The sequence below is a fragment of the Stenotrophomonas maltophilia genome (assembly GCF_004920835.1).
Lineage (GTDB): Bacteria > Pseudomonadota > Gammaproteobacteria > Xanthomonadales > Xanthomonadaceae > Stenotrophomonas > Stenotrophomonas maltophilia_AQ.
The window spans coordinates 57,672-115,195 of record NZ_QFHO01000011.1 but is presented as its reverse complement, the minus strand read 5'-3'; the positions used below and the strand labels follow the sequence as shown (position 1 = coordinate 115,195).

The following is a 57,524-nucleotide window of genomic DNA, read 5'->3' as shown; positions in this document are numbered from 1 at the left end:
GTTCAGCGCGGCCGCCGCCGACCCGGAGGTGCGCGTGGTGGTGCTGACCGGTGCCGGCCCTAAGGCCTTCGTGGCGGGCGCCGACATCGCCGAAATGAACACACTCAGTGCGGTTCAGGGACGTGATTTCTCGCTGCTGGGCCAGGCGCTGATGCGCCAGATCGAACGCATGCCCAAGCCGGTCATCGCCCGTGTGAACGGCTTTGCGCTGGGCGGCGGGCTGGAACTGGCGATGGCCTGCCACCTGCGCATCGCCGCCGATAGCGCCAAGGTCGGCCAACCGGAAATCAACCTTGGCCTGATTCCCGGCTTTGGTGGCAGCCAGCGCCTGCTGCGCCTGTGCGGCCGCGCCGCCACCCTGGAACTGTGCCTGCTGGGTGCTCCGATCAACGCGGCGCGTGCGCTGGAACTGGGCATCGTCAACGAGGTGGTCCCCGCCGCCGAACTGGACAATCGCGTGCAGGACGTCGCCCGCCAGTTGGCGCGCTCGGCGCCGCTGGCCCTGCGCGGCCTGCTTGATGCCGTGCACGTGGGTGGCGAATGCAGCCTGGAAGCGGGGCTGGAGTACGAAAGCGCGCAGTTCGGCCTGCTGTTCGCCACCGAGGACATGCGCGAAGGAACCAGCGCGTTCCTGCAGCGCCGCCCGCCGGCCTTCCAGAACCGCTGACGCCATGGCATCCCGACCCAACCCCGCGCAACTGTTCGCCCGGGTCCAGGCAGACGATCTCGATGGCGCCCTGCAGGCCGGCCTGATGGACTATGTGGCCCGTACCGGCGACGAACAGCTGGTACCCGGCCACCCGGAGCTTCCACAACGCCTGCACCAGGCCCAGCAGCAGCTGCAGAACGCCTGGGCCGCACGCGAACGCTACCGCACCCGTGCCGTGCGTCTGGCGCGGCGTGAGGCCGAACGCGACGCAAGGCGCACGCCCGCCGCAGCACCGGATATGAAGCCCGCACTGCCCGCCGCAGCGGCCGCGATTCTCGCCCGGGCCAAGGCCCGCGCCACCGGCAAGGAACAGTAATGGCCGCGAAGAAGACCGCGCGCGCACCTGCGCGCCGTGGCAGCGTGATGCCGCGCGCCGACGTGGTGGAAATGTTCACCCGGCTGCGCGAACTCAATCCGCACCCGAAGACCGAGCTGGAATACAGCTCGCCGTTCGAACTGCTGGTGGCGGTCGCGCTGTCGGCGCAGGCCACCGACGTGGGCGTCAACAAGGCCACGCGCCGCCTGTTCCCGGTGGCCAATACCCCGGCAAAGATCCTCGCACTTGGCGAGGACGGACTGAAGCAGTACATCGCCACCATCGGTCTGTTCAATGCCAAGGCAAAGAACGTGATCGCCACCTGCGCGATCCTGCTGGAGAAGCACGGCGGTGAAGTTCCGCGCGATCGCGATGAACTGGAAGCGCTGCCGGGCGTGGGCCGCAAGACCGCCAACGTGGTGCTCAACACTGCGTTCGGTGAGCCGGTGATGGCGGTGGACACGCATATATTCCGCGTCTCCAACCGCACCGGCCTGGCACCAGGCAGGAATGTGCGCGAAGTGGAAGACAAACTGGTGAAGGCCATTCCGGCCGAGTTCCTGCTCGACGCGCATCACTGGCTGATCCTGCACGGACGTTATGTATGCAAGGCGCGCAAGCCGGATTGCCCGGGCTGCGTGATCGCCGACCTGTGCCGGTTCAAGGAAAAGACCACGGCCGAGGCGTGACCGCGTTCGTGGTGTGACAGAACAAAGACGGCGGGCACAAGGCCCGCCGTCTTCGTTTGCAGACAAGGTGCTTCAGGTGATCAGAACGACAGGTCGCCCCAGACGCCGAATTCCTTGGTCTTGTCGTTCTTCTTGTCGCCGGCGTTGGCCAGGTGCGTGTACTTGTACACAGTCGACAGCTTGAGGTTCTTCATGACCGGGAACTCGACACCGACGTTCCAGTACTTGTCGCTCAGGGTCGGGTCCAGGGTCTTGCTGACGTCGGTGTCATCGTAACGACCGAACACGTTGATGCCGCCGTCGGTGACGCGCACGCTGCCCCACACCGACCAGCCGCTGGTCTTGTCGGTAGCAACGGTCATCACGTTGTTGAGGTTCTTGGCCTGGAAGTACTCGCCACCGACGCGGAAGTCGCTGCTGGCGTAGGCGACCATCGCATTGGCGCGGGTGTAGGTGTTCTCGGCGCTCTGGATGTCGGTTTCCTTGCCCAGCTTGCCGCTGTAGCCACCGACGGCAACCACGAAGTTCTCGTTCGGGGTATAGGCCGCACGACCTTCCACGTCCATGCCCTTGCTGCGGGTCGGGTTCTTGTAGCCGGCGCCGGACACGACCGAGACCGCGTAGTTGAAGTTGTTGCCCAGGTTGCCGAAGCCATGCAGGCCCCAGTCGGACGAGTTGCCGTACTTCAGGCGATCGGTCAGGGTGTTCTCGACATAACGCATGCCGTAGAACTTCTCGACGTACGGGATCCACGGCATGTCGGCGGCACCGACGCGCAGGTTGAAGGCCGGGTCGAAGCTGCCCTGCACGTAGGCCTTCTTGACGAACAGTTCGGTGTTGCCGATGGCCGAGCTGTACTGGAAGTCGGTGGTCAGGTTGGCCGACCAGATGTCGTTGAACTTGTGGTCGACGGTCAGGTAGAAGCGCTTGACGTCCAGACCGGTGCCGCTGGCGGCGGTGTCCTTGCCGTTGCTGGTCTTGTCGATGTTGGTCAGGTCGAAGAACATGCGACCGCCGATCTTGTTGTCATTGACCAGCTTGGCCAGCTTGTCGACGCTGGTCTGGGTCTTCTGTGCACCTTCCAGAGCCTGGGCCTGGGTGATGTTCACTTCGGACTGCGCATCGGACTGTGCCTGCAGCGCCTGCGAATCGTTCTGCAGCTGCTGGACCTGGGCCTGCAGGGCAGCGATCTGCGCCTGCAGCTGCTGCAGCTGTGCCTGGGATACGCCCGTGCTGGCGGGAGCTGCGAAGGCGTCGGCGGAAACCAGACCGAGGCTTGCAACGACCGCGGCGGCGAGCAAATGGGAACGCATTTTGGATTTCTCCAGAGGGTTGGAATGGCTTGGGCAGAACGCCACGCCGGCAGGCCGGTCAAGCGTTTTGCGAACATTCCGTTAAAACCATGACAGCCGAATGACAACCTGAGCACCAACCACAGATTTCTTCGTGCGGTCATGCGCACGACTCATTTGCCGCCACATCCTTGTCGATCCCTTGCGGCATATGGCGTCACGTATCAGCGTTCATGCGCGGACCTGTCGCTGCGGGACCTTCACCGGCACCGCTGGTTTCGCGTGGATGACGCGGCATCACTGCGGAATGCCAGGCCGCGACGGCATTGACGGCCACTCCGGACAGGCCATCAGCGACATATAGAGCGTGATCGCAACTGGGCCACGCCCGTCTCCGGCGCATCGGTCATCACGTTGCCAGCGGTACGCAGAACCTTCACACCCCTGCTGTGCGGGTGCCGGACAACGCTGTAACGGTTGCGTCATACAACGGTCCCTGCGCTGTCATCGAACCGTTATGGAATGTGCGCCGGGCGGGTAACCCCGCATCCCAATCAACCCAGGAGCCACCCCGTGATCCACGCCTTCAAGTCGCGCGTTGCCGTTGCCGTCTTCGCAGCGTCGTCCGTGTTCGCCGCCAACGCCGCTGAAATCACCGGTGCGGGCGCCTCGTTCATCTACCCGGTGATGTCGAAGTGGTCGGCCGACTACAACGCCGCCACCAGCAACAAGGTCAACTACCAGTCGATCGGCTCCGGTGGTGGTATCGCCCAGATCAAGGCCAAGACCGTTGATTTCGGCTCCTCCGACGCCCCGCTGAAGCCGGAAGAACTGGCCGCTGCGGGCCTGGCCCAGTTCCCGTCGGTGATCGGCGGCGTGGTGCCGGTGGTCAACGTTGCCGGCATCGCTCCGGGCGCGCTGAAGCTGGACGGCACCGTGCTGGCAAACATCTTCTTGGGCAAGATCAAGACCTGGAACGACCCGGCCATCGCTGCGCTGAACCCGGGCGTGACCCTGCCGAGCGCCAAGATCACCGTCGTGCACCGTTCGGATGGTTCGGGCACCACCTTCAACTTCGTCAACTACCTGTCCAAGGTCAGCCCGGAGTGGAAGACCTCGGTCGGTGAAGGCACCTCGGTCCAGTGGCCGGCCGGCATCGGTGGCAAGGGCAACGAAGGCGTTGCTGCCTACGTGAAGCAGATCAAGGGGGGCATCGGCTATGTCGAACTGTCCTACGCACTGCAGAACAAGCTGTCGTACACCGCCATGAAGAACGCTGCCGGCAAGTTCGTGCAGCCGAGCGACGCCTCGTTCGCCGCCGCCGCTGCCAGCGCCGACTGGGCCAGCGCCAAGGACTTCTACCTGGTGATGACCAACGCGCCAGGCGCCGAGTCCTGGCCGATCACCGCCACCAACTTCATCCTGGTGCACAAGAAGCCGAAGAACCCTGCCAACGGCAAGGCCACCCAGGAGTTCTTCCGCTGGGTCTACAAGAGCGGCGACGCCCAGGCCCGCCAGCTGGACTACGTGCCGCTGCCGGACAGCCTGGTGCGCCAGATCGAGACCTACTGGACGCAGAACCTGAAGTAAGCGCGTTCCCCCGCAGGAATGGGATCGGCGGGCCCTCTCTCCCCCGCCGATCCCACCCGGGCGCGAGATCCTCGAGATCTCGCGCTCTTCTTGTTTTTTGGGGTTGGTCGTGAAAGGCGCTGCGCTGTCGCTGGTCCGTAGTTGAGTCGGTGCGCAGATCCGGGGTCTCCGGGCCCCTGCCGGGTCGGAGCCAGCCCTGTGAAACCCTTGTCGGAACGTGATCGAGGACACCTCTGTCATGGCCGTAATACGGCTGTAACAAAAACATCATTTCATAGCCGCATCCGCCGACGCCGTCGGCTCTACCCCGCTATGGAGTGACCATGAAACTGCACTCGGCCGGCCTCGCCGCCCTTTCCCTGGCCATCGCCCTGGGCCTGTCGGCCTGCGGTGGCGACAAGCAGGCCGCGCAGCAGCCGGCTGCCGACGGTGCCGCCGCCCCGGCCGCTGCCGGTGCCAAGGTGACCGCCGAAGTGTCCGGTGCCGGCGCTTCCTTCATCTTCCCGCTGGTTTCCAAGTGGTCGGCTGACTACAACGCCAGCACCGGTGCCAAGATCAACTATCAGTCGATCGGCTCCGGTGGCGGCATCGCCCAGATCAAGGCCGGCACGGTCGACTTCGGTTCCTCCGACAAGCCGCTGAGCAGCGAAGAGCTGGCCCAGGCCGGCCTGGCGCAGTTCCCGTCCGCCATCGGCGGCGTGGTCCCGGTGGTCAATATCGAAGGCCTGGAAGGCGGCAAGCTGCGCCTGAGCGGCGCCCTGCTGGCCGACATCTTCCTGGGCAAGGTCAAGACCTGGAACGACCCGGCCATCGTCGCCGCCAACCCGGGCGTGAAGCTGCCGGACGGCAAGATCACTCTGGTCCACCGTTCGGACGGTTCGGGCACCACCTTCAACTTCTCCAACTACCTGTCCAAGGTCAGCCCGGAGTGGAAGACCAAGGTCGGCGAAGGCACCTCGGTGCAGTGGCCGGACGGCGTCGGTGGCAAGGGCAATGAAGGCGTCGCCTCGTACGTGAAGCAGATCAAGGGTTCGATCGGCTACGTCGAACTGGCCTACGCGCTGCAGAACGGCATGCCGTACACCGCCATGCAAAACGCCGCCGGCAACTGGGTCGAGCCGAGCGCGGAAACCTTCGCCGCTGCGGCCGCCAGCGCCGACTGGGCCAGCGCCAAGGACTTCAACCTGGTCATCACCAACGCCCCGGGCGAGCAGGCGTGGCCGATCACCGCCACCAACTTCATGCTGATGCAGAAGCAGCCGAAGGATGCCAAGCGCAACCAGGACACCCTGGCCTTCTTCAAGTGGGCCTTCGAGAACGGCCAGGCCCAGGCCAACGAGCTGCACTACGTGCCGCTGCCGGCCGACCTGGTCAAGCAGATCGAGGCCTACTGGGCGACCGACCTGAAGTGATGGACATGACGGTGCCCGCCCTGCGCGGGCACCGCCTCTGCCACGCCGTGCCGCCCCGTCCACGCGTGATGCGCGTGATGCCCGCAACGACAAACTGTTCCGATGGGTGCTGGTCGGCACCGTCATCTTCGTCCTCATCGCCCTGGCCTGCGCCGCGCTGTCGATGCTGTGGGGCGGCCGCCATGCCCTGCAGATGCAGGGCCTGAGCTTCTTCTTCTCCGCCGACTGGAATCCGGTCGAAAACAAGTTCGGTGCCCTCGCACCGATCTACGGCACCCTGGTCACCGCCGCCATCGCGATGGTCATCGCCGTGCCGGTCAGCTTCGGCATCGCCTTCTTCCTCACCGAAGTCGCGCCGCGCTGGCTGCGTGGCCCGGTCGGTACCGCCATCGAACTGCTGGCCGGTATTCCCTCGATCATCTACGGCATGTGGGGCCTGTTCGTGCTGGTGCCGGTGATGACCGAGTACGTCACTCCGTTCCTCAACGAGACCCTGGGCGAATGGCCGATCATCGGTCCCATGTTCCAGGGCCCGCCGCTGGGCATCGGCATGCTCACCGCCGGTTTCGTGCTGGCCATCATGGTCATTCCGTTCATCTCCTCGGTGATGCGCGAAGTGTTCCTGACCGTGCCGACCCGCCTGAAGGAATCGGCCTATGCGCTGGGTTCCACCAAGTGGGAAGTGAGCTGGGACATCGTGCTGCCCTACACCCGCTCGGCGGTGATCGGCGGCATCTTCCTCGGCCTCGGCCGTGCCCTGGGCGAGACCATGGCGGTGGCCTTCGTGATCGGCAACAGCGTGCGCCTGTCGCCGTCGCTGCTGGAACCGGGCACCACCATCGCCGCGCTGATCGCCAATGATTTCGGCGAAGCCACTGAAACCTACCGCTCGGCCCTGCTGCTGCTCGGCTTCGTCCTCTTCATCGTCACCTTCGTGGTGCTGGCCATCGCCCGCCTGATGCTGATGCGCCTGTCCCGCAAGGAGGGCAACTGATGTCCAGCACCGCTGATTCGCTGTACCTGCGCCGCCGCATCGGCAATGTCATCGCCATTGCCGCGTCCTGCGCCACCGCCCTGTTCGGCCTGTTCTTCCTGGGCTGGATCCTGTTCACCCTGGCCTCCAAGGGCCTGGCCGGCATCAACCTGGATCTGTTCACCAAGATGACGCCACCGCCGATGCAGGAAGGCGGTCTCGCCAACGCCTTCTTCGGCAGCGCGGTGATGTGTGCGCTGGCAATCGGCATCGGCACCCCGCTGGGCGTGCTGGCTGGCACCTGGCTGGCCGAATACGGCAACGCCCGCAAGGCCGGCACCGTGGTCCGCTTCGTCAACGACATCCTGCTGTCGGCGCCGTCGATCGTACTCGGCCTGTTCGTCTACACGCTGTACGTGATGCAGACCGGCGGCAACTTCTCGGCATTCGCCGGTGCGCTGTCGCTGGCCTTCATCGTGCTGCCGGTGGTGGTGCGCACCACCGACGAGATGCTGCGCCTGGTGCCCTCGCAGATGCGTGAAGCGGCGCTGTCGCTGGGTATCCCGCAGTGGAAGGTGATCGTGCAGGTGCTGTACCGCAGTGCCTCGGCCGGCATCATCACCGGCATCCTGCTGGCACTCGCCCGCATCTCCGGCGAGACCGCACCGCTGCTGTTCACTGCCTTCGGCAACCAGTACTGGAACAACAACATCTTCCAGCCGATGGCCTCGGTGCCGGTGGTGATGAACCAGTTCGCCGGCAGCCCGTATGAATCCTGGCAGGTGCTGGCCTGGGCCGGTGCCCTGGTGCTGACTGTCTTCGTGTTGCTGGTCAGCCTTGCCGCCCGCGGCATCCTGCTGCGCAACCGTATCTCCCATGACTGACCTTTCCGTGGATAACGCCATGAACGACCTTTCCAACGCCGTGCCGATGCAGCGCATCGCCGTGCCGTCCTCGCACGAGAGCCTGCACACGCCGTCGCCGGTGAAGCTGGCTGCGCGTGGACTGGACTTCTACTACGACAAGTTCCATGCCCTGAAGGGCATCAACCTGGAGATTCCGGAAAAGCGCGTGACCGCGCTGATCGGTCCCTCCGGCTGCGGCAAGTCGACCCTGCTGCGCATCTTCAACCGCATCTACGCGCTGTACCCGAAGCTGGAAGCGCGTGGTGAAGTGCTGCTGGACGGCGAGAACATCCTGTCGCCGAAGTACCCGATGAACCGCCTGCGCAGCAAGGTGGGCATGGTGTTCCAGAAGCCGGTGCCGTTCCCGATGACCATCTTCGAGAACGTGGCCTACGGCATCCGCCACCACGAGAAACTGAGCAAGGCCGACATGGCCGACCGCGTCGAGCAGGCGCTGCGCCAGGGCGCGCTGTGGGACGAAGTGAAGGACAAGCTGGGGCAGAGCGCACTGGGCCTGTCCGGTGGCCAGCAGCAGCGTCTGTGCATCGCCCGTGCGGTGGCCCTGCGCCCGTCGGTGCTGCTGCTGGACGAGCCGACCTCGGCGCTGGACCCGATCTCCACCAGCCGCATCGAGCAGCTGGTGGAAGAACTCAAGCACGAGTACACCATCGTCATCGTCACCCACAACATGCAGCAGGCCGCGCGCGTGTCCGACTACACGGCCTTCATGTACCTGGGCGACCTGATCGAGCACGACCGCACCGAAGTGATCTTCTCGCAGCCGTCGCAGCGGCAGACCGAGGATTACATCACCGGTCGCTTCGGCTGAAACGTCAGTCGAGCATGGCTCGACTCTACAGACAACGTCAGTCGAGCAAGGCTCGACTCTACAGAGTGGAATGAACATGAATCTTCCCAACGACCACATCGTCAAGAGCTACGACGAAGAGCAGCAGCGCCTGGTGGCCGAAATCGTGCGCATGGGCGAGATGGCCGTCGCCCAGCTGGAAGCGGCGATGGACGTGATCGAGAAGCGCGACGAGAACGCTGCCCATCGCATCATCGCCAACGACGAAGCGATCGATGCCCTGGAGCAGCAGATCAGCCACGATGTGATGCGCCTGGCGCTGCGTGGCCCGATGGCGCGCGACCTGCGCGAGATCCTCGCCGGCCTGCGCATTCCGGCCGACATCGAGCGCATCGGTGACTACGCTGCCAACGTCGCCAAGCGCTCGATCGCGCTGGGCAAGGTGCCGCCGCTGCCGCAGATCCAGGGCCTGCGTGCGCTGGGCCGCCTGGCCGCGCAGCAGGTCCGCCGTGCCATTGCCGCCTACCGCGACAATGACGCCGACGCCGCGCTGGAACTGCGCGAGGACGACGCCCGCCTGGACGCGCAGTACACCGCGCTGTTCCGCGAGCTGCTGACCTACATGATGGAAGACCCGCGCAACATCACCCCGTGCACCCATCTGTTGTTCATGGCCAAGAACCTGGAGCGCGTGGGCGACCATGCCACCAACATCGCCGAGAACGTGTGGTTCCTGGTGCATGGCGAGCAGCCGCTGCCGCCGCGTGAAAAGCGCGACGAGACGTCCAGCACCGGCCAGATCTGATACTGCACTGCAACACCGGAGTTGACTCCAAGGTGGCCGCTGTCCTGCTGACAGCGGCCTTTTTGTTTTGGGCGTTCCGGCGGTTCATCCCAGCATGGCGTGGCCTACCGGGCCGCTGGTCTCCCCTTCTGTAACAAACCTCACGAAAATTTGAGTTCTTGGCGAGGATTCGTTGAGTAGGATCGCTGCACCATCGCTTCCACCGGCATCCCTGCCGGCTACCCGGGCATCCGCCCACACCACCCAGGAGCACCACCGATGAGCAGTTCCAACAAGACCCTGTCCCTGCTGACTGCTACCGCCCTGGCCGCTGGCCTGGGCATGACCGCCAGCGCCTCGGCGCTGAGCATGAGTGACCTGGCCCAGGGCTATCTGGTCGCTGGCCAGGCCGCCAAGGCCACCACCGATGCCAAGGCAGCGGACACCAAGATGGCCGCTGATGCGACCAAGCACGCCGAAGGCAAATGTGGTGCCGACGGCAAGAGCGCTGAAGGCAAGTGCGGCGCCGACAAGGGCAAGGCCGCTACCGGCGCTGCCGCGGGTGCCAAGACCAAGGCCGGCGACAAGAAGTCGGCCGAAGGCAAGTGCGGCGAAGGCAAGTGCGGTGCCAAGCACTGACGTCCGCGCCAGCGTCGTCCACCCGCGGTCGCCGCTTCGTGCGGCGGCCGCCGGGTTGGGCCTGCGCCGGGCGCTGCTGCAGGATCTGCGCGATGCGCCGGCCGGTGACTTCGACTTCCTCGAATGTGCGCCGGAGAACTGGATCCATGTCGGCGGCCCGGCCGGTGATGCACTGGCCGAATTGGCACAGCGCCATCCTCTGAGCTGCCATGGCCTGTCATTGTCACTGGGCGGCAGCGCGCCACTGGATACGCAGCTGCTGGAGCAGGTCGGCCAGTTCCTCGACACGCACCGCGTGCCGCTGTACAGCGAACACCTGAGCTATTGCAGCGACGACGGCCACCTCTACGACCTGCTGCCGATTCCCTTCACCGACGAAGCCGTGCGCCATACCGCGGCACGCATCGCGTGCGTGCAGGACATTCTCGGCCGCCGCATCGCGGTGGAGAACGTCTCCTACTACCTGGCACCGGAACCGGCGATGGACGAACTTGCCTTCACCAACGCGGTACTTGCCGAAGCCGACTGCGACCTGCTGCTGGACGTCAACAACGTCTACGTCAACGCCTGCAACCACGGCTATGACGCCGACACCTTCATCGCCGGACTGCCCGCGCAGCGCATCGTCTGCCTGCACGTGGCGGGGCACCTGGACGAAGCCCCGGACCTGAAGATCGATACCCATGGCAGTGCTGTGATCGACCCGGTCTGGGATTTGCTGGCGCGTACCTATGCACGCATCGGCGCGCGCCCGACCCTGCTCGAACGCGATTTCAACTTCCCGCCCTATGCAGAACTGCAGGCTGAGCTGCAGACCATCCGCCGCCTGCAGGCCACGCACGCCGAGAAAGCGCATGGCTGATGCTCCCGACAGTCTGCGCGCACAACAGCACGCGTTCACCGCGCACCTGCGTGATCCGCAGGCGGTGGCCGCACCGGCCGGGCTGGAACCCCGGCGGGTGGCGGTATACCAGCGGCTGCTATCCAACAACCTGCTCGGCCTGTTGAGCAACGGCTTCCCGGTCTGCGTGCGCCTGCTCGGAGAACCGGCCTGGAGTGCGCTGGTCCGCCAGTACTTCGCCACCCATCGCTGCCAGACGCCGCTGTTCACCGAACTGGCCGCCGAATTCGTGCAGTGGCTGCAGGCGCAGCCACAACTGCCGCACCCGGCGTTGGCCGAACTTGCTCATTACGAGTGGGTGGAGACCGCGCTGTACCAGCTGCAGGCCGAGCCGCTGCCGGCACCCGGCAACTTCGATCCGCTGAAGGTACCGCTGCAGCGCTCACCACTGGCCTGGCCACTGCTGTACCAGTGGCCGGTGCATCGACTCGGTGCAGAGGATGCGCCAACGCAGCCGCCGGCCGAACCGACCGGCCTGCTGGTGCGCCGCGAAGCTGACGGTGAAGTTCGGTTCGCCGCACTCAGTCCACTGGCGGTGTACCTGCTGTCCAGCATCGGCGAACAACCTGGCCTCGATGGACATGCCTATCTGCAGCAACTGGCAAGCGCGCATGGTCTGGCCGAAGACGTACTGGCCGGACCCGGAGCCGCATTGCTGCAGCAGTTCCTGCAGGCCGGCGTGATCGGCCCGCTCACAGCTCCTCCCTGACGCCCCTCCCACGGAGACCCTGATGAACCTTCCGACCCTGGCCGCCGCGCGCGGCCAGCTGGACCGTCTCGCCCCCTGGCTGGCCCCGCTCGGCCTGCGCCTGCTGCTGGCTTGGGAATACTTCGAATCCGGCCGCGAGAAACTGCACGGCCAGAACTGGTTCGCCGACCTGCAGGACGCCTTCCCGTTCCCGTTCGACCAGCTGCCGGCCGCGCTGAACTGGCAGCTGGCGACCTGGTTCGAACTGATCGGCGCGGCCTGCCTGCTGTTCGGGTTCGGCACCCGTTTCGCTGCCGCCAGCCTGCTGGTGCTGACCGTGGTGGCCACCTATGCGGTGCACTGGCCGATGGAATGGAGCTCGCTGGCCGACCTCGCCATGGGCTATGCGATCAGCGACCAGGGCTTCGGCAACTTCAAGCTGCCGGTGCTGTTCATGGCCATGCTGCTGCCGCTGATCTTCACCGGTGCCGGCAGGCTGAGCGTGGATGCGTGGTTGGCGCGGTGGTCTCCCTCGGCCACGACGGCGCGGCCCGCAGTCCGGTAATCGCCAACCCTGGTCGGCGCACCGTGCGCCAACCAAGGTTGGCACCTACCGGGATCCCGAGCGTGTGGTGCACCGGTAGGTGTCGACCTGGGTCGACACACCCCCACCCAGGCATCCCGTGCACCACGGGCCAGCCGGGCGCTCAGGGTCGCTCTGCTAGAATTCACGCATGACTGACCCCACCCCCGCACCTGCCGCCGCTCCCGATTCCGCAGTCCCCCAGGCGCAGCGCGCGATGTCACAACGCTTCCGCGGCTTCCTGCCGGTGGTGGTGGACGTGGAAACCGGCGGCTTCGACAGCCAGCGCAACGCGCTGCTGGAAATCGCCGCCGTGCCGATCGAGATGGACGAGAACGGCCTGCTCTACCCGGGCCAGACCGCCAGTGCCCACGTGGTGCCGGCCGAGGGCCTGGAGATCGATCCGAAGTCGCTGGAAGTGACCGGCATCATCCTCGACCACCCGTTCCGGCTGGCGAAGGAAGAGAAGGCGGCACTGGACCACATCTTCACCCCGGTACGCGCGGCCATGAAGAAATACGGTTGCCAGCGCGCGATCCTGGTCGGCCACAACGCGCATTTCGACCTCGGCTTCGTCAATGCCGCCGTGGCGCGCACCGGCCACAAGCGCAATCCGTTCCATCCGTTCAGCGTGTTCGATACGGTGACGCTGGCCGGTATTGCCTACGGGCAGACGGTGCTGGCACGTGCGGCCAATGCCGCCGGATTGGGCTGGGATGCGAACGAGGCGCACAGCGCGGTGTACGACACCGAGCAGACGGCGCGGCTGTTCTGCACGATCGCCAACGCCTGGCCGCGGTGAAGCAGCCAACGGCGGAGCCCCTCGTGGCGAATCGGCATTGCGGGTGAGGCCGGGCAGGATGGATTCGCGGGGGACGCCGTAAACCCATCCTTGGGGGCTTAGCCGCGCCATCCATGGCGCGGATACCCCCGCGAACCCACCCTGCCCGGCCTTTGACAGTTTCCCGGGCGCCACGGGAAGATCAGAAAAGCGGGAGCAACAGCGGGTCGCTGCGCTCGATGGGTGCCGACTGTTGGTACGGCAATGCCAGTAGATCCACGCCATGCGTGGATGCTTTGCATTGGATCAACCGATGCTCGTGCGATCCCGGCCGTCACTCTTCGCACGGTACAACGCGCGGTCGGCGCGCTGGTACAGCAGCGCCGGGGTGCGGTCGTCGGCATCCAGCTCCACCAGGCCTGCGCTGAAGGTCACGCGCAGGCCGTCCACGCCAGCCCAGTCGGAATGGTCGTGGAACAGGCCGCGCAGGCGTGCGCACAGCTGTGCGGCTTCTTCCAGGCGGGTGTCGTTGAGCAGCAGCGCGAATTCTTCGCCGCCGGTTCGCGCCGGCAGGTCCGAGTCACGGCAGGCGGCGGCGATCACCGTTGCCACCTGCACTAGCACAGCATCGCCGATGCTGTGGCTGTGGCGGTCGTTGACGTCCTTGAAGTGGTCGATGTCGAGCACCACCAGGCACAGCGGATGGCCACTGCGCTGCGAGCGGGCGAAATCGCGCGCCAGGGTTTCATCAAAGGCACGACGGTTGGCCAGGCCGGTCAGCGCGTCTTCGCGCGCCTGGCGCTCGAAGGCCTCGGCCTGCCGCGCCAACCGTTCGGCCAATTCGGTCTTTTCTTGGTTCAGCGCCTGCAGGTGCACGGTCTTGGCCTGCAGGTCGAAAGTGGCCTCGTCCACACGCCGCGCCAGGCGCAGGTTGCTGGCCTTCAGCTGCTGCAGCAGCAACCGGTACAACGCCACCAGCGCGGCCAGCAGCAGCAGGCCTCCCAGCGCCTGCACGCTGCGTCGCTGCCACCAGAACGGCTCCACGGTGAAGCTCCACACTGCTTCCTGCTGCGCCCAGCTGCCGCCTGGATGCGCCGCCGCAACGTGCAGGGTGTAATCACCCGGCGGCAGGCCAACGAATTCGACACTGCGCTGCGGGCCGCGCTCGACCCAGCCGGCATCCAGTCCGTCCAGCCGGGTGCGGTAGCGGATGCGATCGGACATGAGGTAGCTCAGGCCGACATAGCTCACCGCCAGCCGGCGCCCGCCGGGGATGTAGTTGCGCTCGGGGCCTTCCCAGTGCACCGGCGCGCCATCCACCTGCACGCTTTCGATCGCTGCCGGTGGCGAGGGGCGTTCGCGGAAACGCTGCAGGCGCTGCGGATCCACCGTACTCAGGCCACCAGCGGTGACCACCCAGAACGTGCCGTCCTGGCGCAGGATCGCCGATGGGCTGGAGCTGCCGTTGGCCTGCGCGTTGGCCATGCCATCGATCTCGTTGTAGCGCTCCACCACCACCCGCGGCGCGCGCCCGTCGGCAACCGCATTGAGCGTGGCCATGTCGGTGCGCAGCACGCCGCGGTTGCTGCTGATCCAGACGTTGCCCAGGCGGTCCGGCACCAGCTGGAACACCGCGTCCACCGGCATGCCCTGCTCCAGCCCGACCCGCGCCAGCGTTCCGTGCTGCCAGCGGTACAGGCCGCGGTCGCTGCTGATCCACATCGCATCGCCCAGCTGGTGGAAACCGAACACGCTGCGGCCACCGCCCAACGGTGCAAGGTCGATCGACTGCACGCGATCGCCGCGCAGCACGCGGATGCCTTCGATGGTGCCGATCCACAGATTGCCCTGGTGGTCATGCTCGAGCGCGGTGATCAGGCCGCTGGGCATGCCCGGCACGCTCGATACCTGCACGCGGTCGCCGTCGATGCGTACCCCCCCCTTCTGCGTGCCGGCCCAGACCACGCCCTGCGGGTCGACGCTGATCGCACGGATGTTGCCGCCAGGCATGCCGTCGGCCGCTGCGTAGGTGTGGCGCAGGCGACCATCGCGGCCCAGCCGGTAGACGCCATCGCCGAAGGTGCCGACCCACAGATCACCGTCCGGGCCCTGCGCCAGGCTCAATACCGACGGTGCCTTGCCACCGCGGTTGTGCAGCGGCACCGCGCGAAAGCGACCGTCCGCCGCCTGCAGGTCCAGGCCGCTGGCACTGCCCACCCACAGCTGGCGGTCGCGATCCTCGAACACAGTGCGCACGTAGTCGCCACTGAGCCCGTCGCGCTCGGTGTAGCTGCTGAACAGCGTTTCGCGCAGGCGGTACAAGCCGCCGTTGGCACCCACCCAGATGCTGCCCTCGGCATCCTCGCGCAGGCTGACCACGCGTCCGCCCGGCAGGTTCAGGCCAGCCGGCAACCGCTCCAGGCCATGTGAGGAGATGCGCAGCAGCCCCTGGTTCTCGGTGCCCAGCCACAGGTCGCCATGGCGGTCCTGCAGCATCGAGGTCAGATGCAACTGGCCCGGCAGGCGATGCACCAGCACCAGTTGATCGTCCTCCACGCGGTACAGGCGCTCGCCGGCGACGATCCACAACGCGCCGTCCGGCGCCCGGTATGGCCATGACAGGCCACTGCCCGCGCCCAGTCCCCAGGCCGCCGGCGCACGCTTGAGCACACCATCGTTGTCGCGCAGCACCAGCCCGTCGAGTGTGCCGATCCAGACCCGGTCCTGTGCGTCGACCACCAGCTTGGTGAAGCTCATCGCCAACGGCAGGTCAGCCGCCGGCGCCTGATAGACAATGCCCTTGTCCGCGGCCAGGTAGCCGATGCCCTTGCCCTCGTACAGCAGCCACAGCCGCCCCTGGCTGTCCATCTGCATGGACTGGATCAGCACCTGCGGGGTACCGGCCTGATGCTCCCAGACCCGCCACTGGCCGTCGCTGCCGCGATGGCTGACGTTGCCGCGTGAATCACTGATCCACAATCCGCCCTGGCGGTCGACCAGCAGCGCGCCGATGCCGTTGTCGCGCAGTCCCGGTCGGGTACTGCGGTCGAACACGGTGAAATCCAGGCCGTTGTAACGCACCAGGCCTTCCCAGGTGGCAAACCACAGGTGGCCTTCAGGGGTCTGCGCGATGTCCCGGAGCGAGTTGTGAGGCAAGCCGTTGCGCGAGGTCCATACATCGATGGCGTAGTCGCGCAGCGGCGGTGCGCCCTCCTGCGCCACCGCCGGCAGGGACAGCATCAGCAGCAGACACAGCAGGCCCTGCCGCAATGCCCGACCGAATCCCGTGCCACAGCGCTCCACCCAGCGCTCGTTGTCCCCCTGTCCGCCCATCAGCGCAGCGGCGGTGGCCAGGTGCGGCTGCCAGGCCTGGCAGCGTGCGGGAACGGCCGGGCAACGCGGTACGGCATGCCGGCGGGTACGGGCTGGCTCATTGAAGAGGAACTGGGGAAGTACGCAGATGATAGGCGAAACCCCGCCCCCGGCGTCACCGCTCGGGGACGGCGATAGTCAGCCGCCGCGCCCCGGTGGCGTCACCTGCGCGCTGGCCGGCCACTGCACCACCGCTTCCAGCCCACCTTCGGCACGGTTGCGCAGCCACAGGCGAGCACCATCCTTTTCGGCCAAGGCGCGGGCGATGGTCAGGCCCAGCCCGGCACCGCCGGTCTCGCGCGAACGCGAGGTCTCCACCCGCACGAAGGGGTCGAATACCGCCTCCAGCTGATCTTCGGCCAGGCCGGGGCCATCATCGGCCACCACCACGGTGATGGCGCCACCACTGCGCTCGACCCGTACCCGCACCCGGTAGGCATACATCACCGCGTTGTCCACCAGGTTGGAGAACAAGCGGTGCATGGCCAGCGGACGCAGCATCAGCACCGCCCCGCTGCCGCCTTCGAAGACCACATCGCCACCGCCCTCGGCCGTGTCTTCGACGATGCTTTCCAGCAGCGAATCCAGGTCCAGCGCGGCGCGCTGCTCGGCACTCTCAGCGCTGCGGGCCAGCTCCAGGCCTTCGCGCACCAGTGCCTGCATCGCTGCCAGATCGCCAATCAGGCGTTCGCGCAGGGTCTCGTCGCTGACGTTCTCCAGGCGCAGGCGCAGCCGGGTCAGAGGCGTCTGCAGGTCATGGGTGATCGCCGCCAGCATCTGCGTGCGTTCGGCCAGGTGCCGCTGCAGGCGGTGCTGCATTGCATTGAAGGCCTCGGCAGCGCGCTGCACTTCACGCGGACCGCGCAGGGGCAGCGGATCGCGCTGCAGGTCGTCGCCAAGATCTTCGGCCGCCGCCGCCAGTTCCTGCAGCGGTGCGCTGGCCATGCGCGCGACGATGTACGCCAGTACGGCAATCGCCAGCACCAGCAGGGTCAGGAACCACGGGTCGACGGCGAGAATGCCGTTGTGCGCCACCGCCGGCGAATCCAGCGCCAGCTTCAGCAGCGTGCCGTCGTTGAGGGTCACGTCCACCGCGCGGCACTTGGGCGGGATGAACGCCGGATCACGCTCGCGCGGACGCTTGCGGTGCCCGGGCGGTGGTGGCGGCAACAGGTCCTGCAGCTTGGGAATGCAGGAGCGGAACGAGGCGAAGTGCACGTGTGCACGCGACACCGGGCCCGGCCGGTCATCCAGCACTTCCATCAACGCGGTATCGGCCCGCCCCAGGCGTGCACCCGGTTGCAGCGCACGCACGCTCGGCCCGCCAATCTCGAGCAGGCGCTCGCGCAGTTCGGGGTTGCCATCGAGCAGGTTGACGTAGCCCTGCAGGCGGTCGGCGATGCGGTTCAGGTTCTGCCGCTCGAATTCCTGCTGGCGCTTGGACGTGGCCAGCATGGTCGCGCCGATCGCGGCCACGCTCATGCCCAGCAGCAGGATCACGAACAAGCGCCCGACCATCGAGGACATGAAGTGGCGCAGGCGCTTCATCGCGGCTTATTCCAGGTTGACGGCCGAGGCCAGCACGTAGCCTTCGTTGCGCACGGTCTTGATCAGCCCGTCCGGGCCGCCGTCGTCACCGAGCTTGTTGCGCAGGCGGCTGACCTGCAGGTCGATCGCACGGTCCTGCGCCTCGTAGTTGCGGCCACTGCTGAGCGCGACCAGCTGCTCGCGCGACAGCACCTTGTTGGCATGCGCGATGAACACCCGCAGCAGGCGGAATTCGGCGCCGGACAGCACCACCACGCGGTCATCCGGGTCCACCAGGTGGCGGTGTTCCAGGTCGAACACCCAGCGCGAGAAGCGCGCGCGGCGCACCGCCAGCGGCTCAAGGTTGGCCGGCAGCGCCTCGGTCCGGCGCAGCACGTTGCGGATCCGCGCCAGCAGCTCGCGTGGTTCGAACGGCTTGGCCAGGTAGTCGTCGGCGCCCATTTCCAGGCCCAGCACGCGATCGATCGGCTCGGCGCGTGCGGTCAGCATGATCACCGGCGTGTTCGAACGCGCGCGCAGGTCGCGGCACAGGGTCAGGCCATCTTCGCGTGGCAGGTTGAGGTCGAGCACGATCAGGTCCACATGCTCACGGTCCAGCAGCTGGCGCATGGCAGTGCCATCGGCCGCGGTGCTCACCTGGTAGCCGGCACGGCCGAGCTGCTCGGCCAGCAGGGTGCGGATGTCGTTGTCGTCGTCGACGATCAGCAGTCGATGCATCGGGTTTTCAGTCTCCATGTCGCGATCATCCCGTGTCGGCAGCTGAACCGCATCCGGGGCAATGCGTACCAGTGTATCCAGCCATGGGCGGGATACCTGTGGTTACGCGTATTCACCGACAGTGTTACATAGAGACATACCCTGAGGATTGAGCCGTCCATCGCCCGGTCTTCACAATGCCCACCAACGCCGCCACCGCGGCCCCGAGAGTGAAGCCACGACGTGACGTTCCGCCTGTTGCCTGCGACCCGCCGGGGTCGCCTGATACTGATCGCCCTGCTCGCCCTGATCGTCGCCGTGGCCGCCTGGTGGCTGCTGCGCAAGCCCGCCGCCCCGGCGGTCGCCGCCACCCCGGTCAGCCGTGGTGACATCGAGCAGACGGTGGAGGCCACCGGCGTGATCGACGCCTACAAGCTGGTCAGCGTCGGTGCGCAGGCGTCGGGCCAGATCAAATCGCTGAAGGTGCAGCTGGGCGATACCGTGAAGGAAGGCGACCTGATCGCCGAGATCGACGCCACCACCCAGCAGAACCAGGTGCTCAATGCGCAGGCCTCGCTGGACCAGGTCACCGCCCAGCGCGCCGTGCAGCAGGCCACCCTGCGCCAGGCCGAACTGGAATTCGCGCGCCAGCAGCAGATGCTGGCAGCCGAGGCCACCTCGCGCCAGGAATACGATGCCGCCGAAGCACAGCTGAAGACCGCACGTGCCCAGCTGCAGTCGTACGAGGCACAGATCAAGGGCCGCGAGACCGAGCTGGGCACCGCCCGCGCCAACCTGGCCTACACCCGCATTACCGCGCCGATGGATGGCACCGTGGTGGCGGTGGTGGCCGAGGAAGGCCGCACCGTGAACGCCAACCAGACCGCACCGACCATCGTCATGCTGGCGCGGCTGGACGTGGTCACCGTCAATGCCGAAATTTCCGAAGCCGACGTGGTCAAGATCAAGGCCGGCATGCCGGTGTACTTCACCACGCTGGGCGATCCGGACCGCAAGTACCACGCCACGCTGCGCCAGATCAATCCGGCGCCGGCCTCGATCGCCAACGAGAGTTCGTCCAGTTCCAGCAGCTCGTCCAGTTCCAGTTCCAGCAGCGCGGTCTACTACAACGCGTTGTTCGACGTCGAAAACCCCGATGGCACCCTGCGCATCGACATGACCGCACAGGTCTCGGTGCTGCTCAAGCAGGTCAAGGGCGTGCTGATGGTGCCGGCGGTTGCACTGGGGCCGAAGCGTCGTGGCGACGAGCGCATCGTGCGGGTGGTCGATGACAAGGGCCAACCGCAGCCGCGCAAGATCAAGGTCGGCATCAACAACGGCGCCAACGTCGAGGTCCTGTCCGGCCTGAAGGAAGGCGAGCGCGTGGTGGTCGGCGAAGGCGGCGCTGCGGCAGCCGCTGGCGGCGGCAACCGTGGCGGCATGCAGATGCGGGTCGGCGGCCCGGGCATGGGGCGCCGATGAGCACGATGGCGCCGCTGCTGCGCCTGCGCGACCTGCGACGCGAATTCCCGGCCGGCGACGATGTGATCGCCGTGCTGCGTGACGTCAATCTCGACATCCACGCCGGTGAGATGGTGGCCATTGTCGGCCAATCCGGCTCGGGCAAGTCGACGCTGATGAACATACTCGGCTGCCTCGACCGCCCCACTCGTGGCAGCTACCAGGTGGCCGGCCGCGAAACCGGGAAGATGGAACCGGACGAGCTGGCCGAACTGCGCCGCGAGCATTTCGGCTTCATCTTCCAGCGCTATCACCTGCTGGGCGACCTCGATGCGCGTGGCAACGTGGAGGTTCCGGCGGTGTATGCCGGCAGCCCCGGCCCGGTGCGCAACGCGCGTGCCGAGCAGCTGCTGCAGCGGTTGGGCCTGAGTGACCGCATGCATCACAAGCCGGGCCAGCTGTCCGGTGGCCAGCAGCAGCGCGTGTCGATCGCGCGCGCCCTGATGAACGGCGGCGAGGTGATCCTGGCCGACGAACCGACCGGTGCGCTCGACACGAAATCGGGCGAGGAAGTGATGGCGATCCTCGGCGAGCTGCACGCCGAAGGCCACACCATCATCATCGTCACCCATGACATGAGCGTGGCCGAGCACGCGCAGCGCATCATCGAGATCCGCGACGGCGAGATCATTGCCGACCGCGCCAACCCGAACGCGCCGACCTACCGGGCGCAGCGCGAGGCCAGCACCGGCGTGGCCCGCGGCAACAGCTGGCGCGCCGCCCGCGACCGCTTCACCGAAGCGTTCCGCATGGCGCTGCTGGCGATGAACGCACACCGCCTGCGCACCTTCCTGACCATGCTCGGCATCATCATCGGCATCGCCTCGGTGGTTTCGGTGGTGGCGCTGGGCAACGGCTCGCAGCAGCAGATCCTGCAGAACATCAGTGCGCTGGGTACCAATACCATCGACGTCTACCCCGGCCGCGGGTTCGGCGACATGCGCTCGGCCCGCGTGCAGACGCTCAAGGCCAGTGATGCCGATGCGCTGGCCCGGCAGAGCTACGTCGACAGCTCCACGCCCAGCGTATCGACCTCGGTCACCGCGCGTTACCGCAACCAGTCCTCCACCGCCCAGGTCAGCGGCGTTGGCGAGCAGTTCTTCCGGGTCAAGGGTGTGACCCTGCTCAGTGGCAGCTTCTTCGACAGTGACGCGGTGAAGGGCCTCGGCCAGGTCGCAGTGATCGACGAGAACACCCAGACCCAGTTCTTCCCCGATGTCGACCCGATCGGCCAGGTGATCCTGCTCGGCAACGTGCCGGCGCGCGTGGTCGGCGTGGCCAAGCGCCAGAGCTTCGGGTTCGGCGGCAGCACCAGCCTGAGCGTGTGGTTGCCCTACACCACGGTGATGTCGCGCATGCTCGGCCAGAGCCACGTGTCCAGCATCACCGTGCGCGTGGACGACGCCACGCCGATGGATGCGGCGCAGGAAGCGATCACCCGCCTGTTGACGATGCGCCATGGCACCGAGGACTTCTTCCTCAGCAACAGCGCCGAGATCCGCCAGACCATCGAGCAGACCACGCGCACGATGACCCTGCTGATCGGCGCCATCGCTGCCATCGCGCTGCTGGTGGGCGGCATCGGCGTGATGAACATCATGCTGGTGTCGGTGACCGAACGTACCCGCGAGATCGGCGTGCGCATGGCCGTCGGTGCACGGCAGAGTGATATCCGCCAGCAGTTCCTGATTGAAGCGGTGCTGGTGTGCCTGCTCGGTGGCCTGCTCGGTATCGGCCTGGCCCTGCTGCTGGGCTCGATGATCGGCCGTTTCGCCAGCGACTTCCAGGTGCTGTTCTCCACCGCCTCGATCGTGGCCGCGTTCGCCTGCTCGACCCTGATCGGCGTGGCGTTCGGCTTCCTGCCCGCGCGCAATGCCGCGCAGCTCGACCCGGTGGAGGCCCTGGCCCGCGAATGAAGATGATGACCCCACTTCCCTTCCCTGCTCCCTCGCGCCTGCTGCTGGCGGGCGCCGTACTGCTCGCCCTGTCCGGCTGCGCATCGATGGGCCGCTATCCGGTGGCAGACCCCAGCGTGGCGGCTGCCTATGGGCGTGGCGATGCCAGCCTCAACGCACCGGCCGATGAGCCACGCAGCAGCCTGGATACCCCCGGCCGCGACATCCGCCAGGACACCTGGTGGACCGGCTTCGGCGATGAGCGCCTGGACCGCCTGGTGGCACAGGCGCTGGCCGCCAACAGCGACCTTGCCGCTGCCGGTCTGGCCGTCCAGCGTTCGCGCCTGCAGGCCGGCCTGGCCAGCAACGCGCTGTGGCCGCAGCCCTCGTCCTCGGGCGTAAGCGGCAGCGCCAGCCGCGCCACCGACCAGACCGACGACTGGCGCCGCAGTTATTCCACCGGCGTGTCGCTGGGCTGGGAGGTCGACCTGTGGGGCCGCCTGCGCACCCAGCGCGACATTGCCCGCTGGGAAGCCGAGGCCAGTGAGGAAGACCGCCAGAACACCGCGCTGCTGGTAATCGGCGACAGCATCACCCAGTACTGGACGCTGGCCTATCTCAACCAGTCGATCGCCACCGGCCAGGCCAACCTGGAGCGGCTGGAGCGTACCCGGGAACTGGTGCAGGCACGCTTCGACGCCGGTGCGGTGTCGCGCCTGGAAGTGCGCCAGGCGCTGCAGAACCTGCAGTCGCAGCGGGCCTCGCAGAGCGCACTGGAACAGCAGCGTGTGGAAGTGCGCAATGCGCTGACGGTCCTGCTGGACGGCACGCCGTGGCCGCAGCAGGACGAACCGCAGGACCTGCTCGGCGCTCGCAGCCCAAGCATTGCCGAGGGCCTGCCGACCGACCTGCTTGGCCGCCGTCCCGACCTGCGCGCGGCCGAACTGCGGCTGCGCAACAGCCTGAAGACCATCAAGGTCACTGCCACCCAGTACTACCCGGCGCTGAGCCTCACTGGCAGCCTTGGCTCCAGTGCGACCTCGCTGGGTGACGTGCTGCGCAACCCGGTGGCCACCCTGGGCGCCGGCCTGTCGCTGCCGTTCCTCAACCTGCAGCGCGCACAGCTGGATACCGATATCGCCGGCACCACGTACCAGATTGCTGCAACCAATTTCCGCAAGACGCTGTACACCGCGCTCTCTGAAGTGGACAACGCACTCTCGGCACGCGAGCAGCTGGTCCGCCAGGTCGCCGCCTCGCAGGCCTCGTACGACGAAGCGGTGGAAGTTGAACGCGCGCAGGAAGTGCGCTACCGCGCGGGCGCCACCGACCTGCGCACCTGGCTGGAAGCACAGCAGACCCGGCGCGACGCCGAGCTGTCGCTGGCGCGTGTGCGCCAGGGCCAGCTGAACAACGACGTGACGTTGTTCAAGGCACTGGGCGGCAGCGCGGGGTAAGGCGGCGGGAGCGCCAACCAAGGTTGGCGACTACCGGTAGGTGTCGACCTTGGTCGACACGGCCGATCCACGCCATGCGTGAATCGGATCGCCGGTAGCGCCGGGCCATGCCCGGCGAAGCAATCCGCCGGGCATGGCCCGGCGCTACCGGAAAGCCGATCAACCGCGCTGGCGCACGGCCTCGAACAGGCTGACGCCGGCGGCGACGGAAACGTTCAGGCTCTCGATCTCGCCCGGCATCGGGATCTTGACCAGGCCATCGCAGTTCTCGCGGGTCAGGCGGCGCAGGCCGTCGGCTTCGCCGCCCAACACCAGGGCGATATTGCCCTTCAGGTCCAGCTGGTACAACGAGGCGGTGGCTTCACCGGCCAGGCCGTAGATCCACACACCCTGCTTCTGCAGGTCCTTCAGGCAGCGCGACAGGTTGGTCACCGCCACCACCGGAATGAGGTCGGCGGCACCGGCCGAGGTCTTGCGCACCGTGGCATTCACCGAGGCCGACTTGTCCTTGGGAATGATCACCGCGGTGGCGCCGGCCGCGGCAGCCGAACGCAGGCACGCGCCGAGATTGTGCGGGTCCTGCACCTCGTCCAGCACCAGCAGCAGGGCCTTGCCTTCGGCGGCCGTGACCAGGCCTTCCAGCTCGTTCTCACTGTAGGTGCGGGCCGCGGCATAGCGTGCGGCCACGCCCTGGTGGCGTACCGAACCGCCCACGCCGTCCAGCGCCTGGCTGTTGACCTTGCGCACGTCGATGCCCTTGCGGCGGGCGTTTTCCTCGATCTCGGTCAGCCGCGGGTTCTTTGCACCGGCCTCGACCAGCACTTCGCGGACGTTCTCGGCGTCGTTCTCGATGGAGGAGGCGACGGCGTTGACGCCGACGATCCACTGGCTGTTCTTGCTCATGCGGGGGCCGAACCGGATAGGGGGTGGCTATGGTAGAGCATCGGCGCCGACCGCGCTGCGCGCTCGCCGGGCACGGCCCGGCGCTACCCGCCGCTCAGCCTTCGGCGGAGCGGCTGCGTGGCGGCCAGTGCGGGGTGTCGTGGTCGGGGTGCTGGTGGGACACGATCGTGGCCAGGAATTCCAAGGCCGCGATGTCCTCCTCCGTGCGCCGCGCCGGCAGGCTGGACAGGCTGTCGACGAACCCCAGCTTGCGCTCCACCCCGTACTGGATCGTCGGCGGCAGGCGTTCGGGTTGGTCAAAGGCACCAGCGGCCACGGCCACGCCGTCGGGGGCTTCATAGGTCAACGGGGTACCGCAGTCGGCGCAGAAGCCACGCCGCACCACGTTGGAAGACTGGAAATAGCGCGGCTGCCCGCGGGTCCAGCTGAACTGCACGCCGCGCACCGAGACCAGCGGCGCGTAGTAGGCACCAAACGCCTTCTGGCACATCCGGCAATGGCAGATCGAACTGTCGGTCAGTTCACCGCGCGCCTGGAAGCGGATCGCGCCACACTGGCAGCCGCCGCTGTATTCGGGTTGGCCCTGCATGGTGGGTTCCTCCGTAACGTCGTGCCAACCAAGGTTGGCACCTACCAGGTGAGGTAGGTGCCGACCGTTGGTCGGCACACCTTTCAATACTTCTTTTTCGTGCGCTTGGTCGGCTTGCCACGCTCGGGCAGCGGCGGCAGGCCGTCACCTTCTTCCTCGCCCTTGTGCTCGACCAGGCGGAAGTCGATCTTGCGTTCCTCCATGCTGGCCTTCAGCACCAGAATGCGTACCTGGTCACCCAACCGGTAGCTGCTGCCACGGCGCTCACCGGTCAGCGTCTTGCGGGTCGCATCGAACTTGTAATAGTCCTGCGGCAACTGGGTCACGTGGACCAGGCCCTGCACCTTCGAATCGGCCAGCTCAACGAACAGACCGAAGCTGGTCACGCCACTGATCACGCCATCGAACTGGCCACCCACGTGCTTTTCCATCCACGCCGCGCGGTAGCGTTCGTCGACTTCGCGTTCGGCCTCGTCGGCACGACGCTCGCGCTCGGAACACTGCAGCGCCAACGCCGCCATCTCGCGCGCGTTGTAGGTGAACTTGTCCAGCGGCTTGCCGGACAACGCGTGCTTGATCGCGCGATGCACCAGCAGGTCGGGATAGCGGCGGATCGGCGAGGTGAAGTGCGCGTACGCCTCCAGTGCCAGGCCGAAATGACCGTTGTTGTCCGGGCTGTACACGGCCAGGCTCTGGCTGCGCAGCAGCACCGACTCCAGCAGCGTTGCATCGGGGCGATCGCGGATCTTCTTCAGCAGCTTGGTGTAATCGCCCGGGCGCACCTTCGACCACGGCGGAAGGCTCAGCTTGAATTCCTTCAGGAACTCCAGCAGGTCGGCGTACTTGGTCTCCGGCGGCTTCTCATGCACACGGTACGGGGCCGGCACATGGCGCGACAGCAGGTACTTCGCTGCCTCCACGTTGGCCGCGATCATGCATTCCTCGATCAGCTTGTGTGCGTCGTTGCGCACCAGCATGCCGGCCTGGGTCACTTCGCCTCGGTTGTCCAGAACGAAGCGTACTTCGCTGCTCTCGAACTCGATGGCGCCACGCTTGGCGCGCGCCTTGGCCAGCACCTTGTACAGCTGGTGCAGGCGCTGCACCTGCGGCAGCAGGTCGCCGATGAACGCCTTCGCGCCGGCATCGTCCTCGCCCACCGCCTGCCAGACCTGGGTGTAGGTCAGGCGTGCGTGCGAATTCATCACCGCTTCGTAGAAGCGCGAGTGGGAAACCACGCCATCACGGTCGATCTGCATGTCGCAGACGAAGCACATGCGATCGACCTTGGGCATCAGCGAGCAGATGCCATTGGACAGGGTCTCCGGCAGCATCGGCACCACGAAGCCCGGGAAGTACACCGAGGTCGCACGCTTCTGTGCCTCCTCGTCCAGCGGCGTGCCGGGACGCACGTAGTTGGAGACATCGGCAATGGCCACCACCAGGCGGAAGCCATCGGCGTTCGGCTCGCAGTACACCGCGTCGTCGAAATCCTTGGCGTCCTCGCCATCGATGGTGACCAGCGGCGTGCTGCGCAGGTCGACGCGGTCGCCGATCATCGCCGGTTCCACCACCAGCGGCACCGATGCGGCTTCGTCCAGCACCTCCTGCGGGAACTCGAACGGCAGTTCATGGCCGTGGATGGCGGTCTCCACCACCAGCGAGGCGGTCAGCTTGTCGCCGAGCACCGCGATGATGCGACCGATCGGCGGGCGCCGGCTGTCCGGAGCCTGGGTCAGTTCACAGACCACCAGCTGGCCGTCGCGCGCGCCACCGGTCTGGTCCGGCGGTACCTGCACGTTGCGCTGGATGCGCTTGTCATCGGGCACCACGTAATTGATGCCCATCTCGATGCTGAAGCGACCGATCAGGCGGGTCATGCCACGTTCCAGCACGCGGGCGATGCTGCCCTCGCGACGGCCACGGTGGTCGATGCCGGTGACGCGGGCGAGCACCTTGTCGCCGTGCATCACCTTGCGCATTTCATACGGCGGCAGGAACAAGTCGTCGCCGCCCTCGACCGGGCGCAGGAAGCCGAACCCTTCCGGGTTGGCGATCACCACACCAGTGACCAGGTTGAGGGTCTGGATCGGCGCGAAGCCGCCGCGGCGGTTCTGCACCAGCTGGCCGTCACGGACCATGGCGCCGAGGCGGCGCGACAGCGCCTCGGCACGGTCAGGCGCGCCCAGGCCCAGGCGTGCACCCAGCTCCTCGGCAGTCTGCGGTCCTTCGCAACGCTCGAGCAGGGCCAGGATGGCTTCGCGACTGGCGATGGGTTGTTCGTATTTCTCTGCTTCGCGGGCGGCATAGGGATCGTCGATCACTTTGCCGGTCGGCGGCAGCTTGCGGCCCGGGGCCGGGCCCGGCGCCTCAGTGCTGCGGATCCTGCGGCCACGTGGCGGAGCGCCACCATCGGCCAGTTCCGGGAGCCAGCCCGGCAGCGGCTTGCCCGGCTTGGTGGTGCGGGCTGCGCCCGCCTTGGCGCCCTTCTTCGGGGCCTGGCTGCGGGACGTGGTCCCGCCCTTGCTTGGTTTTTTGGTAGTCATCGCCCTACATGGTAGCCGTTGATGGCGTGCAGAACGGGTCAGCGCGCCTTTTGAAGAACCTGCATGAGAAATTTGAGGGAAGTCGTTGACAGGCTGCCAATTCATCTTCACAATTGCGCCTCTGGAACGCCCAGGTGGCGGAATTGGTAGACGCACTAGTTTCAGGTACTAGCGGGTAAAACCGTGGAGGTTCGAGTCCTCTCCTGGGCACCAACGAAAAAACTCCTCGCTTCGGCGGGGATTTTTTTTGCCTGGAATCCGGCTCTGACCCCGGCACCGGGGCGGATCCCTTCCTGCGAAGAAAAGGCTCTGGCCCCATCGCCAGAATCCATCGCGGGATTCATCCAGAAGTGTTGACACCCCCGTAACAACACCCCATAATTCTCCTCCTCGACGCCCAGATGGCGGAATTGGTAGACGCACTAGCTTCAGGTGCTAGCGGGGGCAACTTCGTGGAGGTTCGAGTCCTCTTCTGGGCACCATGTCGAGAAAGAAAACAACCCGCGCAAGCGGGTTTTTTCTTGTCTGTGATTCGGGGCGCGTAGAGTCAAGCTTGCTCAACTCTACAAAGGCGGATCGCGGTGTTCGCCGGGCCATGCGCGGCGACCTCCATCAAAACAACGGCCGCAGCACCAGCTCCAGCCCGAGCAGCAGCAGGAACCCGAGGAAACACGCGCGGAACACGCGTGCGCTGATCCGCTGCCGGATCACCTGCCCCAGCCACATGCCCAGCAGTGCCGGCACCACCGCCACCGCGCTCAGGCCCAGCTGCTGGATACCGAACGCGCCATGCAGCACCAGACCTGTCGTCAGTGAAATCGTCGACACAGTGAACGCCAGCCCGAGCGCCTGCACCAGCTCTTCGCGCTGCAGCCCCAGCGATTGCAGGTACGGCACCGCCGGCATCACGAACACGCCGGTCGCACCAGTCACCATGCCGGACAGTGCACCCACCAGCGGCCCCAGCCAGCGTTCGCGCCGTTCTGGCACGCGGAACACCGGTGCAAACAGCGCGTACGCGGCATAGATCACCAGCGCCATGCCCAACGCCACGCGCGACCAGGTGCGATCCACCCGTACCAGCAGCGCGGCCGAACCCAGCGTCACCACCACCACGGCCAGCATCATCGGCCACAGCCGCCGCACGATGGGCCCGAGCGACGGGCCCGACAACAACTGCCACGCGTTGGTGACAAAGGTGGGAATGAACAGCATCGAGGCCGCCGCCACCGGCGACAGCGCGCTGCCCAGCAGGCCCATCGCCACCGTCGGAAGGCCCATGCCGGTCACACCCTTGACCACGCCCGCCAGCACGAACACCGCCACCAGCAGAAAATAGAAGTACGTCGTTTCGTTCATGCCGTCATTGGATCGGGCAGGCCATCGGCGCACAATGCGGTCTTCCCGACCCTGCCTTCGGTTGTACCGAAGGCTCTGGTGTCACGAGGAGGACAACACATGCGGATGGACATCGCCGACCTGCGCCTGTTCCTGGCCATCGCCGAAGCGGGCAGCATCACGGCCGGTGCATCACAGGCAAACCTGGCACTGGGCTCTGCCAGCGAACGCCTGCGCGCCATCGAAGCCGACGCCGGCACAGCCCTGCTGACCCGGCACCCGCGCGGGGTCAGCCTCACTGAAGCCGGTGCCGCCCTCGCCCACCATGCGCGGTTGATCGTGCAGCAGCAGGCGCAGCTGCGCGGCGAAATGCAGGCGTTCGCCCATGGCGCGCGCGGCACCCTGCACCTGTACGCCAATACCGCCGCACTGACCAACTACCTGCCGTCGCGGCTGGCCCCCTGGCTGGCCGAACGGCCGCGACTGCATGTAGAACTGCTGGAACGCACCAGCCCTGAGGTTGTACGCGCGATCAGTGCCGGCCAGGCCGAGGCCGGCATCATCAGCGACGCGGTCGACGCTGACGGACTGCAGCAGCACGTGGTTGCCGAAGATCCGCTGATGCTGCTGCTGCCGGCCGATCACCGCTTCGCCCCGCAGCGCACGCTGGCGTTCGCGGACGTGGCGGGCGAGACCTTCGTCGCGCTGGCCGACGGCAACGCACTGCAGACCTACATCGAAGACCAGGCCCGCGACATTGGTCGCCGCCTCGACGTCCGCATCCGCATGAAAACCTTCGAAGGCGTGTGCATCATGATCGGCCACGGCATCGGCCTCGGTATCGTACCGCGCTCCATCGCCCGCCAGCATCGGCGCAGTACGCATACCGTTGCAGTGCCGCTTGCCGATGCGTGGGCACAGCGTCGCCTGTGCGCCTGTTTCCCACACTGGAAAGCGCTTTCGCCGCCAATGCGCAGCCTGCTGCTTCACCTCGGCGTCGAAGCAGAAAAAAAAGTGTGAAACAGTGTTGACACATCCGCTGCCATGCCGCAAAATTCTTCTCCTGAGTCGCCCAGGTGGCGGAATTGGTAGACGCACTAGCTTCAGGTGCTAGCGGGGGCAACTTCGTGGAGGTTCGAGTCCTCTCCTGGGCACCATGACTCAGCAAATGATCAAACCCGCGCAAGCGGGTTTTTTCATGCCTGCGGTTTGGGATGCGCGATGCATTGCGATTGCCGCTCAGTGTGTCGTATCCGGCACCTCCCTGGCAGCCATCTGCTCGTGCGAGCTCCCACCGGCGCGTCGCTATCACGCCCTGAGCGACAACCTTTTCGGGATCCATTCCACGTTTCGTTCGAATTCGTACTTCTCCTAGACGGAATCCACTCGCGATTCCTCGCCCCCGGCAGGCAGATTCTCGGATGCCGGGTGCAGCTACCCCACCATGCCCTGCCCCTGCGCGCCTTCCCCCAACAAAGGACGCTCCATGCAGCGCAGCATCATCTGCCCCCACTGCCACACTGCCTCCAACCACGGCGTAAGCGTCTGCGTTGGATGCCAGGCCGAAGTCCACTATGGCGCTTCCAGAGAAGCGTACGCGGTTGTTTCTGTTGCCGCCCTTGTCTGCGGCGCATTCATCGGCAGCCACCTGCAGGCCACTGCCGGCTGGGTCAGCGGCGGCGTCGTGCTTGTGGCAGGAATGTGGGCGCTGGCCCAGCTGTTCCGCGATCGCGTGGTTTTCAAGCGCGTATATCGCACACGCTAGACTCGCACCAATGCGCTTGGCCTGGATGTCCTTCGGTACGCCACCTGACAGACATGGCCTGGCGTTGACAGCAACGCGCAAACAAAAACCCCGCCTTCCGGCGGGGTTTTGTTTTTCATCGACAATGATCGATCAGTGCCCACCGCCCGCCGAGGCCGCACCCGCACCGGCACCGAACGGCGGCTTGGCCAGCCACAGGAACGAGATGATCGCCAGGAAGATCCAGCCCAGCAGGAAGAAGATGTCGTTGAAGCCCATCTGCGATGCCTGGTGGTTGATCATGTTGTTCAGCACCGCCGCGCCATGTTGCAGGTCGCCCTGCCCCATCGCCGCCACCTGGTCCTGCATGCCCGGCTGATAGGCCGAAATGTGCTCGGTCAGGTCCGCGTGATGCACCTGCGTGCGACGTGCCCACAGCCAGGTGGTCAGCGACGCCGCGAAGCTGCCGCCCAGCGTACGCAGGAAGGTGGCCAGGCCCGAACCGGCCGCGATCTCACGACCATCCAGGTCCGACAGCAGGATCTGCAGCACCGGCATGAAGAACAGTGCCACGCCGATGCCCATGATCAGCTGTACGCCGGCCACATGGTGGAAGTCCACCTGCAGGTTGAAACCCGAGCGCAGGAAGCTGGTCATCGACAGCACCACGAACGCGATGGTGGCCAGCATGCGCATGTCGAAACGCGATGCGTACTTGCCCACGAACGGGGTCATGATCACCGGCAGTACACCGATCGGGGCTGTTGCCAGACCGGCCCAGATCGCGGTGTAGCCCATGTCGCGCTGCAGCCACTGCGGAATCAGCAGGGCCACGCTGAAGAACGCCGCGTAGGCCACCACCATCGCCAGCGTACCGGCACGGAAGTTGCGGTGCCGGAACAGCTTCAGGTCGACGATCGGGTCCTTGTCGGTCAGCTCCCAGATCAGGAACACGGTCAGCGCCACCACGGCAACGCAGGCCAGTACCACGATCTTCATCGACGAGAACCAGTCTTCGTCGTTGCCCAGGTCGAGTACCAGCTGCAATGCGCCCACGCCGATCACCAGGGTGACCAGGCCGACGTAGTCCATCTTCGGCTTCTCGACGTGCTCGGGGCGACCCTTCAACTGGTTGCCCACTACCAGCGCAGCGAAGATGCCCAGCGGCACGTTGATCAGGAAGATCCATTCCCAGCTGTAGTTGTCGGTGATCCAGCCACCGAGGATCGGCCCGCAGATCGGCGCCACCACGGTGATCATCGCCAGCAGCGCCAGCGCCTGCCCGCGTTTCTCCCGTGGATAGATCGAGACCAGCAGCGACTGGGTGATCGGGTACATCGGGCCGGCGACGAAGCCCTGCAGCGCACGCGACAGCACCAGCATGCCCATGCTCTGGGCCAGGCCGCACAGCAGCGAGGTGATCACGAAGGCCAGCGTGGCCCACACGAACAGCTTGCGCTCGCCGAAGCGACGGCTGAGCCAGCCGGTCAGCGGCAGCGCGATCGCGGTGCTGACCGCGAACGAGGTGATGACCCACGTCGCCTGCTGCGAACTGGCGCCAAGATTACCGGCGATGGTCGGCAGCGAGACGTTGGCGATGGTGGTGTCGAGCACCTGCATGAACGAGGCCATCGCCAGGCCCACGGTGCAGAGGGCCACACTGGGTGGCAGGAAGCCGGCGGCCGCACCCGGCGCCGCCGGTGCGCCCGGAGAGCCGGGCGCAGCTGGAGCTTGTGCGGACATGGCCGACCTCAGCTCGCCTTGGACTGCTGCGGCAGGTTGCCCTGGATGATCGTGTGGATCACCTCATCGGCATCGTGCAGCTGCTTGGCGTACACGTCGGTGTCGAACACCGTGCCCTTGGCGGCTGCGCTCGGCAGCACTTCGCCCTTCTGGTCGCGCAGGCTCACCTCGGCCTTCATCGACAGGCCGATGCGCAGCGGGTGTTCGGCCAGCTGCTTGGCATCGATGGCGATGCGCACCGGCACGCGCTGCACGATCTTGATCCAGTTGCCGCTGGCGTTCTGCGCCGGCAGCAGCGAGAACGCCGAGCCGGTGCCCAGGCCCAGGCTGTCGATGCGGCCCTTGTACTTGACGTCGCCGGCATACAGGTCCGACTTCAGCTCCACTTCCTGGCCCAGGCGCATGTGCCGCAGCTGGGTTTCCTTGAAGTTGGCTTCGACCCACATCTGCTCGGTCGGCACCACCGCCATCAGCGCATTGCCCGGCTGCACGCGCTGGCCGACCTGCACCGAACGACGGGCGACATAGCCGGTGACCGGCGCGACGATGCCCGAACGTGCGTTGTTGAGGAAGGCCTGGCGCAGCTGCGCGGCGGCAGCCTGCACATCCGGCTGGGTGGCGATCACGGTGTCATCGACCAGTGCGCGGTTGCGCTCGACGGTCTCGCGCGAACCGGCCACGGCCGCTTCGGCAGCTGCCAGCTCATCGCGGGCGTGGGCCAGTTCTTCGTTGGAGATGGCGCCGGTGGCGGCCAGGCCCTTGCGGCGTGCGAAGTCGTCGCGCACGCGCTTCAGGGTCACCTGGCGTGCGTTCAAGTCCGCCTGCGCACCTTCGACGCTGCGGTACAGGCCGCGGGTCTGGCGCACGGTCTTGGCCAGGTTGGCTTCGGCCTGCTGCAGGGCCACCGAGGTATCGGCCGGGTCCAGCTGCACCAGCAGCTGGCCGCGCTCCACGCGCATGCCGTCATCGGCGTTGATGGCGACCACGGTACCGGCCACCAGCGGGGTGATCTGCACCTGGTTGCCCTGCACGTAGGCATCGTCGGTCTCTTCGAACCAACGGCCGAACATGAAGTACCACAGCGCCAGTGCCGCCAGCAGCAGCACGACGATCACGAACAGGCCGCGCAGCAGGTTGCCGCGGCGGTTGGGGGCGGCCGGGGCCGCGGTGTCTTGGGTCTGGCTCATGGCAGGGATCTTCAGGAATGCGAGGAATCGGAATGGGAGGCGAGCGGCGCGGCGTGATCGGCATCACTGGGCTGGAAACCACCGCCCAGCGCCTTGCTCAGGCGCACGGAGGTCTGCACCTGCTGCGACTGCAGGCCGGCCAGCTGCTGCTGTGACTGCAGCAGGGTGGACTGCGCGGTCAGCACGTCCAGGTAGCTGCCGATGCCAGCGCGATAGCGCTGCTGGGCCAGGTCGAAGGCCGAACGCGCGGTGTCCACCGCCTGCTGTTGCGCGTTCGACTGCTGCGCCAGTGAGCGCACCGCGTTGACCTGGTCGGCCACGTCGCGCAGTGCATCGAGCACGGTCTGGTTGTAGTTGGCAACCGCCAGGTCGTACTGCGCATCGGTGTTGGCCAGGTTGGCGCGCAGCTTGCCGCCTTCGAAGATCGGCAGGCTCAACGCCGGGCCGATGTAGGCGAAGGTGGAGCTGCTCTTCAGCAGATCGCCCACGTTCGGTGCGACGACGCCAGCCAGTGCGGTCAGGTTGAAGCTCGGGTAGAACTTGGTCCTGGCGACCTTGATCTGCTTGTCGGCCGCTTCCACCCGCCAGCGCGCGGCAACGATGTCCGGACGACGGCCGAGCAGCTCGCTGGGCAGCACGCCCGGCAGCTGGAGCGCCATCGGATTCAACGCCTGCGGACGCTGGATCGACAGGCCACGGTCCGGGCCCTTGCCGACCAGGGCGGCCAGCGCGGTGCGGGCGGCGTCGATGCGCTGCTGTGCGGCCAGCACCTGCTGCTGCGCGGCCGGCACGCGGGCCTCGGCCTGGCGCACCTGCAGATCGCTGTCGATGCCGGCACTGCGGCGCTGGCGGGTCAACTGCAGCGACTTCTGCGAGCGGGTCAGCTCTTCCTCGGCCACGTCGTTGAGCTGCCACGCGTAGGCCAGGTCGGCATAGGCCTGGGTGATGCCGGTGGACAGGTTCAGGCGCGCGGCCTGGGCTTCAACAGTGGCGGCATGCGCGCCATCCACGGCGGCTTCCCAAGCGGCGCGCTTGCCGCCCCACAGGTCCACGCCATAGCTGAAATCAAACGCGACCTGGCTGCTGCCAGCGTAATGGCCGCCCATCTCGCTGCCGGCCATCGACTCGGGCAGGCGCAGACCGGTGTAACCACCGGACACCGACAGGCTGGGCAGGCGATCGGCACGCGCGGTACCGACCTGCGACTGCGCCTGGCGCAGGCGCGCATCGGCAGCGTCCAGGCTCGGGTGGCCGGCCAGCCCCTCGGCGACCAGCGCGTCCAGCTGCGCATCGCCCAGTGCCTTCCACCAGTCCTGCGCCGGGAAGCCGGTGGCGCTCAGATCGGTGTCGGCCAGGGTGCGTTCGCTGTGCAGGCTGTCCACATCGAGCACGTGGCCCTGCGGGTTGAGGCCGCGGCTGCTGGCGCAGGCGGCCAAGGCCAGGGCCAGCGCTGATACCAACAGCGCGCGCCCGGACCGGCGGAGAGTGGAATGCGGGATCGGGTTCATGGGGTCGTCAGGGAATCGCGGATTCGGGTGAGGAGGGACAGCAGCTGCGTGCGTTCGTCGGCGGACAGGTCACGCAGGGCGTAATCCATCACCGCGTCGCCACGCAGCTTCAGCCGCGCCCACAGCGCGCGGCCTTCATCGGTCAGCACGATCTGCAGCGCACGCCGGTCCTGGGCATGCGGCTCGCGGCGTACGCAGCCCAGTGCCTCCAGCTTGTCCAGCAGACGGGTCACCGCACTGGGCACCTGGTCGATGGCCTGGGCCAGTTCATTGGCCGTGCACGGCGCCATGTTCGAAAGCACCTTCAACCCGATGTAGTGGGTGAAGCCGATGCCGAGGTCTTCTTCAGCCATGGAGGCGTCGAGTTGGCGGACCAGGCCGTCGCGCACCTGGCGCAGCAGCAGGCCGAAGCTGGGGGGAGTGGTTGCAGGACAGATCATGGGGGAGCATTCTCTTCCAAAAAAAATATTTCTCAATGGAAATATTCGATCTGGCATCGAATGCTGTGTTGCAGCAGTGGGCTGGATCAGTGAAGGCGCTCACCTTAATGGCCCGCTCAGCTGGCCCGGTAGTACAATTCAGCCAATGGATGACACATTTCAGCCAGCAGATATGATGAACAAGGCAGAAATCCCCCCTCCCAAGCGCCTGCTGCGTGATGACGCACTGGACTGGTTCGAGCGCAATGACGGCCCTCCGGTTGTCGCTTTCCGCTTCGACAGCCCGCAGGGCCTGGTCCGTGAAGTGGACTGGCATCACCACCAGCGCGCACAGCTGATCTGTGTCGAGCGCGGCCTGTTGACCACCCGAACCTCGCACGGCACGTGGTCGCTGGCGCCGGGTTCGGCCGGCTGGATGCCGCCGCTGGAGCCGCATACGGTCACCCTCGACGGGCCATTGCGTGGCTGGGGCATGGCGCTGGCCGCGCCCGCCTGCGCCACCCTGCCCTCCGACCCCTGCGTGCTGGGCCTGTCCAAGCTGGCGCAGGCGCTGGCCGACCGTATCTGCGAATGGCCGCTGGGCTATGCCACCACCCCTGAGCGCCAGCACATCATCGATGTACTGCTGGACGAGATCCGCACCGCACCGCGCCAGCGCATGCACCTGCCGATGCCGCACGACCGGCGCCTGCTGAAGATCGCCTCGCAGCTGCTGGCCGACCCGTCCGACGAGCGCAGCCTGGCCGAATGGGCGCACTGGGCGGGTCTGTCGCCACGCAGCCTGACCCGCCACTTCCGCGACGAGACCACGCTCAGCTTCGCCCAGTGGCGGCAGCAGGCCCGCCTGTCCGAGGCGCTGCGCCAGCTGACCGACGGCCGCAGCGTGGCCGATATCGCCCACGCGCTGGGCTTCAGCAGCGCCAGCGCCTTCGTCACCGTGTTCCGCCGCCACTTCGGTTTGCCGCCCGGGCGCTACCTGGCGCGGGCCGGGCATGGCCTGGAAACCGGGCTGGACCCTGCGCGCGGCTTGGCATCCCCGGCCGCATCCGGATAATCACAGGATTGCGAGCGGCGACCGCCGTCGCCGCCTCCCGACAATAGGTAACAACGCCGCATGACCGATCTTGCCCGCCCCGTGTTCCACGGATTCGAACAACTGCCGCTGCGCGAGTACGCAGAACGCGCCTACCTCGACTACTCGATGTACGTGGTCCTGGACCGTGCCCTGCCGTTCATCGGCGACGGCCTGAAGCCGGTACAGCGCCGCATCATCTATTCGATGAGCGAGCTGGGCCTGAATGCCGCGTCCAAGCCGAAGAAGTCCGCGCGCACCGTCGGTGACGTCATCGGTAAGTACCATCCGCACGGCGACAGCGCGTGCTACGAGGCGCTGGTGCTGATGGCGCAGCCGTTCTCGTACCGCTACCCGCTGATCGAGGGCCAGGGCAACTTCGGTTCCAGCGATGACCCGAAGTCGTTCGCGGCGATGCGTTACACCGAATCCAAGCTGACCCCGATCGCTGAAGTGCTTCTGGGCGAACTGGGCCAGGGCACCACCGACTGGGCGCCGAACTTCGACGGCACCCTGCAGGAACCGACCTGGATGCCGGCGCGGCTGCCGCACCTGCTGCTGAACGGCACCACCGGCATCGCCGTAGGCATGGCCACCGACGTGCCGCCGCACAATCTCAACGAGATCGTCAGCGCGCTGCTGCACCTGCTGGACAACCCCGAGGCCAGCGTGCGCGACCTGTGCGAGCACGTGCAGGGACCGGACTACCCCTCCAGCGCCGAGATCATCACCGCGGCCAATGACCTGCGGAACATGTACGAGACCGGCAACGGCAGCGTGCGTGCGCGTGCGACCTTCACCAAGGAAGCCAACAACATCGTCGTCACCGCGCTGCCGTTCCAGGTGTCGCCGTCGAAGGTGATCGAGCAGATCGCCGCGCAGATGCGCGCCAAGAAGCTGCCGTGGCTGGAGGACATCCGCGATGAGTCCGACCATGCCAACCCGGTGCGCGTGGTGCTGGTGCCGCGTTCCAACCGTGTCGACGCCGAGCAGCTGATGGGCCACCTGTTCGCCACCACGGACATGGAGCGCAGCTACCGCGTCAACCTCAACGTGATCGGGCTGGACGGCCGTCCGCAGGTGAAGAACCTGAAGATGCTGCTCAGCGAATGGCTGGCGTTCCGCAGCAGCACCGTCACCCGCCGCCTGCAGCACCGCCTGCAGAAGGTCGAGCGCCGCCTGCACCTGTTGGAAGGCCTGCTGGTCGCATTCCTCAACCTGGACGAGGTGATCCACATCATCCGGACCGAGGACGAACCGAAGGCGGCGCTGATCGCGCGCTTCGGCCTGTCCGACGACCAGGCCGAGTACATCCTGGAAACCAAGCTGAAGCAGCTGGCGCGCCTGGAAGAGATGAAGATCCGTGGCGAGCAGGACGAGCTGGCCAAGGAGCGCGAGAAGATCCTCGGCATCCTCGACAGCAAGACCAAGCTGAAGAAGCTGATCCGCGACGAACTGACCGCCGATGCCAGGAAGTTCGGCGACGCACGCCGTTCGCCGCTGGTGCAGCGCCAGGCCGCGCAGGCCATCGACGAGACCGAACTGGTGCCGAGCGAGCCGATGACCGTCGTGCTCTCGGAGAAGGGCTGGATCCGTGCCGCCAAGGGCCACGACGTCGATGCGTCCGCCCTGTCCTATCGCGATGGTGACGCCCTGCAGGGCGCGGTGCGTGCACGCAGCACCCAGCAGGTCGCGTTCCTCGACAGCGAGGGTCGCGCCTACTCGACGCCGGTACACACCCTGCCCTCCGCGCGTGGCAACGGTGAACCGCTCACCGGACGCTTCTCGCCGGCCGCGGGCACCAGCTTCGTGACCCTGGCCAGCGCCGAGCCGGACACCCGCTTCGTGCTGGCCTCCACCCACGGCTACGGCTTCGTCACCCGCTTCGAGAACCTGATCGGCCGCAACAAGGCCGGCAAGGCGATGCTGAACCTGTCAGCCGGTTCGACCGTGCTGACCCCGTCGGTGGTGGCCAACGTCGCCACCGACCGCATCGTGGCGGTGACCAGTTCCGGCAACCTGCTGGCAATCGCCGCCAACGACCTGCCGGAACTGGACAAGGGCAAGGGCAACAAGATCATCGAGATCCCGAAGGCCAAGCTCGCCACCGAACGCGTGGTCGCCATCGTGGCGATCAGCCCGGGCCAGACCCTTCAGGTGCGCAGTGGGCAGCGCACGATGGGCCTGAAGTTCAACGAGCTCGACGCCTACCTCGGCGCCCGCGCCACCCGCGGCCACCTGCTGCCGCGCGGTTGGCAGAAGGTGGAAGGGCTGTCGGTGGAATGAGGGCCGCGGCCCTGCTCATGGTGGGTGTCAACCTTGGTTGACACGCCTTGCCCCGGTAGACGCCAACCTCGGTTGGCGTTTTCCATCCCAATGGGGTCAGAGCCGTTTTCGTCGAAAACGGATCTGACCCCGGACACGAAAAAGCCGGGGCATTCCCCGGCTTTTTCGTTGTCGGCTGGCGGGCGGTGGAGCAGCTGGCGGGCGAAGGCTGGCTGGCGGTGCTCCGGTGCTGGCGGGCGACAGAACGCTGTGCTTCTGGTAGACCCGACCGCTGGTCGGCTGCCCTGCAAAAGCGGCCGACTAACAGTCGGCACTACCGGGTCGGCGCGAGGCGCCGGCTCAGTGCGCCGGGGCGCCGTTGCCGTCGATCTTGCTCAGCTGGTACAGCTCCAGGCCGATGCGCTTGATCAGGCCCAACTGCTGTTCCAGCCACCAGGCATGGTCTTCCTCGGTGTCCTTCAGCTGCGCCAGCAGCATGTCGCGGCTCACGTAGTCACCCTTCTCCTCGCACAGCTTCATGCCGGCGGCGAGATTGTTCCGAACCGCGTATTCAGTATCCAGATCCTTCTGCAGCATCTCCTCCACGGTCTTGCCCGGCTCGGTGGCATGCGGGCGCATGTCCGGGTCGCCTCCGAGGAACAGGATCCGGCGCAGCAGCGCGTCGGCGTGCTGGGTTTCCTCTTCCATCTCGTGGTTCAGGCGTTCGTACAGCGCGAACAGGCCCTGGTCCTCGTAGCGGCGGGAATGGATGAAGTACTGGTCGCGGGCAGCGAGTTCGCCGCGCAGCAGTTCCTTCAGGCAGGCGATGACGTCCGGGTTGCCTTTCATGGGGGGGCTCCTGTGAATCGATGTGACATAGGGTGCCGCATTTCAAAATACGGTGATCTAATCGGAATCAGTCGCAGTTGCGCCTGCGGCTACAATCGGCCCACGAGTTCGGAAAGGACGTGCGATGCGACGTACATGGCGTTGGGTGCTGGGCGTGCTGATCGCCATCGTGCTGGTTACCGTACTGGGCCTGTGGCTGCTGCTGCGCGGCAGCCTGGCCGACCTCGACGGCGAACATGCACTGCCTGGTCTGGCCAAGCCGGTCACCGTCGAACGCGATGCGCTGGGCGTGGTCACCATCACTGCCGGCAGCCAGGCCGACGCGATGCGTGCACTCGGCCATGTGCATGCGCAGGAACGCTACTTCGAGATGGACCTCATGCGCCGCAGTGCGGCTGGCGAGCTGTCGGCGTTGTTCGGGCCGAAGGCCATCGACGCCGACAAACGCATGCGCGTGCACCGCCTGCGCGCCCGCACCGAGGCGCATCTGGATACCGCGCTGGGCGACAACGGCGCGGCCGTGCGTGCCTATGTGGACGGCGTCAATGAAGGCCTGGCTGATCTCTCCGTGCGGCCGTGGGCCTACCTGCTGCTGCGGCAGTCACCGCACCCGTGGCAGGCCAGCGACAGCGTGCTGGCCGGACTGGCCATGTACGCCGACCTGCAGGACCCAGGCAACCAGACCGAGCTTGCCCTGAGCCGCATCCGCGCGGTGGTGCCGCCGGCGCTGTACGCGCTGATCGCCCACGACGGCACCGAATGGGATGCACCGCTGTTTGGCGAAGCCACCGGCAACGCGGCCCTGCCCGATGCAAGCCAGCTCGATCTGCGCACATTGAAGGGAAAGCCGGGCACCGAGCAGGAGGAGGCGGACGTCATCGGCAGCAACAACTTCGCGGTGGCCGGCGCGCTCACCGCCGACGGCCGCGCGATCGTGGCTGACGACATGCACCTGGGCCTGCGCGCGCCTGGCCTGTGGTTCCGGGTGCGCCTGCGTTACCCCGACTCGCAGGCTGCAGGCGGCCAGGTCGACGTCACTGGCTTCTCGCTGCCTGGCCTGCCGGCGGTGATCGTCGGCAGCAATGGACACGTCGCCTGGGGCTTCACCAACAGCTACATCGATACTGCCGACTACCGGACTGAACCGGCCAGCGCCGCTGTGACCGTGCACGACGAACGCATTGCGGTGGCCGGCCAGGCCGACGTGGTGTTCCCGGTGCGCGAAACCGCCTGGGGCCCGATCCTGCACACCCATGCCGATGGCAGCGGCGATGCCCTGCGCTGGGTCGCGCACCTGCCCGGCGCGGTGCGCCTGGACTTCGGTGACCTGGCCCGCGCCGGCGATCTGGATGGCGCCCTGCACTTCGCCGACCGCGCCGGCATCCCCGCGCAGAACCTGGTGGTCGGCGACCGCAGCGGACGCATCGCCTGGCGCCTGATCGGCGCCCGCCCCGACCGAGGCCCCGGCTGTGCACCGGCCGGCTTCACTGCGGCCAGCAACCAGGATTGCGCACCGTGGCCGATCCGCAGCGATGCCTCGCCGGCACTGATCGATCCCCCCAACCATCGCCTGTGGACCGCCAACGGCCGCGTCCTCGACGGCGAAGCACTGGCCAGCGTCGGCAATGGCGGCTATGACCTTGGTGCCCGGGCGCGGCAGATCCGCGATCTGCTGGCAATCCAGGAGCGCTTCGACGAGCACGACCTGCTGGCGATCCAGCTTGATGACCGCGCGGTGTTCCTGCAGCGCTGGTGGGCGTTGCTGCATGACGTCATCGAACACCGTGACGATCCTGCGCTGAAGCGGTTGAAGTCCGTCAGTCACCAATGGGGCGGCCGGGCCTCGACCAGCTCGGTGAGCTACCGGGTGGTGCGTGAATTCCGTACACAGGTAATGGAGACGTTGTCCGATGCACTGCTGGCACCGGCCAACGCGGCACTGGGCGATGACTATCTGGACCCGCGCCTGGCGCAGCTGGAAGGCGTGGCGTGGCCGATGCTGCAAGAGCGTCCGGCCAATCTGCTGCCTCCCGCCTTCGACAGCTGGGACGCGCTGCTGATCGATGCCGCCCGCCGTACCGAGAGCGAGCTGTCCAGGCAGGGCCCTCTGGCCAAGCGCAGCTGGGGCGAACGCAATACTGCGGCGATCTGCCATCCCATCGCGCGTGCATTGCCGGACATCGCCAAACGCTGGCTGTGCATGCCCACCGATCCCCTGCCCGGTGACCGCGACATGCCACGCGTGCAGACGCCGAACTTCGGTGCCTCCGAACGCATGGTGGTTTCGCCCGGCCACGAGGCCGACGGCATCGTGCACATGCCCGGCGGCCAGAGCGGCCATCCGCTGTCGCCGTACTGGGCGGCTGGCCACGAAGACTGGGTGCATGGCCGACCGACCCCGTTCCTGCCAGGCAAGGCGCAGCACGTGATGACGCTGGTCCCTGCGCGTTGACGACCAGGGTCAGATCCCTTTTCCAAAGAAAAGGGATCTGACCCCATCATTGCAGCGTCAGGCCAGCGCCTGCTCATGCACGCCGGCAATCGCGCGGCCGGAAGGATCGGCTGCTGCCGCGAAGCTGGCATCCCACGCAATCGCCGCCGGCGACGAACAGGCAATCGACTTGCCGCCCGGCACGGTCTCGGCCGCCGCGCGGCTGGGGAAGAACTGTTCGAACAGGTGGCGGTAGTAGTACGCCTCCTTGGTCTGCGGCGGGTTGTGCGGGAAGCGCTTGTCGGCCGCCGACAGCACGCGGTCGCTCACCTGCGCTTCGGCATGCGCTTTCAGCCCGTCGATCCAGCCATAGCCGACGCCGTCGCTGAACTGCTCCTTCTGCCGCCACAGGATGCTGTCCGGCAGGTAGCCCTCGAACGCTTCGCGCAGCACCGCCTTCTCGATGCGGCGGCCACCGAAGCCGGCACCGACCATCTTGTGCGCGGCATCGAAGCGCATCGCCACATCGAGGAACTCGCGGTCGAGGAACGGGACACGCGGCTCCACGCCCCAGGCCATCATCGACTTGTTGGCGCGCAGGCAATCGTAGTTGTGCAGGGCATCAAGCTTGCGTACCAGCTCATCGTGGAATTCGCGCGCATCCGGCGCCTTGTGGAAGTACAGGTAGCCGCCGAAGATCTCGTCGCTGCCTTCGCCGGAGAGCACCATCTTCACGCCCATCGCCTTGATCCGCCGTGCGAGCAGGAACATCGGCGTCGATGCACGGATGGTGGTGACGTCGTAGGTCTCGATGTGGCGGATCACTTCCGGCAGCGCATCGAGGCCTTCCTCGAAGGTGTATTCGAAGCCGTGATGCACGGTGCCGAGTGCCTCGGCAGCGATCGCCGCAGCCGCCAGATCGGGCGAGCCCTTCAGGCCGATCGCGAACGAATGCAAGCGCGGCCACCAGGCTTCGGTCTGTCCACCATCCTCGATGCGGCGACGCGCGTAGCGTGCGGCCACCGCCGCCACCAGCGACGAGTCCAGGCCACCGGACAACAGCACGCCGTACGGAACGTCGCTCATCAGCTGGCGTTCCACCGCATGCTCGAACGCCTGGCGCAGTTCGGCCAGGTCGGCCTGGCGGCCCTGCACGTCGGCATAGTCGCGCCACGGTTGCTGGTAGTAGCGCACCAGCTCACCGCTGGCGCTGTCGAAGTAATGGCCCGGCGGGAACTGCGCGACGTCGGCACAGGTATCGACCAGTGCCTTCATTTCCGAGGCCACGCGCAGCCGGCCCTGTGCATCGTGGCCCCAGTACAGCGGCACCACGCCCACCGGGTCACGTGCCACCAGCACCCGTCCGGCCTCGCGATCCCACAGGGCGAAGGCGAAGATGCCATTGAGCTGTTCCAGCCACTGTGCTGGCGTACCGCCCTGACGGTACAGCGCGTTGATCACCTCACAGTCCGAACCGGTCTGGAAGTCGTAGGCGGTGGTCAGCGTGGCCTTCAGCTGCTGGTGGTTGTAGATCTCGCCGTTGACCGCCAGCGCCAGCTGCCCATCGGCCGACAACAACGGCTGCGAGCCACCGGCCGGATCGACGATGGCCAGCCGTTCGTGAACCAGCAGCGCGCCTTCATCGAGGTACACGCCGCTCCAGTCCGGACCGCGGTGACGCTGGCGTTGCGACAGCTCCAGCGCGTGGCGGCGCAGGGCGGGAAGATCGTCACCGGCCTGCAGGCCGAAGATTCCGAAGATCGAACACATGGCAGAGCTCCTGTTGTGGGGATTTCACGGGGAAGGTGTTCGACCGGCAACCAGGCCCGGGGGGACTGCACCCGGGCACAAAAAAACCCGCATCGGCTGATGCGGGTTTTCTGGTGTCCGGGCGTGTGTTGCTGTCTATCTACCCAGGGCGCAGTCCCGCATCGGCCGCGCACGATTATTCGCGCGCAGATTATTGCGGTTGTTGTTATTGACGGCGGTGGCCAGGCGGATCGACATGGCATCGACCCTACCCCGGTTTTCGGCGCCGCGCAACAGTTGCGTCGGCAACCACGCGGAAGGACCGCCACCGCGCCAGCCAGCGCATAATGGCCCACCCTGAACCGTGTAACAGGAATGCAACACCGCAATGGACGCACCGGGGCGCTGGCCGCCCTGCTCTGCCTGGGCCTGGCCGCCTGCCAGAGCCTACCCCCACCTTCCACACTGCAGCTGGACCAGCAACAGGTACTGGAGCAACGCGGAACCGACGGCAGCTTCGACGGCGCCTGGGAAACCGCGCGGACCTTCGAGCGCTTCAACGATCTGCGCGCCGTCACCTACTACGAGCGTGCCGCAGCGATCACACCCTGGACCTTCCACAACACCAAGGCGGAAGAAGCACTGGGCCGGATCTGGATCTCCGGCACGCTGCAGCATGCCGACAGCCCCCACATCAACCCGGCACCGGTGCTGCGCGCGTCCTGGCGACGTGGCGAACGCTGGTCTATGGCCGCCGCCAACCACGGCAATCCGTATGCGTTCTTTGACCTGGCCAAGGCCTATCGCGAGCGCGGCGATGCCCAGCGAGCGCTGCGCTGGGACCTTCGCGCGATGGTCTACCAGCGCTATGCGTCGTCGTCATCGGGACTGCCCGGCGCAGTAGCGGCCACAGGCGATACCGTGCATCCGCTGGTGGCGAGGATCCAACGCCGTGCCGCTGCAGGTGACGCCGACGCACAGGTCGATCTGGGCGCACTGCTGGAAAAAGGCGTCGGCCTGCCACGCGATCCAGCGCGTGCACTGCAGCTGTACCAGCGCGCAGGTGAGCGGGGCAATGTGTTCGGCCAGTACTTCGCCGGGCTGCTGCTGGGCCGCAGTGCGCCGGGCGTGGAGAAGGACACCGATGCTGCCGCGCGCTGGTTCGCGCGCGCCGAGGCGCAGCGCTTCTACATGGCCGCGCCCAGCTACTGGAAGAAAGCGATCGAGCCGCCGTTCTTCATTTTTTCAGAGTAGAGCCGAGCCATGCTCGGCCGCTTCTGGTGGAATAAACAGCCGAGCATGGCTCGGCCCTACTGGGAAGCGGCCCCGGCGGGAGGCGTGCCGACCAACGGTCGGCACCCACCTCGGCAGGATCGGGGTATCCCCACCACAGGGCTCACACCAGCAACCGTTCCACCAGCCGCTGGTACAACCCCGGCAGTGCTTCCAGATCGTCAACGCGCACGTTCTCGTCCACCTGGTGGATGCTGGCGTTGACCGGTCCTACTTCGATGCACTGCGCGCCCAGCGGCGCGATGAAACGTGCATCCGAGGTGCCGCCGCCGGTGCTTTCTTCCGGGGCACGGCCGATGTGCTCGGCCAGTACCGCGCGCGCAGTCGCACGCAGCGTGCCTTCCGGGGTGTAGAACGGCTCACCGCTGCGATGCCACTTGAGCGTGTACTGCAGGCCATGCCGGTCAAGCAGTGCAATGATCTCTGCCTCCAGCTTCGGCGCATCCCAGTGCGGGTTGTAGCGGATGTTGAAATCCACCTCCAGCTCGCCGGGAATCACGTTGTTGGCACCGGTACCCGCGTGGATGTTGGATATCTGCAGGCTGGTCGGCGGGAAGCTCTCATAACCGTCGTCCCAGCGCCGTGCGCTCAGTTCGGACAGTGCCGGTGCCGCCTGATGGATCGGATTGCGCGCTTTTTCCGGGTACGCCACATGCCCCTGCACGCCCTGCACGCGCAGCTTGGCAGACAGGCTGCCACGACGGCCTACGCGCAGCAGGTCACCCAGCGTCGAAGTAGACGATGGCTCTCCGGTAATGCACCAGTCGATGCGCTGGCCGCGTTCGGCGAACAGCCGCGCCACGTGGCGCACGCCGTCGATCGCATCGCCCTCCTCGTCACTGGTCAGCAGTACTGCCAGCGTGCCGGGATGATCGGGATGTGCGGCGACGAACTGCTCGGCGGCGACCACGAATGCAGCCACGCTGCCCTTCATGTCGGCGGTGCCACGGCCGTACAGCACACCATCACGGATCTGCGGCGTGAACGGATCGCTGGCCCAGGCCTCACGCGGGCCAGGCGGTACCACGTCGGTGTGGCCCAGCAGCACCAGTACCGGCGCACCCTGGCCGTGGGTCGCCCACAGGTTGTCGACCTCGCCCAGGCGCAGGTGGTCGCAATGGAACCCGGCCTGCTTCAGCCGCGCCGCCAGCAATGCCTGGCAGCCGGCATCGTCCGGCGTCACCGAAGGCCGCGAGATCAGCTCGCAGGTCAGGTCGAGCACCGCGCTCATGCGTCGCCCACGCTGAAGCGCGCCTTGAAGCCGTTGTCACTGAACCCCTGGGTGACCTTGCCATCGGTGGTGACCACCACCGGGCGCTTGATCAGCTGCGGGTACTCGCGCAGCAACAGCTTCCACTCGGCCTCGGAATCGGCGGACTTGCGGTTGTCCGGCAACTGCCGCCAGGTGGTGGACGACTTGTTGACCATCGCGCCCAGGCCGCCCAGCTGCGCCGCCCACGCCAGCAGCGTTTCCGGGCTGGGCGTGTTGTCGCGGTAGTCGACGAAGGTGTACGGCACGCCGAAGCGGTCCAGCCACTTGGTCGCCTTCTTGCAGGTATCGCAGTTCTTCAAACCGTAGACAGTGGTGCTCATGGCCATCTGTGATGCTGGAAAACAGAGGGCCAGAATCTCACAACAGGCGCTCGGACACGACCCGGAACGGCACCCGGGGCAGCCGGAAGGCCAGTCCCCCATGCAACGCCACGTCCATCGCCTGCAGACGAGGGCAATGCAACTCGCCGAGCAGGCGCAGCGGCAGCAGGCTGTCGACGTCCACCGGCAACGCAATGCGCGTGCTGGCCCAGCGGTGGTCACAGGTACGGGCGATGGCCTCGTCCTGGCAGGTCAGGAAGCTCAGCACGGCGTGGTGACCACCGAAAGCGGCCGACCATGCTGCATCCTCCCAGGCGCCTGCGGCCCGCCACTGCAGGCGCAGGTCCGGTGCACTGCCCTCCCCACCCTCGATCCCCGTACAGCCGCCGCCTTCGGCGTCCAGCACATGCGCGAAGCGTGCCGGCAGATGCGGCTGCATGGCATCGCTGAAGGCGCGGGCGCCGGCCACGAAGGCCAGCTGGTCCATCACGTTGCGATCGAACAGCACCACCGGCGTTCCGTCCGGATCGTCGTCGCGGCGCAGGTACCAGCGCCAGTTGCTCTGCCTGGGAGACGGCAGCAGAGAACGCAGCGGCCCAGCCAGCGCCGGCCCGAAGTGCCCATGCCGGTAGCTGAGGATGGTGTAAGGCGTATGTCCGGCATGGACCACGTAATGATGGCCCGGCGGTGGCGTTGGTGCGTGGCGCACGTCGACCCACCAGCTCACGTACACCACGTCGCGCACATCGCTGACCAGGGCCGGCATCGGCCAGCGCCGCGACAGCCCGCGGCGCAGACGGGTCCAGCGCAGGGCGTGCAGCAGGCGCGGCAGCATCCGCCCGAACAGGGTGTCGGACGGATGCCGGTAGATCGCGGACTGCGCCAGATCCTCCGGCGCAGTCACCGTCAGTCGGCCAGGCCGCGCAGCAGGTCGTTGACGCTGGTCTTGCTGCGGGTCTTGGCATCGACCTGCTTGACGATCACCGCGCAGTACAGCGAATGGGTACCGTCCTTGCTCGGCAGCGAGCCGGACACCACCACGCTGTACGGCGGGATGTAGCCATAGCTGATCTCGCCGGTGGCACGGTTGTAGATGCGGGTGCTCTGGCTGAGGAACACGCCCATGCCGATCACGCTGTGGTGGCCGACCACCACGCCTTCCACCACTTCCGAACGCGCACCGATGAAGCAGTGGTCCTCGATGATGGTCGGGCTGGCCTGCAGCGGTTCCAGCACACCGCCGATACCGGCGCCGCCGGACAGGTGGCAATGCTGGCCGATCTGCGCGCACGAACCGACGGTGGCCCAGGTGTCGACCATGGTGCCTTCGCCGACGTAGGCGCCGATGTTGGTGAAGCTCGGCATCAGCACCACGTCCTTGCCGAAGTACGTGCCGCGACGGGCGATCGCGCCCGGCACCACGCGCACGCCGCCACGGCGGAATTTGGCTTCGTCGTAGCCGGCGAAGCGCGATTCGACCTTGTCCCAGAACGGTGCCGGACGGGCGTCAACCACCGCCATGTCGTTGACACGGAAGTACAGCAGCACGGCCTTCTTCAGCCACTCGTTGACCTTCCAGCCACCGTGGCCGTCCGGCTCGGCAACGCGGAATTCGCCGCTCTCCAGGCCATCGATCACGCGGTTGACCAGCGGCTTGGTCGAACCTTCCAGTTCGTGCAGGGTCAGCGTGGCGCGCCGCTCGAACGCGCTCTCGATGCCGAACTTCAGCTCTTCCACGCCCGGCGCGGCCGGCTTGCGCAACGACTTGCGGGCGATGGTCTCGGCGCGCGTGGTTTCAGCGCTCTTGGCCGGAGCCTTCTTCGCTGCTGCGGCCTTTTTCACCGGGGCCTTCACTGCAGCGGCCTTCTTCGGCGCAGCGGCCTTCTTCGCGGCCGGCGTGGCGGCAGCAGTTTTCCGGGCCGCTGCGCTCTTGGTGGTCGCGGCGGTCTTCTTGGCGGGCTTGGTGGCCATCAGGCGGGGTCTCCGGCGTTTCGATCAGGGTCCAGGCAGGCCAGCATTGCGTCATGCAGCTGCTGCCGGGCGGGTTCAGTCAGGGGGAGGTCGTGTTCGTCACTGATCACGAAGGTATCTTCGGCGCGTTCGCCAAAGGTGGCAATGCGCGCGTCCTGCACGCGCAGGCCCTGGTTGCGCAGCACGAACGCCACATCGGCCAGCAGGCCGGGACGGTCGGGGGCGACCAGGGCAAAACGGGTCGCGCCGGGCTCATCGCGGAACTCGATGCGCGGCGCAAAACGGAAGTGGCGCAGCTGCCGTGGCACCACGCGGCGTGACGGCCGCAAGCGGGTCAGGTCGCCGCTGAGCGCTTCACGCAGGGCGGCCTCCAGGTTGGCGCTGCTGCCATCGGCAAAGGTATCGGCCGGGCTCACTTCAAACGTATCGAAAATGGTATCGGCCGGGCCATCCAGCACGCGTGCGCGATGGATGCCGTAGCCCTTGCGGTCCAGCGTCATGACGATCGCGGCGAACAGGCCGTCGCGGTCAGGCGAGTGCACGAACACTTCCAGTGCGGGATCGTCGACGCTGATCCGGCGCACCTTCACCAGCGCCTGCCCCTGCTTCACCGGCACCAGGGCAGCGGCCTGCCAGGCCAGCTGCTCCGGGCGCAGGCGGATGAAGCCTTCGTCGGGCATCACCGCGAACTGGCGATCGATGGTGGCGTCGTCGTAACCCTGCTCGCGCACCAGTGCACGCACGCTGTCACGTGCTTCGGCCACGCGCTCGGCGGCCGGTACCGGATGCTCCAGGCCCTCGCGCAGCGCACGCCGTGTGGCGAAGTAGAGGTCGGCCAGCAACCGGTCCTTCCATGCGTTCCACAGCTTCGGGCTGGTGCCGGCGATGTCGGCGCAGGTCAGCAGGTACAGATAGTCCAGACGGTCGCGGCTGCCGACCAGGGTCGCAAAGCGATGGATCACCACCGGATCGGCGATGTCCTGCTTCTGTGCCGTCATCGACATGCGCAGGTGCTGTTCGACCAGCCACGCGACCAGCTCGGTATCGGAAGCACTCAGCCCGTGCGCCTGGCAGAACGCACGCGCATCGACCGCTCCCAGTTCCGAGTGATCACCGCCACGGCCCTTGGCGATGTCATGGAACAGGCCGGCCAGCAACAGCAGCTCCGGCTTGCGCAGGCGCGGCCACACTTCATGCGCGATCGAGAAGCGCTCGTCGGCACGGGTGCTGGCGAACAGGCCGATGTTGCGCAGGACCATCAGCGTGTGCTGATCGACGGTATAGACATGGAACAGGTCGAACTGCATGCGCCCGCTGACCTGGGCGAAGGCGGGAATCCACTGCCCGAGCACGCCCAGCCGCGCCATGCGCGAGAGCGTATCGACCGGGCGCTGGCCGCGCAGCAGCGCCAGGAAATGTTCGCGTGCATCGGTATCGGCCTGGTCGTAGGCCGGCAGCTGCGGCAACGATTCGGCCAACGCGCGTGCGGTCAATGAATGCAGGCCCCGCACCTGCGGGTTGTTGGCCCAGCCGGCGAACAGCGCGAATACCTGGCCGATGTCGCCACGCGGCCATTCGGCCTCGTTGGCGGCCAGATAGCCACGACGCAGGGAAAAACCAACGGTCAGCGGTTCCGGCTGTGCCTCGCCATCGAACTGCTCCTCGAAGCGCTGCAGCAGGCGGTCGCTGATCCGGCGCACCACCAGTGCGGCGCGGTAGAAGCCCTGCATCATCTTCTCGACACCGAGGTTCTCGGCGTCGTCTTCGAAGCCCAGGCGCGCGGCCAGGGTCTTCTGGTAATCGAAGCGCAGGCGCTCTTCCGGGCGACGTGCCACCAGGTGCAGGCCAAAGCGCAGGCGTGCCAGCACCGCGCGCTCGCGCTTCAGTGCTGCCGCTTCGTCGGCGCCCAGATGGCCGAGCCCGACCAGCGCCTCCAGGTCACGCACGCCGAACGCACGCAGCGCCATCCATCCCAGCGTGTTGAGGTCGCGCAGTCCGCCGGGACCATCTTTCAGGTCGGGTTCCAAATTATCGGCGGTGTCGCCAAAACGCTGGTGGCGGTTGCGCAGTTCTTCCAGCTTGGCCAGGAAGAACGCACGCGCCGGCCACAGCTCACGGTCGTCGATGGCCTCGCGCAACGCGCGACGGGTCGCATCCTCGGCGAGGATCGGTCGCGCCTCGATCAGTGCGGTCATCACCGTCTGGTCGGCAGCGGCCTCACGGCACTGCGCGGCCGAGCGCACGGCGTGGCTGACCGCCAGCCCGCAATCCCACAACAGCGCGAACAGGCGCGCCAGCGCGGCCTCGTGGGCCAACTGCGCCGCCGGCTCTCCGAACACCAGCAGGTCGATGTCCGAACACGGGAACAGTTCCCCACGCCCGTAGCCGCCCACCGCGAACAGCGACAGGCCGCTGTCGGTGGGCAGGCATCGCTGCCAGGCAAGGCGGATCAGGTGGTCGGCAGCGCGCGCGCGCAGCGCCAGCAGTCGCTCGATGTTGTCGCCCTGGTCGAATCGGCGGTACAGGCGCGCGTCGGCCTGCTGCAGCGCCTGGCGCGCGGCAGCAGCCCAGTCCGTGTCATTGAGCGACGCGGCCGGCGTGTCCAGCAGCGAACTCGCCGGCAACATGCTCAGGAGACCTGCGACTCGCCCGGCGACAGGGTCAGCACGTCGACGCCGGTTTCGGTGACCGCGATCATGTGCTCCCACTGCGCCGACAGCTTGCGGTCCTTGGTCACCACGGTCCAGCCATCCGGCAGCACCTTGTTGTAGCGGGTGCCCTCATTGATCATCGGCTCGATGGTGAAGGTCATGCCCGGCTGCAGCACCAGGCCCTGGCCGGGACGGCCGTAGTGCACCACCTGCGGTTCGTCGTGGTAGACCTTGCCGATGCCGTGGCCGCAGTACTCGCGCACCACGCTGAAACGCTCGCCTTCGGCGTAGCTCTGGATGGCATGGCCGATGTCGCCCAGCGTAGCGCCCGGACGCACCGCGCGGATGCCGCGCCACATGGCTTCGTAGGTGGCTTCCACCAGACGCCGCGCCATCACCGAGGGGGTGCCGACGAAGAACATGCGGCTGGTGTCGCCGTGCCAGCCATCCTTGATGACGGTGACGTCGATATTGATGATGTCGCCATCCTTCAGGACCTTCCCTTCACTGGGAATGCCGTGGCAGATGACGTTGTTGACCGAGGTGCACACGGTCTTCGGGAAGCCGCGGTAGCCGACGTTGGCCGGAATGGTGCCCTGCACGTTCACGATGTGGTCGTGGCAGATGCGGTCCAGTTCCTCGGTGGTGACACCGGGCTTGACGTGGGGGGTGACGATGTCGAGCACTTCGCTGGCCAGGCGGCCGGCGACACGCATCATCTCGATTTCCTGCGGGGTTTTCAGATTCACGCTCATGGCGCCCATTATCGCCGATCCGGCCGCAATCTGAACGAACGCCACCCAACTGGCGATCCGGGCCATGCACGGTTCCGGCAAGGAAAGTGAAAGCGTGATGGAGTCCGCCCTTTCGCCTGCCTATTTATCACGGATTACAGACACTTACGGCACCTAAGCTGGGGCCACTGTCGTCAAAGCGGCGCCGAACATGCCGCCTTCGCCTTGTTCAACGGACCTTCGGGTCAGGGAGGTTGTCCATGCGATTCCCGCTTCGTTCGCCGCTTGCCTGGGCCTTGGCCGGGGTCCTGCTGTCCAGCCCGGCCCTGGCCGCCGACACCACCACTTTCAACGTCACCCTGGTGGTTACCAAGGCCTGCACCATCACGGCGGCGGCCGCCACCAACGTCGACTTCGGCACCGCCGCCTCGACCACCGCTACTCCCACCCTGGGCCAGGGTACGGTGACCGCACAGTGCTCGGCCCTGACCCCGTACACGATTTCACTGAATGCGGGTGCCAACGCCAGCACCGCCAATGACGTCACCACCCGCCGGATGAAGAACACCAACGCCGCGGTGACCGCCAACAACTTCGTGGGCTACCAGCTGTACCAGGATGCCGCGCACACCCTGGTCTGGGGCTCCACCTCCGGCACCAACACGCAGGCCGGCATCGGCACTGGCCTGGCCGTGCCTTACATCGTCTACGGCCAGATCCTCAACCTGAGCACCAACAACCCGGCCACCGGTAACTACCTGGATACGGTCACCGCCACGATCACCTATTGATGGAGCACGCCCGCATGGCCGGACCCCGCCCGTGGCGCGCCACCGGCGTGGCGTTGCTCGCCCTGTGCCTGCTGGCGACCTCCATGGCAGGTGCCACCAGCCTGCAGGTCGCCCCCACCAGCCTGCAGCTGGAAGCCCGCCAGCGTGCCGGCGAGCTGTGGCTGACCAACAGCGGTACCTCGCCGGTGAAGCTGCAGGTACGCGTCTTCCGCTGGGTGCAGCAGGGCGGCCAGGAGCAACTGCTGCCCACCGATGAACTGATGGCCTCCCCGCCGATGCAGGAGCTGGCCGCCGGCCAGCAGCAGCTGGTGCGGGTGATGCGCCCGACCCGGGAGCCCCCCTCGGTGCAACAGTATTTCCGCCTGATCGTGGACGAGGTGCCGGACCTGGCCACCCGTGCCGAGGGCATGCAGTTCGTCCTGCGCTACTCGATCCCGGTGTTCGTACAACCCGCGTCCGGCAAACTCGCCCCCCAACTGCAGGCGCGCCTGGTGACGCTGGACGATGGCCGCAACGGCGTCGAGGTAACCAATTCGGGCAACAGCTACGCACAGATTGCCGATCTCGCACTCGGCAGCCTCAAGCGCCCGCGCATCGTGCACCCTGGCCTGCTGGGCTATGTACTCCCCGGCCAGGTGATGCGCTGGCCGATCGAGCGCGTGGCGATCGACCGCGACAACGACCAGATCACGGCCAAGCTCAATGGCGAGTCGGAACAGACGCCGCTGTCGCCCCCATCGGCTCGCTGAGGCGTTGATGGGCGCGCTGCTTGCTGCCCTGGCTCCTGCGGCGACCGAAGCCGCCGATGTGTCCGGCGTAACGGCCACCGGGGCCGCCGACGTATCAGGCATCTCCGCCGATGCGATCCTGCCGCCCCCCACCCCGCTGACCGCCAGCCAGACGCTGTACCTGGACGTGTCGCTCAACAGCACGCCGCGCGGGCTGCTTCCCTTCATCGAGAACCGCGGCCGCCTGCAGGCCAGCCCCGAGGTCCTGCGCCAGCTCGGCTTCAATGCCAGTGGCGATGCACCGGTCTACCTGGACCAGATCAGCGGCGCGGTGGTGCGCTATGACGCCCACCTGCAGACCCTGGCGCTGGACGTACCGCTGGACCAGCTGACCCTGCCGACCACCGTGCTCAGCCGCCCGCAGACGCGTGCGCCCGCCGGCAGCGCCTCGCCCGGCGTGCTGCTCAACTACGACATCTACGGCAGCCGGGTGGACACGCTCGGCAACCTCAGCCTGAGCTCGGAGCTGCGCCTGTTCGGCGTCGGCGACGGCACCTTCGAGAACACCGCGATCAGCCGTCGCTACCAGCAGCCCGGCGACCGTCGCTGGCGCGGCGAAAGCGTGCGCCTGGATACACGCTGGCGCCTGGATTTCCCCGACAAGGCGATGACACTGGAGGTCGGCGATTTCTACAGCGGCTTCGTAGATTGGACCCGACCGGTGCGCCTGGGTGGCCTGCAGATCGGCCGCAACTACGGGCTGCAGCCCTATCGCGTCCTGACCCCCACGCCCAGCTTCCTCGGCCAGGCGGTGGTGCCGTCCACGGTCGAGCTGTACGTTGATGGCCTGCGTCAGTACAGCGGCCAGGTGCCGGTTGGCCCGTTCCAGCTGGCCGCGCAGCCGGGCATCAGTGGCACCGGCAGCGCGCAGGTGGTGGTCACCGATGCGTTCGGCCGCATGCAGACGCTGGACTTCAGTTTCTACGGTACCCAGCAACTGCTGGCCAAGGGCCTGTCGGACTGGTCGGTCGGCGTCGGCCGCCTGCGCGAGGACTTCGGCCAGCGCTCCTTCGCCTACGATGATCGCACTGTGGCCAACGCCAGCTGGCGCGGCGGCATCAGCGACTCGTTCACCGGCGAGGCCCATGCCGAAGGCGGCGGCGGCCTGACCCAGGCCGGCGTCGGCGGCTGGTGGCTGCTCGGCGGTGCCGGCGTGTTCAACGCGGCCTACGCGCACAGCGATTACCACGGCCTGCAGGGCGGGCAGTGGGCGCTGGGTTACAGCTGGAACAACCGGCGCGTCAACTTCAACCTGCGCAGCGTGCGCAGCCACGGCGACTACCGCGACCTGGGCGCATTACAGGGCAACCTGCCGCCCAGCATCAGCGAGCAGGCCACGGTCGGCATGGATCTGCTGCGGCTGGGTACGCTCAGCGCCAGCTACCTGCGCCTGCGCTACCCGGATGGCGAGGACAACCGCTACGCCAGCCTGTTCTGGTCGCGCACCTGGAGCCAGCGCTGGTCAGCCTACCTGTCGGTGAACCAGAACCTGGACCAGAGCGACGACCGCAGCATCTATCTGTCGGTGACCGCCAGCCTGGGCAACAACCGCCAGGCCAGTCTGTCCAGCCAGCGCAACGGCGACAGCCAGAGCTGGGTGGCCGACGTGACCCAGCCGGTGCCCGGCGACGGCAGCGCTGGCGGTGTCGGCTGGCGTGCACAGGTACGCCATGGCGAAGACGGCAATGGTGGCCTGGCCGAGGTCGGCATTCTCAATGACATCGGCCGCTATTCGTTCGGTGCCTCCCGCCAGGGCGGGCTCAACTATGCCTACGGCAGCGCCAGTGGCAGCCTGGTCTGGATGGGCGGGCACGCGTTCGCCACCCGCGAGGTCTCGGACGCGTTCGCGGTGATCAGCACCAACGGCGTCGGGGGCGTGCCGGTGCGGCTGGAGAACCGCCTGATCGGCGTCACCGATGATCGTGGCCTGTTGCTGGTCAGCCCGCTGCTGTCCTGGCAGCGCAACCGGGTCTCGATCGACACTCTGGACCTGCCCGAAGACATGCGTGCCGACCGCATCGAGGACTGGGTGACGCCGCGCCAGCGCGCAGGTGCGCGCGTGACCTTCCAGCTGCGCTCGCGGCCCTCTCTGAGCCTGACCCTGCTGGCGATGGACGGACAGCCACTGGAAGTGGGCAGCGAAGTACAACTGCCCGACGGCCGCCAGACGACGGTGGGCTATGACGGCCTGCTGTATCTGGAAGACGTCGCCGCCGGCAGCGTGCTGTACATCACCACCAGCCGCGGACAGTGCCGCGTGAAGGTGCCAGATCTGCCCAAGGTGGTGGCAGCCGGCGCGCGGCCGAAGCCGGCACCGCTGCAGTGCATCCCGGAGGTGGCGCCGTGAGGGTGCTGCTGCTCGGCCTGTTGCTGTTGGCTGGCCTGCTGGCGAGCGCACCGGCGGGCGCCACCGCGGCCTGTACGGCCGTCGCCAACCCCACCCTGCCGTTCGGCAACATCAACAGCAATGCCCCCGGCCCCACTACAGCCACGTTGAACATCACGGTCACCTGCACCACCGCCGCCCTCAGCCTGCTGGCCACTACCGGTGTGCGCGTCTGCGTGGGCATCGGTGCCGGCAGTGGCGGCGGTAGTGCCACTACATCACGGACGATGGCCACCGGCAGTGGCGACACCATGAATTTCCAGTTGTACAACAACGCCAGCTTCGGCCAGGTCACCGGCCTGCTCCCACACGGCACGCCACCGGCACAGGAACTGGCCATGTCCTACAACGTACCGCTGCTGACAGGCGGCAGCGGCGCGCAGACCACGCAATTGTTCGCGCAGATCCCCGCCAACCAGGTTCTGGCTTCCGGCGCGTACAGCAGCTCGTTCAATGGTGCCAACGTGGTATTGACCTGGGCCTGGAATGAAGTGCTGCTCGGCACCGCCACCGTGCCCGCCACCTGCAACGGCGGCGCCACCGGTACCAACAGCGCCAGCGCCGCCTTCAGCTTCACCGCCACCGCCAACGTGCTGCCGCAATGCGGCAGCTACGTCACCACCAACATGAACTTCGGCAATGTCACCGGCGGCATTCCGGCCAACATCGACCAGACTGCCACACTGACGCTGACCTGCCTGAAGAACACCGCCTTCCAGGTCGGCCTCAACAACGGCCAGAACAATCCAGCCGCCACCACCACCCGGCGCATGAAAACCACCATCGGCGGCAGCAGTTACTACCTCAACTACGAGCTCTACCGCGATTCCGGCCGCACCCAGCGCTGGGGCAACACCCTGACCGTCGACACCGCCAGCGGCACCGGCAGCGGCAGCGCGCAGCAACTGACCATCTACGGCCGGGTGCCCCCGGTCAGTGGCCAACCACCGGCGGGAACCTACAACGACCTGGTACAGGTGACGATCACCTATTGATTCATGTGTAGAGCCGAGCCTGCGCTCGGCTGCATTTCACGGGATCCGGCAAGCCGAGCACGGTCTTCGCTACAGATCCGGCCACTTCGGCCGATACCGCGCAGCAGGTCTTTCAGCACGGTGGATGGCAGGTGGTTCGCGCACTTCTGATCGGGGCGATGCTGGTCGCCAGTACGCCCGCGTGGGCCGATCCCAGCAACACGTTGCAGATCCGCCTTACCGTGGTCGAAGCCTGCAGCGCTGACACAGGCAATGCCGGCTGCCCGGTACCCCACCAGCGCAGCGACGCAGCACAGCTGCCGCCACAGATCCGCGAGCTCGTGCCGCCTGCAACCGATGACGACGAAACACCCACCGTGACCGTCATCTACTGATGCGCCTGTTGCTGCCCCTGCTTGGGTT

At 66.9% G+C, this 57,524-nt stretch carries 49 protein-coding genes and 3 tRNA genes (2 of these 52 cut by a window edge); 32 read left to right on the top strand and 20 right to left on the bottom strand.

Annotated elements, in window-relative coordinates; genetic code table 11:
- The 3 genes in view from DI041_RS10325 to nth are tightly spaced (at most 4 nt apart) and all read left to right on the top strand, a layout consistent with a single transcriptional unit that may run on beyond the window.
- A protein-coding gene (locus tag DI041_RS10325) for an enoyl-CoA hydratase/isomerase family protein (protein ID WP_136638635.1) crosses the window boundary here: on the top strand, positions 1–667 show its 3' portion. The gene continues 116 nt to the left of window position 1, outside the view; 667 of the gene's 783 nt are visible here — the last part of the coding sequence; its start codon lies beyond the left edge, outside the window; it ends in the stop codon at positions 665–667.
- Positions 668–671: 4 nt separating this feature from the next.
- Positions 672–1,025, top strand: a complete 354-nt coding sequence (locus DI041_RS10320) for a hypothetical protein (protein WP_136638636.1) — start codon at positions 672–674, stop codon at positions 1,023–1,025.
- Complete coding sequence (nth, locus tag DI041_RS10315; RefSeq protein ID WP_046984941.1) at positions 1,025–1,714, top strand: endonuclease III; 690 nt, start codon at positions 1,025–1,027, stop codon at positions 1,712–1,714. Before DI041_RS10320 ends, nth begins: the two co-directional genes overlap by 1 nt.
- An 80-nt stretch (positions 1,715–1,794) precedes the next feature.
- Here the strand turns inward: nth and DI041_RS10310 are convergent, their stop codons facing one another.
- Positions 1,795–3,027: a porin gene (locus DI041_RS10310; RefSeq protein ID WP_004151438.1), complete on the bottom strand. Its 1,233-nt coding sequence runs from the start codon at positions 3,025–3,027 to the stop codon at positions 1,795–1,797.
- Between the two features lie 552 nt (positions 3,028–3,579).
- On the opposite strand from DI041_RS10310, the gene pstS (DI041_RS10305) reads away from it, so the two are divergent.
- The 11 genes from pstS (DI041_RS10305) to rnt all read left to right on the top strand — a co-directional run bounded on the left by pstS (DI041_RS10305) (position 3,580) and on the right by rnt (position 13,091).
- The gene (gene pstS, locus DI041_RS10305; RefSeq protein WP_136638637.1) at positions 3,580–4,596 is read left to right on the top strand and encodes a phosphate ABC transporter substrate-binding protein PstS; all 1,017 of its coding nucleotides are present in this window, start codon (positions 3,580–3,582) and stop codon (positions 4,594–4,596) included.
- A gap of 323 nt (positions 4,597–4,919) precedes the next feature.
- Positions 4,920–6,008: a phosphate ABC transporter substrate-binding protein PstS gene (pstS, locus tag DI041_RS10300; RefSeq protein ID WP_065722382.1), complete on the top strand. Its 1,089-nt coding sequence runs from the start codon at positions 4,920–4,922 to the stop codon at positions 6,006–6,008.
- A gap of 37 nt (positions 6,009–6,045) precedes the next feature.
- Positions 6,046–7,002, top strand: coding sequence for a phosphate ABC transporter permease subunit PstC (pstC, locus tag DI041_RS10295; RefSeq protein ID WP_136640135.1), 957 nt, complete (start codon positions 6,046–6,048; stop codon positions 7,000–7,002).
- Positions 7,002–7,865, top strand: coding sequence for a phosphate ABC transporter permease PstA (gene pstA, locus DI041_RS10290; protein WP_004151398.1), 864 nt, complete (start codon positions 7,002–7,004; stop codon positions 7,863–7,865). Before pstC ends, pstA begins: the two co-directional genes overlap by 1 nt.
- A gap of 19 nt (positions 7,866–7,884) precedes the next feature.
- A complete protein-coding gene (gene pstB / locus DI041_RS10285; RefSeq protein WP_005408788.1) occupies positions 7,885–8,715 on the top strand; it encodes a phosphate ABC transporter ATP-binding protein PstB in 831 nt (276 codons plus the stop codon).
- Between the two features lie 70 nt (positions 8,716–8,785).
- Entirely contained in the window at positions 8,786–9,499 is a 714-nt protein-coding gene (gene phoU / locus DI041_RS10280; protein WP_136638638.1) for a phosphate signaling complex protein PhoU, read from the top strand.
- Between the two features lie 258 nt (positions 9,500–9,757).
- Entirely contained in the window at positions 9,758–10,117 is a 360-nt protein-coding gene (locus tag DI041_RS10275) for an HvfA family oxazolone/thioamide-modified RiPP metallophore (protein ID WP_136638639.1), read from the top strand.
- Positions 10,104–10,979 (top strand): HvfB family MNIO-type RiPP peptide maturase, encoded by an 876-nt coding sequence (locus tag DI041_RS10270; protein WP_136638640.1) that lies wholly within the window; start codon positions 10,104–10,106, stop codon positions 10,977–10,979. The genes DI041_RS10275 and DI041_RS10270 overlap by 14 nt, the downstream gene beginning before the upstream one ends.
- On the top strand, positions 10,972–11,727 hold the full coding sequence (locus DI041_RS10265; RefSeq protein ID WP_136638641.1) for an HvfC family RiPP maturation protein: 756 nt from the start codon (positions 10,972–10,974) through the stop codon (positions 11,725–11,727). Before DI041_RS10270 ends, DI041_RS10265 begins: the two co-directional genes overlap by 8 nt.
- A gap of 22 nt (positions 11,728–11,749) precedes the next feature.
- A complete protein-coding gene (locus DI041_RS10260; protein WP_136638642.1) occupies positions 11,750–12,271 on the top strand; it encodes an HvfX family Cu-binding RiPP maturation protein in 522 nt (173 codons plus the stop codon).
- 169 nt (positions 12,272–12,440) lie between these two features.
- On the top strand, positions 12,441–13,091 hold the full coding sequence (rnt, locus tag DI041_RS10255; protein WP_004151343.1) for a ribonuclease T: 651 nt from the start codon (positions 12,441–12,443) through the stop codon (positions 13,089–13,091).
- 285 nt (positions 13,092–13,376) lie between these two features.
- Here rnt and DI041_RS10250 read toward each other — a convergent pair whose 3' ends face one another.
- The 3 genes from DI041_RS10250 to DI041_RS10240 all read right to left on the bottom strand — a co-directional run bounded on the left by DI041_RS10250 (position 13,377) and on the right by DI041_RS10240 (position 18,725).
- Complete coding sequence (locus tag DI041_RS10250) at positions 13,377–16,403, bottom strand: ligand-binding sensor domain-containing diguanylate cyclase (protein WP_136638643.1); 3,027 nt, start codon at positions 16,401–16,403, stop codon at positions 13,377–13,379.
- A gap of 177 nt (positions 16,404–16,580) precedes the next feature.
- Positions 16,581–17,990, bottom strand: coding sequence for an ATP-binding protein (locus tag DI041_RS10245; protein ID WP_046983109.1), 1,410 nt, complete (start codon positions 17,988–17,990; stop codon positions 16,581–16,583).
- A gap of 6 nt (positions 17,991–17,996) precedes the next feature.
- Entirely contained in the window at positions 17,997–18,725 is a 729-nt protein-coding gene (locus DI041_RS10240; RefSeq protein ID WP_004151313.1) for a response regulator, read from the bottom strand.
- A 204-nt stretch (positions 18,726–18,929) separates the two neighbouring features.
- Between DI041_RS10240 and DI041_RS10235 the strand changes: the two genes are divergently transcribed.
- From DI041_RS10235 to DI041_RS10225, 3 genes are read left to right on the top strand one after another with little or no spacing between them, the layout of a single operon-like run.
- Entirely contained in the window at positions 18,930–20,168 is a 1,239-nt protein-coding gene (locus DI041_RS10235; RefSeq protein ID WP_136638644.1) for an efflux RND transporter periplasmic adaptor subunit, read from the top strand.
- The gene (locus tag DI041_RS10230) at positions 20,165–22,123 is read left to right on the top strand and encodes a MacB family efflux pump subunit (RefSeq protein ID WP_136638645.1); all 1,959 of its coding nucleotides are present in this window, start codon (positions 20,165–20,167) and stop codon (positions 22,121–22,123) included. The genes DI041_RS10235 and DI041_RS10230 overlap by 4 nt, the downstream gene beginning before the upstream one ends.
- Positions 22,120–23,559 carry a TolC family protein gene (locus DI041_RS10225; protein WP_136638646.1) on the top strand — a complete coding sequence of 480 codons (1,440 nt, stop codon included), beginning with the start codon at positions 22,120–22,122 and terminating at the stop codon, positions 23,557–23,559. The genes DI041_RS10230 and DI041_RS10225 overlap by 4 nt, the downstream gene beginning before the upstream one ends.
- A gap of 159 nt (positions 23,560–23,718) precedes the next feature.
- Here the strand turns inward: DI041_RS10225 and rlmB are convergent, their stop codons facing one another.
- From rlmB to rnr, 3 genes are all read right to left on the bottom strand, one after another.
- Positions 23,719–24,462 (bottom strand): 23S rRNA (guanosine(2251)-2'-O)-methyltransferase RlmB, encoded by a 744-nt coding sequence (rlmB, locus tag DI041_RS10220; protein WP_012510538.1) that lies wholly within the window; start codon positions 24,460–24,462, stop codon positions 23,719–23,721.
- A gap of 94 nt (positions 24,463–24,556) precedes the next feature.
- Positions 24,557–25,051 carry a GFA family protein gene (locus tag DI041_RS10215; protein ID WP_046983113.1) on the bottom strand — a complete coding sequence of 165 codons (495 nt, stop codon included), beginning with the start codon at positions 25,049–25,051 and terminating at the stop codon, positions 24,557–24,559.
- Positions 25,052–25,134: 83 nt separating this feature from the next.
- Positions 25,135–27,594: a ribonuclease R gene (gene rnr / locus DI041_RS10210; protein WP_046983114.1), complete on the bottom strand. Its 2,460-nt coding sequence runs from the start codon at positions 27,592–27,594 to the stop codon at positions 25,135–25,137.
- 128 nt (positions 27,595–27,722) lie between these two features.
- Between rnr and DI041_RS10205 the strand changes: the two genes are divergently transcribed.
- Together DI041_RS10205 and DI041_RS10200 are read left to right on the top strand one after the other, a co-directional pair.
- A tRNA-Leu gene (locus tag DI041_RS10205) sits at positions 27,723–27,807 on the top strand.
- A 182-nt stretch (positions 27,808–27,989) separates the two neighbouring features.
- Positions 27,990–28,076: transfer RNA gene (locus DI041_RS10200), tRNA-Leu, on the top strand.
- 130 nt (positions 28,077–28,206) lie between these two features.
- On the opposite strand, the gene DI041_RS10195 is transcribed toward DI041_RS10200, so the two are convergent.
- Complete coding sequence (locus DI041_RS10195; RefSeq protein ID WP_136638647.1) at positions 28,207–28,953, bottom strand: sulfite exporter TauE/SafE family protein; 747 nt, start codon at positions 28,951–28,953, stop codon at positions 28,207–28,209.
- Positions 28,954–29,052: 99 nt separating this feature from the next.
- Here DI041_RS10195 and DI041_RS10190 point away from each other — a divergent pair, with 99 nt between their 5' ends.
- The 3 genes from DI041_RS10190 to DI041_RS10180 all read left to right on the top strand — a co-directional run bounded on the left by DI041_RS10190 (position 29,053) and on the right by DI041_RS10180 (position 30,697).
- Positions 29,053–29,952, top strand: coding sequence for a LysR family transcriptional regulator (locus DI041_RS10190; protein WP_136638648.1), 900 nt, complete (start codon positions 29,053–29,055; stop codon positions 29,950–29,952).
- A gap of 50 nt (positions 29,953–30,002) precedes the next feature.
- Positions 30,003–30,089: transfer RNA gene (locus tag DI041_RS10185), tRNA-Leu, on the top strand.
- Between the two features lie 329 nt (positions 30,090–30,418).
- Entirely contained in the window at positions 30,419–30,697 is a 279-nt protein-coding gene (locus tag DI041_RS10180) for a hypothetical protein (RefSeq protein WP_136638649.1), read from the top strand.
- 132 nt (positions 30,698–30,829) lie between these two features.
- On the opposite strand, the gene emrB is transcribed toward DI041_RS10180, so the two are convergent.
- The 4 genes from emrB to emrR are packed head-to-tail and all read right to left on the bottom strand — an operon-like array spanning position 30,830 to position 35,554.
- Entirely contained in the window at positions 30,830–32,419 is a 1,590-nt protein-coding gene (gene emrB / locus DI041_RS10175) for a multidrug efflux MFS transporter permease subunit EmrB (protein WP_136638650.1), read from the bottom strand.
- A gap of 8 nt (positions 32,420–32,427) precedes the next feature.
- Positions 32,428–33,606 (bottom strand): multidrug efflux MFS transporter periplasmic adaptor subunit EmrA, encoded by a 1,179-nt coding sequence (gene emrA / locus DI041_RS10170; protein ID WP_136638651.1) that lies wholly within the window; start codon positions 33,604–33,606, stop codon positions 32,428–32,430.
- Between the two features lie 11 nt (positions 33,607–33,617).
- Positions 33,618–35,114 carry a multidrug efflux transporter outer membrane subunit EmrC gene (emrC, locus tag DI041_RS10165; RefSeq protein WP_046983119.1) on the bottom strand — a complete coding sequence of 499 codons (1,497 nt, stop codon included), beginning with the start codon at positions 35,112–35,114 and terminating at the stop codon, positions 33,618–33,620.
- Positions 35,111–35,554, bottom strand: coding sequence for a multidrug efflux system transcriptional regulator EmrR (gene emrR, locus DI041_RS10160; protein ID WP_025877626.1), 444 nt, complete (start codon positions 35,552–35,554; stop codon positions 35,111–35,113). Before emrR ends, emrC begins: the two co-directional genes overlap by 4 nt.
- A gap of 172 nt (positions 35,555–35,726) precedes the next feature.
- Between emrR and DI041_RS10155 the strand changes: the two genes are divergently transcribed.
- A complete protein-coding gene (locus DI041_RS10155) occupies positions 35,727–36,608 on the top strand; it encodes a helix-turn-helix domain-containing protein (protein WP_049456750.1) in 882 nt (293 codons plus the stop codon).
- Between the two features lie 60 nt (positions 36,609–36,668).
- Positions 36,669–38,912, top strand: a complete 2,244-nt coding sequence (parC, locus tag DI041_RS10150; RefSeq protein ID WP_046983121.1) for a DNA topoisomerase IV subunit A — start codon at positions 36,669–36,671, stop codon at positions 38,910–38,912.
- Between the two features lie 339 nt (positions 38,913–39,251).
- Here parC and bfr read toward each other — a convergent pair whose 3' ends face one another.
- Entirely contained in the window at positions 39,252–39,740 is a 489-nt protein-coding gene (bfr, locus tag DI041_RS10145) for a bacterioferritin (protein ID WP_004151115.1), read from the bottom strand.
- Between the two features lie 124 nt (positions 39,741–39,864).
- Between bfr and DI041_RS10140 the strand changes: the two genes are divergently transcribed.
- Entirely contained in the window at positions 39,865–42,192 is a 2,328-nt protein-coding gene (locus DI041_RS10140) for a penicillin acylase family protein (RefSeq protein ID WP_136638652.1), read from the top strand.
- A gap of 57 nt (positions 42,193–42,249) precedes the next feature.
- Here DI041_RS10140 and asnB read toward each other — a convergent pair whose 3' ends face one another.
- Complete coding sequence (asnB, locus tag DI041_RS10135) at positions 42,250–43,941, bottom strand: asparagine synthase B (protein ID WP_136638653.1); 1,692 nt, start codon at positions 43,939–43,941, stop codon at positions 42,250–42,252.
- A 354-nt stretch (positions 43,942–44,295) separates the two neighbouring features.
- On the opposite strand from asnB, the gene DI041_RS10130 reads away from it, so the two are divergent.
- Positions 44,296–45,174 carry a tetratricopeptide repeat protein gene (locus tag DI041_RS10130; protein WP_046983125.1) on the top strand — a complete coding sequence of 293 codons (879 nt, stop codon included), beginning with the start codon at positions 44,296–44,298 and terminating at the stop codon, positions 45,172–45,174.
- Positions 45,175–45,316: 142 nt separating this feature from the next.
- Here DI041_RS10130 and dapE read toward each other — a convergent pair whose 3' ends face one another.
- Genes dapE through map form a run of 6 tightly spaced genes read right to left on the bottom strand, consistent with a single transcriptional unit; the run spans position 45,317 to position 52,192 of the window.
- Complete coding sequence (dapE, locus tag DI041_RS10125) at positions 45,317–46,444, bottom strand: succinyl-diaminopimelate desuccinylase (protein WP_046983126.1); 1,128 nt, start codon at positions 46,442–46,444, stop codon at positions 45,317–45,319.
- On the bottom strand, positions 46,441–46,812 hold the full coding sequence (locus DI041_RS10120; RefSeq protein ID WP_136638654.1) for an arsenate reductase: 372 nt from the start codon (positions 46,810–46,812) through the stop codon (positions 46,441–46,443). The genes dapE and DI041_RS10120 overlap by 4 nt, the downstream gene beginning before the upstream one ends.
- A 31-nt stretch (positions 46,813–46,843) precedes the next feature.
- Complete coding sequence (locus tag DI041_RS10115; protein WP_046983127.1) at positions 46,844–47,710, bottom strand: hypothetical protein; 867 nt, start codon at positions 47,708–47,710, stop codon at positions 46,844–46,846.
- Positions 47,711–47,712: 2 nt separating this feature from the next.
- The gene (dapD, locus tag DI041_RS10110) at positions 47,713–48,777 is read right to left on the bottom strand and encodes a 2,3,4,5-tetrahydropyridine-2,6-dicarboxylate N-succinyltransferase (RefSeq protein ID WP_046983128.1); all 1,065 of its coding nucleotides are present in this window, start codon (positions 48,775–48,777) and stop codon (positions 47,713–47,715) included.
- Entirely contained in the window at positions 48,777–51,404 is a 2,628-nt protein-coding gene (locus DI041_RS10105; RefSeq protein WP_136638655.1) for a [protein-PII] uridylyltransferase, read from the bottom strand. The genes dapD and DI041_RS10105 overlap by 1 nt, the downstream gene beginning before the upstream one ends.
- Before the next feature lie 2 nt (positions 51,405–51,406).
- Positions 51,407–52,192, bottom strand: a complete 786-nt coding sequence (map, locus tag DI041_RS10100; protein ID WP_032969368.1) for a type I methionyl aminopeptidase — start codon at positions 52,190–52,192, stop codon at positions 51,407–51,409.
- Between the two features lie 230 nt (positions 52,193–52,422).
- Between map and DI041_RS10095 the strand changes: the two genes are divergently transcribed.
- The 6 genes from DI041_RS10095 to DI041_RS10070 form a co-directional block, all read left to right on the top strand.
- Positions 52,423–52,953: a Csu type fimbrial protein gene (locus DI041_RS10095; RefSeq protein ID WP_046983131.1), complete on the top strand. Its 531-nt coding sequence runs from the start codon at positions 52,423–52,425 to the stop codon at positions 52,951–52,953.
- The gene (locus tag DI041_RS10090) at positions 52,953–53,702 is read left to right on the top strand and encodes a fimbrial biogenesis chaperone (protein WP_136638656.1); all 750 of its coding nucleotides are present in this window, start codon (positions 52,953–52,955) and stop codon (positions 53,700–53,702) included. Before DI041_RS10095 ends, DI041_RS10090 begins: the two co-directional genes overlap by 1 nt.
- 7 nt (positions 53,703–53,709) lie before the next feature.
- Entirely contained in the window at positions 53,710–56,088 is a 2,379-nt protein-coding gene (locus tag DI041_RS10085) for a fimbria/pilus outer membrane usher protein (RefSeq protein ID WP_136638657.1), read from the top strand.
- Positions 56,085–57,122: a Csu type fimbrial protein gene (locus DI041_RS10080; protein WP_136638658.1), complete on the top strand. Its 1,038-nt coding sequence runs from the start codon at positions 56,085–56,087 to the stop codon at positions 57,120–57,122. Before DI041_RS10085 ends, DI041_RS10080 begins: the two co-directional genes overlap by 4 nt.
- A gap of 158 nt (positions 57,123–57,280) precedes the next feature.
- Entirely contained in the window at positions 57,281–57,496 is a 216-nt protein-coding gene (locus DI041_RS10075) for a hypothetical protein (protein WP_046983134.1), read from the top strand.
- A protein-coding gene (locus DI041_RS10070; protein ID WP_136638659.1) for a fimbrial biogenesis chaperone crosses the window boundary here: on the top strand, positions 57,496–57,524 show its start. Its footprint extends 670 nt past the window's final position; 29 of the gene's 699 nt are visible here — the first part of the coding sequence; the start codon lies at positions 57,496–57,498; its stop codon lies off the right edge, out of view. The genes DI041_RS10075 and DI041_RS10070 overlap by 1 nt, the downstream gene beginning before the upstream one ends.

Excerpts from the sequence above, each read along its gene's own strand:
- DI041_RS10320 (WP_136638636.1), top strand. The coding sequence starts at position 672 with ATGGCATCCCGACCCAACCCCGCGCAACTGTTCGCCCGGGTCCAGGCA.
- nth (WP_046984941.1), top strand. The coding sequence starts at position 1,025 with ATGGCCGCGAAGAAGACCGCGCGCGCACCTGCGCGCCGTGGCAGCGTG.
- DI041_RS10310 (WP_004151438.1), bottom strand. The coding sequence starts at position 3,027 with ATGCGTTCCCATTTGCTCGCCGCCGCGGTCGTTGCAAGCCTCGGTCTG.
- pstS (WP_065722382.1), top strand. The coding sequence starts at position 4,920 with ATGAAACTGCACTCGGCCGGCCTCGCCGCCCTTTCCCTGGCCATCGCC.
- pstA (WP_004151398.1), top strand. The coding sequence starts at position 7,002 with ATGTCCAGCACCGCTGATTCGCTGTACCTGCGCCGCCGCATCGGCAAT.
- pstB (WP_005408788.1), top strand. The coding sequence starts at position 7,885 with ATGAACGACCTTTCCAACGCCGTGCCGATGCAGCGCATCGCCGTGCCG.
- phoU (WP_136638638.1), top strand. The coding sequence starts at position 8,786 with ATGAACATGAATCTTCCCAACGACCACATCGTCAAGAGCTACGACGAA.
- DI041_RS10275 (WP_136638639.1), top strand. The coding sequence starts at position 9,758 with ATGAGCAGTTCCAACAAGACCCTGTCCCTGCTGACTGCTACCGCCCTG.
- DI041_RS10265 (WP_136638641.1), top strand. The coding sequence starts at position 10,972 with ATGGCTGATGCTCCCGACAGTCTGCGCGCACAACAGCACGCGTTCACC.
- DI041_RS10260 (WP_136638642.1), top strand. The coding sequence starts at position 11,750 with ATGAACCTTCCGACCCTGGCCGCCGCGCGCGGCCAGCTGGACCGTCTC.
- rnt (WP_004151343.1), top strand. The coding sequence starts at position 12,441 with ATGACTGACCCCACCCCCGCACCTGCCGCCGCTCCCGATTCCGCAGTC.
- DI041_RS10250 (WP_136638643.1), bottom strand. The coding sequence starts at position 16,403 with ATGGGCGGACAGGGGGACAACGAGCGCTGGGTGGAGCGCTGTGGCACG.
- DI041_RS10245 (WP_046983109.1), bottom strand. The coding sequence starts at position 17,990 with ATGAAGCGCCTGCGCCACTTCATGTCCTCGATGGTCGGGCGCTTGTTC.
- DI041_RS10240 (WP_004151313.1), bottom strand. The coding sequence starts at position 18,725 with ATGGAGACTGAAAACCCGATGCATCGACTGCTGATCGTCGACGACGAC.
- DI041_RS10230 (WP_136638645.1), top strand. The coding sequence starts at position 20,165 with ATGAGCACGATGGCGCCGCTGCTGCGCCTGCGCGACCTGCGACGCGAA.
- DI041_RS10225 (WP_136638646.1), top strand. The coding sequence starts at position 22,120 with ATGAAGATGATGACCCCACTTCCCTTCCCTGCTCCCTCGCGCCTGCTG.
- rlmB (WP_012510538.1), bottom strand. The coding sequence starts at position 24,462 with ATGAGCAAGAACAGCCAGTGGATCGTCGGCGTCAACGCCGTCGCCTCC.
- DI041_RS10215 (WP_046983113.1), bottom strand. The coding sequence starts at position 25,051 with ATGCAGGGCCAACCCGAATACAGCGGCGGCTGCCAGTGTGGCGCGATC.
- rnr (WP_046983114.1), bottom strand. The coding sequence starts at position 27,594 with ATGACTACCAAAAAACCAAGCAAGGGCGGGACCACGTCCCGCAGCCAG.
- DI041_RS10195 (WP_136638647.1), bottom strand. The coding sequence starts at position 28,953 with ATGAACGAAACGACGTACTTCTATTTTCTGCTGGTGGCGGTGTTCGTG.
- DI041_RS10190 (WP_136638648.1), top strand. The coding sequence starts at position 29,053 with ATGCGGATGGACATCGCCGACCTGCGCCTGTTCCTGGCCATCGCCGAA.
- DI041_RS10180 (WP_136638649.1), top strand. The coding sequence starts at position 30,419 with ATGCAGCGCAGCATCATCTGCCCCCACTGCCACACTGCCTCCAACCAC.
- emrB (WP_136638650.1), bottom strand. The coding sequence starts at position 32,419 with ATGTCCGCACAAGCTCCAGCTGCGCCCGGCTCTCCGGGCGCACCGGCG.
- emrA (WP_136638651.1), bottom strand. The coding sequence starts at position 33,606 with ATGAGCCAGACCCAAGACACCGCGGCCCCGGCCGCCCCCAACCGCCGC.
- emrC (WP_046983119.1), bottom strand. The coding sequence starts at position 35,114 with ATGAACCCGATCCCGCATTCCACTCTCCGCCGGTCCGGGCGCGCGCTG.
- emrR (WP_025877626.1), bottom strand. The coding sequence starts at position 35,554 with ATGATCTGTCCTGCAACCACTCCCCCCAGCTTCGGCCTGCTGCTGCGC.
- DI041_RS10155 (WP_049456750.1), top strand. The coding sequence starts at position 35,727 with ATGATGAACAAGGCAGAAATCCCCCCTCCCAAGCGCCTGCTGCGTGAT.
- parC (WP_046983121.1), top strand. The coding sequence starts at position 36,669 with ATGACCGATCTTGCCCGCCCCGTGTTCCACGGATTCGAACAACTGCCG.
- bfr (WP_004151115.1), bottom strand. The coding sequence starts at position 39,740 with ATGAAAGGCAACCCGGACGTCATCGCCTGCCTGAAGGAACTGCTGCGC.
- DI041_RS10140 (WP_136638652.1), top strand. The coding sequence starts at position 39,865 with ATGCGACGTACATGGCGTTGGGTGCTGGGCGTGCTGATCGCCATCGTG.
- asnB (WP_136638653.1), bottom strand. The coding sequence starts at position 43,941 with ATGTGTTCGATCTTCGGAATCTTCGGCCTGCAGGCCGGTGACGATCTT.
- DI041_RS10130 (WP_046983125.1), top strand. The coding sequence starts at position 44,296 with ATGCAACACCGCAATGGACGCACCGGGGCGCTGGCCGCCCTGCTCTGC.
- dapE (WP_046983126.1), bottom strand. The coding sequence starts at position 46,444 with ATGAGCGCGGTGCTCGACCTGACCTGCGAGCTGATCTCGCGGCCTTCG.
- DI041_RS10120 (WP_136638654.1), bottom strand. The coding sequence starts at position 46,812 with ATGGCCATGAGCACCACTGTCTACGGTTTGAAGAACTGCGATACCTGC.
- dapD (WP_046983128.1), bottom strand. The coding sequence starts at position 48,777 with ATGGCCACCAAGCCCGCCAAGAAGACCGCCGCGACCACCAAGAGCGCA.
- DI041_RS10105 (WP_136638655.1), bottom strand. The coding sequence starts at position 51,404 with ATGTTGCCGGCGAGTTCGCTGCTGGACACGCCGGCCGCGTCGCTCAAT.
- map (WP_032969368.1), bottom strand. The coding sequence starts at position 52,192 with ATGGGCGCCATGAGCGTGAATCTGAAAACCCCGCAGGAAATCGAGATG.
- DI041_RS10095 (WP_046983131.1), top strand. The coding sequence starts at position 52,423 with ATGCGATTCCCGCTTCGTTCGCCGCTTGCCTGGGCCTTGGCCGGGGTC.
- DI041_RS10090 (WP_136638656.1), top strand. The coding sequence starts at position 52,953 with ATGGAGCACGCCCGCATGGCCGGACCCCGCCCGTGGCGCGCCACCGGC.
- DI041_RS10085 (WP_136638657.1), top strand. The coding sequence starts at position 53,710 with ATGGGCGCGCTGCTTGCTGCCCTGGCTCCTGCGGCGACCGAAGCCGCC.
- DI041_RS10075 (WP_046983134.1), top strand. The coding sequence starts at position 57,281 with ATGCTGGTCGCCAGTACGCCCGCGTGGGCCGATCCCAGCAACACGTTG.